This is a genomic window from Staphylococcus sp. AtDRG32, from assembly GCF_004365845.1.
In the GTDB taxonomy this organism is placed as follows: Bacteria; Bacillota; Bacilli; order Staphylococcales; family Staphylococcaceae; genus Staphylococcus; species Staphylococcus hominis.
This window is the reverse complement of record NZ_SODE01000002.1, coordinates 230,686-288,356: the sequence shown is the minus strand read 5'-3', so window position 1 is coordinate 288,356 and position 57,671 is coordinate 230,686. Positions and strand designations below refer to the sequence as shown.

Below are 57,671 nucleotides of genomic sequence, written 5' to 3'. Positions count from 1 at the left end.
GCCACTCGCATGACAGACATGCATAGAACTCCTTTCTTTCTATATTTTGGTATAAAAAAACAGTTACGCAATGGTAACCTTTATCATTCGTAACTGTTTCATTATATAATAATTTCTTAAACTTTTGTGCGAAAAAATGTGTCATTGAGATTTAGTTATTGTCTTTTATATTCGTTGTACGTGCTACGAGTTGATGACGTGCATTAAAGAATTGACCATAACTTAAATACGTTGCAATCAATGCAGACATAATCGTTGCAGCAGTATGAATAAATACAACAAGTAATTGGAATTTGATGGCTTGTAATGGTGCCATACCTCCAATAATTAATCCTGTCATCATACCCGGAATAGACACTAACCCATATGTTTTTACAGAATCGATTGTTGGAACAATCGCCAAACGAATACTTTCACGAATCGCCCCTTTAGATGCAAGCTTTGGCGTTGCTGCTAATGTTAACTTAGATTCAATATCATCTACATCTCGAACGAACGCACGATCTAAATTTTGATATGCCAAATTAATGGCAATTAAACCATTATTTGCAAGCATACCACCGATAGGAATGACATCATTTGCTTTAAAATCGATGGCACCAGCAAGCACTGTACATGCTAATGGAATTGCTGTTGATATAAATATAGAAACAAAAGAAATCCAAAACACATGATGCATAACAGGCGATGCACGATGAATTGTATTCCAAGAAGCGTTAATAATAATGACTAATACTGCAATCAATAATATCCATACTTGATCAATTTTAAAAATATATTCTAATATCAATCCTAAAATTAATAATTGAACCACCGCTCTAATCGAAGCGACGACTAAATCTTTGATAATATGTAAGCCTTCTTTATATGAAATAATAATAGGAATTAATAATAATAATGCTGTTAAACAAAGCGCTGTATTACTCATTATGACTTAACACCTCCTCATTTGTAATCTGACCATCTTTAATAGTAATTCTTCTTTGGAAGTTTCTCATACTTTGATCATTACTATGCGTAATCCATAATATAGCGACACCTTCATCTGCTAATTTAAAGATAATATCTTCAATTTTTTCTTTATTTTGCGTATCAAGTGCACTCGTTGATTCATCTAGGAGTAATATCTCTGGTTGATACATTAACTGGCGTGCAATAGCAATACGTTGACGTTCTCCACCAGACATATGTTCTACTTTTGAATCTAGACTATAGTTTGACAAGCCGACTTTATTAAGTAAATCATTCGCTTTATCTTCATCAAATTGATCATGATGCGTTAATGCTGGGAAAGCCATATTATCTTCTACTGTCGTTCCAAATAATTCACTTTGTTGCATCATGTAACTAATTTTAGAACGTAATTCTTCAGGACTGTACTCATCATATGGTTTTCCTTTAAATAATAATTCTCCTTCAGTCGGACTAATTAAATTGTTGAGTTGCTTTAAGAATGTACTTTTTCCGCTTCCAGAAGGACCAACCACTGCAACGGTTTCACCTTGATCTAATTTAAAATTAATATTATTGAGTATCGTTCGTTGATCGGCTTTGTAGGTCAGATGTTTTACTTCTAATAACACAAGCACTTCCTCCTTATCTTTACTCTTTAATGGGATGACATATTCTTTTTTATCATAACAAAAAAAGAGGCAAAGTAATGAAATTCAATGTTACTATTTTTTGAATTTCAATGACTCTACCTCTTACCCTTAACCCCAAATGATACTCATCATAATCGCTATAAAAGAAACAAAGTTATTTATCATATGAAGGGTAATTGTCATCGCTAAATTTCGACCACTTAAGTGATATGCCACAACAAATCCTGTAGCCATAATTATATAAGGACCAACTTCAAATGGTGATGATGCACTTGTCATATGTAATCCTGCAAATCCGAGTACTGACACGACATACATCACACCATACGTTAATTTTTTACCTAACTCATGAATTAACAAATGTCTGAATAATAATTCTTCTACAACAGGTGTAATAATCACAATATCTAAAAATAAAACAGGCCAAAGCCAATTGATTTCAAACATTTTAATAATCATTTTGTTATTTTCTGTATCATCAAACTGATATTGTTTCGGTAAAAATTCTACTAAATAACCATATACACCTTGTAATACATAAAGGGCCACCATCACAATAATAATGAGTGGAATATATTTTTTTAAAGCTTTAAAACGTGAGATGGCAATAGGAATAATGGTTTTGCGATGCATTAAATAAAAGACTAATAATACAAGACATTGACCAATTAACGTAAAGACTTGCGCGTATCCTAAATAATATTTTGTAAATTTACTTTCCGATATATGACCACCTGTGATGCCTGAAATCATTGCCATCACAATAAATGTAAGAATCAATGGAAAAACAATATTCATGACTAAGTATGTAGGTATGAGCCAAAAATCACGTTTAACAATACGTTTTGAATCAAATTCATTTCTTATCGGTCGCTGTTCTGAGGTTTGGTAATATGTATCATTATGTTCCGAAGTCATATAACTCTCCTATTCTTTCTATTTAAACAAGCTTATCAATCATTGTAATAATAAATATGATGAATTGTACAGTACTATGATAAAGATAGGAGGCTACTAAATTTTCCCCACTTTTCATATATACCATCACTGCACCTATTGAAATAATCATGTAAGGGATGGCTTCCAATATTGAAATTAAATCATATACTTGAACAATAGTTTCTATTAACACACTAACAATCATCATTACTAAAAGATTAAATTTTTTACCTAATTCATGAATCAACAGATGACGAAATAGTAACTCATCAATTAAGGGGCGTAATAATACTACTGAAATAAAAGTGAATATCAGCGCACTTGGATGAATAAACAATCCTTCTAAACGACGTTGTGCTTGTGTGTCTACATAGCCAAAAGGATGCGGTAATATGTGTGCCAATGCATTAAAACCATAATATAACATCACACTAACCATTACGATGATGATCATAAATTTCAAATACTGATGAATCGCAATACGATATTGTCGTCGTACAACATTCGCAATATAAAACTTATGTAATGTGAAAAATAATCCTAACACAATAAATTGAGCAATCACAAAACTTAAACTTAGCATCACATTATATAAATAAGATGGCGGTGGTTGTTGGGTAACCATAGCCGTTACACCTAATACGCCAAAAACAATAATAATAGGCGTTAAAATTTGGAAAAAGATAAATAAAGGAATGAGTAGAAAATCCTTTTTTATTATTTTAGGACTACTCCATCGATTTTTTGATACCACTTGTGTAATCACATCTTTTTCTTTTTTCATATATCACCTCAACTATCTACGCATATAGTACTTTATCATTTAAACACATTATTGTCATAAGGGATTCTAAATTTTCCCTTATTTGATATTTAAAGATAAATATTAAATCTATTTATTTTTATTTGTAAATAAAATTTTTTGATGTAAGATTTACAGTATAAAGGGAATTGAGGGGGGATGGGCATGACAACATTACTTACTGTCATGCAATTTATAGTTAATATTCTTATTATGATGGTGTTACTTTCTATATTAATGGTTGGATTATTTCTTTTATTCAAAGATAAAAGACAAGAACAACATAGTGTGTTACGTAACTTTCCTGTATTAGGCAGAGTACGTTACTTTTCAGAGAAAATAGGACCAGAATTACGTCAATATTTATTTGCAAATGATACCGAAGGAAAACCATTTTCAAGAAATCAATATACTGATATCGTTTTAGCAAGTAAATATCATTCAAGAATGACTAGTTTTGGTACAGAAAAAATCTATGAAGAAGGCTTTTATATTCGAAACGCTATGTTTCCATTACAAAAATCAGAACTTCAAATTGATAACCATTCAATGATTTCAACATTTATTTATTCAATCGATAATGAACGATTGTTTAAGCGTGAAGAGCATCGTGAGAACAAACACATCGATCCTTATTATTTATCAGATGATCATGCAGTTATTATAGGCGAAGAATTAGCACATCCCTTTAAAATTAAACGTTTAGTAGGCCAATCTGGTATGAGTTATGGCTCATTAGGTGGTCGCGCGATCACTGCATTATCTCAAGGACTTGCACGTGCTGGCACATGGATGAATACAGGGGAAGGTGGATTATCTGAATATCATCTTAAAGGTGGCTGCGATATTATTTATCAAATTGGACCAGGTTTATTCGGCGTGAGAGATAAAGACGGTGGTTTTAGTGAAGAAGCTTTCTTAAATGTGGCAAACTATAAAGAAGTTAAAGCATTTGAAATTAAGCTTGCACAAGGTGCTAAGACACGTGGTGGTCATATGGAGGGCAATAAAGTTACAGAAGAAATTGCTAAAATTCGTCATATTGAACCCTATCAGACCGTCAACTCGCCTAACCGTTTCGATTTCATTAATAATCCGAAAGAATTATTAGAATTTGTAGCTAAGTTGCAAAAGCTCGGTCAGAAACCTGTAGGCTTTAAAATTGTTGTAAGCAGAGTTGATGAAGTTGAAGCCCTTGTTCAAGAAATGATTAACCTAGCTATTTATCCAAACTTTATTACTGTTGATGGTGGTGAAGGTGGAACTGGCGCAACATTCCAAGAATTACAAGATGGTGTTGGTCTCCCACTTTTTACTGCCCTTCCAATCGTTACTGGTGTTTTAGAACGCTATGATGCACGCAAATATGTGAAGATATTCGCATCTGGAAAACTTATTACACCTGATAAAGTAGCTATTGCACTTGGACTTGGTGCTGATTTATGTAATATTGCAAGAGGTATGATGATTAGTATTGGTTGCATTATGAGTCAACAATGTCATTTAAATACTTGTCCCGTTGGTGTCGCAACAACTGATCCTAAAAAAGAAAAAGCTTTAATTGTTGAAGAAAAGCAATATCGTGTCACAAACTATGTGACGAGTTTACATGAAGGATTATTTAATGTTGCAGCTGCAGTAGGTGTTAAAAGCCCAAACGAAATTACAGAAGATCATATTGTGATTAAAAGAAAAAATGGACATATTGAAGATATCGCAAGTTATAAATTAAAACTTATTCAATAGTCAACAAAAAAGTGAGACAATCCATCTAAGCCAATGGTTGTCTCACTTTTATATTATTCTTCATTCATATTGCTTTTTTTCTGGAATCCAATTTTTTTAAGTTCTTTGACCGTACCGTCCATTGTTACTTTTTTATAGTTTTTAGAATAATGTGCTAATGCAAAGTAACGACTAACGTCTTTTAAATTTGCTTTGTTATAATCAATATCTATATTTTCAACTATTTTTTGATGCTTACTACTTAGCGTATATGTTACACCCTTTTTCCCTTTTAATGGACGATGGTCTTTAAAAGATGTTTTACCTTCTTGTTTAGACATTCCGAGGTCATCATATTTTAACGTACTGACAGTTGATTGTTTAATCACTTTATTATTTTTATAAGTTAATGTTGTAAGAACATGCTTACCATCAATATCACCTTCGTATGTTTTTGAACGTGATTGAGTACAAGCTCCTAATATACTCACACTTAACACTAACAACGCAAATAATGTTAAGACTTTTTTCATCATACTCATCTACTTCCCCATATTTAATTTTACACAAATTATATCACTTACTAACTATGAATAGGATACATTTAATTTACATAGATATGATAAACTATTTTTCATAAAATTCATTTTATCCATGCTACAATACACTTAACAACATTTTAGGAGGACTCATTGTATGAAAGAATCTATCGAATTACTAAAAACATTAACAGATGTTAATGGTATCGCTGGTTATGAATACCAAGTTAAAGAAAAAATGCGAGACTATTTAACACCGATTAGTGATGAGATTATCGAAGATGGTTTGGGTGGTATCTTTGGTAAAAAGGAAAGTAAAACGGGATCTAAATCATTAATGTTAGCTGGTCATTTAGATGAAATTGGATTCATCGTCACTAAAATTGACAATAATGGGTTTATTAAATTCCAACCTATTGGCAGTTGGTGGAGCCAAGTGATGTTATCTCAAAAAGTAACCATCACTACTGACGATGGTAAAGAAATACGAGGTATTATTGGTTCTAAACCTCCACATGTACTTGAACCAGAAGCACGTAAAAAGTCTATCGATATTAAAGACATGTTTATTGATATTGGTGTTAGAAGTAAAGCAGATGCTGAACAATACGGTATTGAAATCGGAAATATGATTACGCCTTATAGTGAGTTTGAACAACTTGCAAATGGTAAATATTTAACTGCCAAAGCATTTGATAATCGATACGGTTGTGCACTTGCTATTGATGTACTTAACAATCTTAAAGATGAATCGATTGGTATTAATTTATATGCAGGTGGCACTGTACAAGAAGAAGTAGGTTTACGTGGCGCTAAAGTCGCAGCAAATAAAATCAACCCTGATTTAGCTATCGCAGTTGACGTTGCAGTCGCATACGATACACCTGGAATGGCACAATATGGTAGTGATACAGCCATTGGTGACGGTCCAGTCATTATTTTAATGGATGCTTCAAATGTGGCACATCAAGGCTTACGTCAACATATTAAAGAAGTAGCAAAAAAACATTATATTACGGTTCAATGGGATACCACACCACGCGGTGGTACAGATGCTGGTAGTATCCATGTTGCTAACGATGGTATTCCAACAATTGCCATTGGTGTAGCATTACGCTATATGCACTCAAATGTATCTGTTCTCCATACAGATGATTATGAAAATTCAGTACGATTAATCACTGAAATTGTACGTTCTTTAAATGACCAAACATATCATCAAATCAAATGGTAATTTGAATATTGAAATATTACATCTACTTATGTTAATATCATATTAACGAGTATTAACGTCATAACGATAAGAACCCCTAGTCTATTGCCCTAGACTAGGGGTTCTTTGTGTATTGGATTATCTGCCGTCTTTTTTATTCTTATATTGTTCAAACCAATAATCAAACAATATATTGAGCCACCTATTTAATATAGGTGCGATAACGAGTACAAATATTAACGTCATAACTTCACCCCCTTTAAACGTACGACCGTCTAAGGGAAAGACGACAACAACATTATAACATTTTTATAAAATATGGTAATTTATATAAATACATAAAAAGCAAGAGACAGCTTCACATTGAAGCCATCTCTCACATTTAAACGCTAATATATCTATTATGATTTATTCTACAGAATGTTTCCATTTATCTTCACTTAACATTTCACCAGGCCAAGTGTATGCCATCACACCGCCATCAATACGAATCGTTTCACCTGTAATAAATGAACTATCATCTGATGCTAGGAAAGCAACCAATTTACCTACTTCTTCAGGTTGTCCTAAACGACCAAGTGGAGTGACCCATTTCTGATTATCACGGAACGTTTTACCCGCTTCATCTTCAGATGTACCAGCTAAATGATCTACAAGCGGTGTTTCAATGGTACCTGGTGCAATCGCATTCGCACGAATATTTTCACGTCCATATTCAATCGCAATCGATTTAGTGAAATTGATGACGCCACCTTTAGCGGCATTATAACCAGAACGATACAAGTCTGCTGCTTGTCCTGAGAATGAAGCTGTATTAATGATTGAACCACCATTATCCAACATTAATGGTAATAAGAATTTCGTTACTAAGAACGTCCCTCTCATATCAACAGACATAATTTTATCAAATACTTCAACTGGATATTCATGAATACGTCCTGCCCCATTATCTACACCTGCATTGTTGAAGATAATGTCAATATGACCATAGTCTTGTTTAACTTTCTCAGCAAAATCTTTCACTTGTTGATCTTGAGAGATATCAACTTTATAAGCTGTCGCTTTACCGCCTTCTTGATTAATATCATCTACAGTTTTTTCTAATTCATCTGAAATATCAAGTGCTAAGACATGTGCCCCTTCTTTAGCTAACACTTTTGCTGATGCTTGTCCAATACCTGTACTTGCACCTGTGATGACTGCAATTTTATCTTCTAAACGTTTCATCTTGTCACACTCCTAGTGAACTTGTTTTCTAATACAACCTTATTGTTCCACTAAACAGTTTAGATTAAACGTTATACTAAAAATGAAATCGTTTTACAATTGAATTCTTTTTTATATTCAAAGAAATGCAAATAGGATTCGTATCTTTTTCTATTTATAAAATTCATGTAAAATAAAACTATAATAGGAAGTATTGAAAGACTTAGGAGGCCATGATGGAAGAACGTATAGGATTAATAGATATTGGCTCAAATACGATTAGATTAGTTATCTTTAGATTTAGCAAAGATGCAGGATTAAATGAATTGCTCAACATTAAAACGCCTGCTCGCTTGAGTCAATACTTGACAAAAGAAAATAAAATGAGCCAAGAAGGCATTAACGTACTCATTGAAGCATTACGCAGTTTTAAATCTGTATCTGAAAAATTTAAAGTAAAAGCATTACATCCTATCGCAACAGCAGCGATTCGTCAATCTGAGAATAAGGATGACATTGTTAAAAGAGTGAAAGATGAACTTGATATTGAAATCTCAATTATTCCTGAAAAAGAAGAAGCATATTATGGTTACTATGCTATTACTCATACCACTGAAATTGAAAATGGCGTATCTGTAGACATCGGTGGCGGTTCAACGGAAGTTACTTTATTTAAGGATAAAGAACTATTTGAATCACATAGTTTTCCTTTCGGGGTAGTCACGTTAAAACATAAATTCTTTGATGGCAAAGACCACAATGATAAAGGTGCGATCAAAGATATGGAGAAATTTTTATCTCAACAATTTAGTACATTGGATTGGCTTAAAGATCAAGAGATTGCCTTAGTCGGCGTTGGTGGTTCTGCACGTAACGTAGCACGTATTCATCAATCTGAACACGCTTATCCTATAAGTGGCGTACACAATTATACAATGTCAGATAAAGATATTGATGAAGTGTACAACATGATACGTAAAAGTTCACGTGATGAGTTAAATAACCTAGATGGATTAAGTCGCGATCGTGCAGATATTATTCTTCCAGCAGTATCAGTATTTAAGACACTTTATAAAAAAATAGATGCGAAGCAATTCACATTTTCAAGAAATGGCTTACGTGAAGGCTATATTATTAAACAAATCCGCTCACGCTATCCAGATGTATTTGACAAACATAATGTGCGTAAAGAAGCGATTTATTTCTTAGCACATGACTATCATATCGAAGAACATAGCTCACAAGGTCGTTTAAAATTAGCACAATCTTTATTAAAACAATTAATGGATTTAGGTGATTTAAAGATTAATGACACAGAGCAACGTCTATTTGAAGAAGCAACCTATATTTATTATTTAGGTAGATTTATTGATTCAGATTCAAGTTCTCCACATACGTATTATATTATCGCGAACTCAATGATTAATGGGTATACACATAAAGATCGCGTTAAACTCGCCCTTTTAGCAAGTTTTAAAAATAAATCTTTACTTAAGTTCTATTGTAAAGAAACAGATTGGTTTAGTAATAAGGAAATTGAAACCATTCAAGCATTAGGTGGCATTATTAAATTTGTGAATGCTTTAAATATTTCACAAACTAGCTTTGTTCAAGACGTGAGTTTAAAAGAAACGAAAAAAAGCAATGACGATTATGAACTGACCGTACATTATACTGAAGGCGAACCGATTGCTGAGAAATATCAAGCATTAAGACAGAAAAAGCATATTGAAAAGATTCTTAAAGGATCAGTATCCATTGTCTTTACAAAATCTTAAAATTTGTATGCTATATTATAGGTAGATAGTTCTGTCATAGACTATATAGTTTTACAAATAGAAAGATTGATAATCGAAGAAATGACGAGGTGTATTTTGAATATGCAAACTCAATTGGGAGACTATGATATTAGCTTGCCGAAATACTATAATAATCGCGAACTTAGTTGGTTAGATTTCAACTATCGTGTATTACAAGAAGCTTATGATAACAACAATCCACTATTAGAAAAATTAAATTTCGTATCTATCTTTAGTTCGAACTTAGATGAATTCTTTATGGTGCGTGTGGCTGGTTTAAAAGACCAAGTAAAAATGGGATTCGATAAACCTGAAAATAAAACACAAATGACACCACAAGAACAAGTAGATGCTATTCAAGAAAAAGCTAAAAATTATGTCAATATGCAATATGAACGCTATAACGAACTTATCGAAGAATTACGCAATTATGACATTGTGATGTGTAAACCAGAAAACTTATCTGACTCTATTTTAAGTAAGTTAGAAAGGGATTTTAAACTCACGATTTTACCAACGTTAACACCACTTGGTATAGATGCATACCACCCTTTCCCAAAACTAAATAATAAAAGTCTAAATATCTTCGTAGATATCGATACAGATGATGCCATTAACTCAGCTATTGTTCAAATTCCATCTCTTATCCCTAGATTCTTAACTTATAATGAAGGCTCAAAACAATATGTAGTCATGGTAGAAGATGTCATTACACACTTCATCAATCACTTATTTACAGGCTATGAAGTATTAAATACCTTTACATTTAGAATTACTAGAAATGCTGATTTAACGATTCATGAAGATGGCGCTGAAGACTTACTTATCGAAATCGAACGTTTCTTAAAAGAACGTAAAAGTGGTTCTGCTGTACGTTTAGAAGTCGACAATCGTACAGCCTCTATCGAAGATTTAGGATGGTTAACAGACACTTTAGAAGTGGATGAACAAGACGTTTACTTACTTAACGGACCTTTAGATTTAACATTTATCTTTGGCTTAGTTGATCATCTATCCCATAAATTAAAATACTTAACATATGATAAATATACACCACAAATTCCACGTTCATTAGGTAACAATAATGTGTATGATCTTGCATTAAAACGTGATGTCTTTTTCCATCACCCATACGAATCATTTGAGCCTATTGTAGACTTTATTCGTGAAGCAGCTGAAGATCCTAACACGATTGCGATTAAACAAACGCTTTATCGTGTAAGTAAAGATTCACCCATTATTAAAAGCTTAAAAGAAGCGGCTGAAAATGGTAAACAAGTGACTGTCCTTGTAGAATTAAAAGCGCGTTTCGACGAGGAAAATAACGTTCATTGGGCACGTATGTTAGAAGATGCAGGTTGTCATGTTATTTATGGTATGACTCATTTAAAAACGCATAGTAAAATTGCTCTAGTCGTTAAACGCATCGGTGGCAAATTAACTTCATTCGTACACTTAGGTACAGGTAACTATAACGATAAAACTGCAAAACTATACACAGATATGGGTGTGATTACGACAGATACATTAATTGCTGAAGATGCCATTAATTTCTTTAACTATTTAAGTGGTTACTCAGTTAAACCTGAATATAATAAATTAATTGTCGCACCATTTGATATTCGTGACGTCTTTATTGATCGTATTGATAAAGAAATTGCAAGTCATCGTCAACATGGTAACGGTAAAATTATGATGAAAATGAATTCCTTAACGGATAAGGCCATCATTGAAAAATTATTTGAAGCATCTCAAGCAGGTGTTACCATTCAACTCATTATTCGCGGTATCTGTTGCCTAAAACCAGGCATTCCAGGTGTCAGCGAAAATATTGAAGTTGTAAGTATTGTAGGTCGTCTATTAGAACACTCTCGTATTTATTACTTCTACAATAATGGTGACGAACGTATTTATTTATCATCTGCAGACGTCATGACACGTAACATGATTAAACGTGTTGAAATCTTATTCCCTGTAGAAGATAAAGAAATCGGTAAACGTCTTGTAGACTTTATGAATTTACAATTATCTGATAATCAAAAAGGACGTTATCAAGATCAGTATGGTGAGTATCATTACGTTCAAAATGATTTATCTCCATTAAATTCACAAGCTTACTTGATGAAAGAAGCAGTTAAGTATGGTAAAAAGCTAAAAAAGGAGGCAACCCAGCCTTCAGGAATGCCCGTCGTTTCTAAAAGAAGAGCGAGCTGGGTCAATCGTCTTCGAAACACATTAAAAAAATAATGTGACTATAAAATAGCCAAGTCGTGTCATTCAACAGCACGACTTGGCTTTTTAGTTTATTTCTCAGGATGTTCATACCAGTGTTTTAAGAATGTATATAACACATCACTATAAGTTTGAAGTTCTTGTGCTTCTATCTTTTCATCTACACTATGGGCTTCTTCTAGACTACCTGGACCATATAAAATGGTTGGAATATCAAAATGAGCAGTCCAACCTCCATCTGTCACTGTGGTACTCATACCATGTTTCATTTCACTGTGATGAACGTGATAATGTGCATCTTGTAATTGTTTAAAGCCTGGATGTTCTAATGGAATAGTAAAACTTGGGAAAATTTCTCCTTTATCTTCTATCATTGATTCACCGCCCCATTCGAACTGTAACGGGTTCTCTCTTAACCAAATGTCTGCATCTGCAACACGATTTAAATATGCTTCTATCTCTTTTGTAACGTCTTCATAACTTTCATTTGGTAAATAATGAACCGTAATCCATAAACAACATTCATCAGCAATAAAAGCAGGATGGCGTCCTCCTTCAATCACTGCTGGATTAATCGTATTCGCACCGGGTGGCATACCAGGACTATGTTTCATCACTGCCCAGTGCTGTTCAAGTTCATTCAGTGCTTGAATGATTTTGGTCATTTTTTCAATTGCACTCGCACCAAATAAACCTCCACCTGCATGAATCGTTTGACTACGTGCGCCATCATGAATGGTATTCTTACTTTTAACCGTAATCCATCCTGTAATGACTCCGCCTTGTCCAAGTGCCATATTTTCACTTGTATCTAATACTAATGCCAAATCTGCGTGAGGACCGATTTCACATGCGCGTTTCGTCCCCGCTTCACCCACTTCTTCTCCTACTACAGATTGCACGACAATATCTCCTTTAGGTCGTCGTCCTTCTTGATGTAACTTTTCAAGCACATAAAACAGCGAGGCCATACCGCCTTTCATATCACTTACACCACGACCATATAGCCATCCCTCTTTTTCAGTCAATTGAAACGGTGGATATTGCCAATTAGAATCATCGTCCACATTCGCCACATCTACATGACCATTGAGAATTAATTTAGGTGCATCCTCATCTTCCCCTTTTAATGTTGCGACGATAACACTATCATTTTCATATAAATGTTCACGTTGAATATCAAAATTTAGTGTTTTTAATAAGTGTTCAATGTCATCTTGTAAAGGATCCGTATTACGTCCAGGAGGACTCTCTGTATTATATTTAACTAATACATCTAACAATTCAAATAAACGTTGTTCCATCACTTTATCACCCTTTTAAGTTATATGATCTTTCAATATAAGTGTAACATTTCAACACTAATATTGAAGGGTAAAAAGGAGCGTTTCCTACCATAGGCAAGAAACGCTCTTATTCTCATTAGATTTAAACTGGACGAACGACGACTTCATTAACGTTTACATGTGCAGGTTGCGTCACTGCATAGATTACCGCATCAGCTATATTCTCAGGATCTAATTTCTTTCTATCACCAAAGTCATATCCTTCTGTCATAGGTGTATCTACCATTCCTGGTAAAATACTGGTTGATTTAATACCCGTTCGCGCAAGCTCTTTTTCTAAAGCTTCTACAATACGTAATACAGCAGATTTCGTTGCACTGTATAATGCACTCGTCTTATTAACTTCAAAGCCTGAAATAGATGCCATATTGACAATATGACCACTAGATTGTTCTTCAAAATGAGGAAGTACAGCATTCAGACCATATAACAATCCTTTAATATTCGTATCAACCATTTTATCCCAATCGTCTACTTTGTAATCTGTGATTTTAGAAGATAAGTTAATGCCTGCACAATTGACAAAGATATCAATTTTTCCAAATTTAGCAATCGCATTTTCTACAAGAGCATCAACGTCATCACGATACATCACATTGGTTGGCGTAATAAGGTAGTCTCCTTCATTCAAATGTTCTGCAACACGTTGTAACTTCTCATCATTACGACCCGCTAGCACAACTTTAGCACCTTCTTCAGCAAGTCGTTTGGTCGTTGCTTCACCAATTCCACTACTCGCACCTGTAATTATCGCAACTGTATCTGTTAATTTAGCCATATTCATCATCCTTTATTGTTGTTTATTCATCCATTTCCATAATTCTTTATACATAAACGTCATTATCAATTTAAAGTCTCAATTATAGATTGTAATTTAAACTTAAACGTAATAAAGTGAAGATATATGACTATAAATAAAGGGGAATAGATATGTCTGTGATTGCGAAAGATTTTAGTCCATTAGTTCAAGCATTACGTCAAAAAGTAGGTCGCACAAGTTTTTCATTTCGTTTCGAAGATTTATTTACTAAAGAAGAGTGGTTAAACATGAGTGTCAAAGAACGAACACGCCAAGAAAGAGAATTTATTGCACGAATGGATCACATTCCAAATATTCGAATGCCTTTTGCTAGTGAAGATGGCTATAAGTTCAAATTGTATAATCAAGAGTACCAATATAATGAAGTGAAGAAGAACTTTAAATCTTTATCATAAAAATAAACCCGCATCAAGGGAAGTGAGATGCGGGTTTCAACACATTATCTAAAAATGATTGGGGGTATATTTAGGATATGCCCTCGACTGCTCACCAACGAGGGCATGATAGGATACGTTCTTGAATGGTATAGGAGGTCATTCAATTCTGTATTTTAATTTGTAACTAGTGTTTTACGTTCGAGACCATAGAAGTATAAACGTTCAGCATCTAAATAAGACATTGAATCAATTGTCATATATCCATCTTTTATATCACTAATTAATCCTTGGTTTACGCCTGTTTTTAAATAAATATCGTAACTACCTTCTTCAGAAAAAATAACGCCTTCTATTACTTTTCTCATTAGTATCACTCCAATTACTTATTCCTTACAATTCTTATCATACACGCTTTTTTTTATTTTAAAAGGGGTATGTGATACTTTTCACAAATAGTTCAATAATTTAAAAATTCGTTTGTTCATTTTTTCACATGTAAGTTGAATTTAAATGATAAGTATGTTAGGGGATAAAAAAATACGTGCTATTTTGCTCCTTATCTTGTTCCCTCAAGAATGTCGCAAATTGCACGCATAAATAAAAGACTTAAAAATATACTAAGTCTTAGCTTTTAAGAAATTGATTATTTAGAATCGTCTTTTCAATTTCTAGCATTTGAGAAAATATTTTTTCAAGAACATTCACAACGATACTATTACCAGCTAAACGAATAAGCTTAGAATTAGGTAAGATTTTTCTATCATTTTCAAAAACAATATTATTTCTCATTAAGTTATTAAAATCTTTTTCATCAAAACCCATTAATAAAAAACATTCTCTAGGAGTAAGGTTTCGATACATTTTATTTTTTTCTACCAACTTGATTTGATCATATAAAATAATACCCGAATTAGGATGTCTATCTTGTTTGGTAGTAATAGTTCTAGCAATAGTATTATCAAATGCAATATTATCTTTAGCAAGATGTCTATTTAATTTTAATATTTTTTCTCGAGATGGAGTAAAGGTTGGAGTGCTTTCTATAGCTTCATGTCTGTATATATCATTATTATAATCAAGCTTTAAATACTCAGATAAAGGATGAAAGTTATTAGACTGATAATGTTCTAAGTTATTTTCAAATAAGTATTGTTCTAATTTTCTTTGTTGATCTTCATTATTGACTTTAATACTCATCATGTAAGTTCTTATTCGACTTTGTGGCACTCCAAAATTTCTAGAATCTAATGTATATATTTGATTTACATATCCCAAAGATTCTAAAAACTCACACCACTCAATAAAATTATCTTTATGCTTATCTGATAAAATTTCACTTACGTTTTCCATTAATAAGAAGTTAGGGAGCGTTTTATCTTGTTCAACATACTCTTTTAATATTCTTTCAATTTGCCATAACAATGTGCTTCTATTATTGGCATTTCTATCTATACCACCTTCATTTTTATGCCAATGACCGCTTTTTGATAAATCTTGGCACGGAAATGAATATGTAAGTAAATCAGCATCAGGCAAATCTATAGCTTTTACCGAAGTGATATCTACTAAATTATTTGTTCTTCCAATTGCAATTAATATTGACTTAAGTTGAGTCATATTTAATGCACTTAAACCTCTTTGAGTCATCGGTTGTTTTCCATCATTAGATAAACTATATTTTGATAAAACCTTCAAAATAGATTCTCTCGTATGATGTCTTAGTGGTTTAAGATCTTGTGAACCATTATGAATGATATCATATGCATATAAAGCGCCAATTTCCCATTCAACAGTTGCTACTACTGAATAATCAATATTTAAGTTTTTTAATGCTTGAGCTTGGCTGCCTATACCACTAAACGTTTCTATTACTCTAAAAATTTTAATTCCCCCTTTAATTTGTAAATGTTAATAAATATTTATTACTATCAACTTTTTTGAAAGTAAAGAATTTATAACCAAAATACTCTAGATGTTCATGAGTTATAGGGGTTTTTTCTTTTAAACCAATTATATTACTAAAATAATCATACAAATTAATATTTAAAAAATGTAATTCTCTATTAAATTCCCCATCTAATTTACCTTTTATAGATTCTCCCTTAAAATCAATGATGTCAAGTTCAGCATCTTGAATAAAAAAGTTTTTCATATCGGCTACATTATTATAATTAGATTTAATTAAATGAGGATTCTTATTAGAAAATTCGCCATTTATTCCTGAACTATCCCATCTCTTATTAGCTTTTAAAGGTACAACAATTGGTAATTTAATAAAAACATCTGAATTATCCACTTTTAAGTCAGATTTTATATTATTTTTCTTATTAAATTCTTTAATATTTTTTTTAATAGAATCGATATCGTTAAAAATATCTTCTCTCAAATTTCTATTATCTACAAATTGCAAATACTCATTTATTGATTTATCATTACATAATTTTGACTTCTCTTTTTGATCATTGAATAATTCATTTAAAGACTCATTAGTTTCACATAATAATTCATTATTAAATATAAATCCATTTTCTGTAAAGTTTGCAGAGCCCACAAAGCTTTTAGTCTCTTCATAGTTAGAAAAAACATATGCTTTAATATGCGTTAAAGCTGCCTTATACTGATAATAAATATTTACATTTTTATTTATACTCATAATTCTTAAATACTGTTTGTGATTAGCTTTTAATACGCCTTCTTGACTCATACCAATGAATAACTCTATTTTTAAATCAGGAAATTCTTCTATAATTCGTTCTAAAAAAGATGCTGAAGCATATCCTGAAATAATCGATAACTTATCATAAATTTTACAGTTTTCTTTTAGTACATTTAAATATAGTTCATTATTATAAATCATTACTATTAGACCTTAGCCATTTTAAACAAACTATCAACATATTTTTCAATTCCTCCATCTACTAACTCAGGAGATGTAGTAAGAATTTTGGCAGTATTTAATTTTAAAACTGTTCTAAATAAATTTCTTGAGCTATCACTATAATTTGCATATTGTTTCATAATTTCTCTAAATAATTCAACATTATATCCTAAACCTGGTCTTTCAACTAATTGAAGTATAGTATCAGTAGTATTACCTATTAAAATTTTGTAAGTTTCGTCAATACTATTTTGCCATGACAAATGAATATACCACCATATCGTTTTCAACCAAATTCTACGTGATGTTTGATAAAAATGAGAAGCATTCATTCCCCATCTAGCATGTACAATATCTGGTATCACTTTAATAGATAAAAATCTCCAAATTTCGTCATTTGCCGCTACTCTATTAGAAAAATTATCATCTTTTCTTAAAATTTCATATAACTTTAATCCAAATAAAACGTCAAATTGATAGTCCAATTTATTCGCATTATCAAAATTATATTCATCATATAATGAATCTCTAGCTTCAATTAATTGTTCACGTAAATGTTCAAATTCTTTTGGAGGATTAATAGGTTCGATTTCATTTATATTAACGATTAGTTTATCAAAGTCTTTATTGGCATTACTTATATCGTATCTTATATTTTCCCAATTAATCATATTAATTTGTTTCCTCCTGATTTAAATTTTCAATACCATTCATAAGGCTATTTTGGATAGAAAATATATCACTAGTATCTACATTAAAAGTTTTTACCCAATATGAAACAGCTGAAAGAATTGTACCAGGAAGTAAATTTTCTTCATCGTCTATAGAATATTGTTCAATGAGAATTACCTCTTGAATAATAAGTGCCATAGCTTGCATAATAATATGATTCATATATCCAAGATTAATTTTTCTTGTTTCTTTTTTTACTTCTGAAAACAGAGGATGTTTAATATTAAATGCAATACTTACATTAGATGCATCTAATGTATCTTCATCTGGCGATATCCAATTTTTTTCAATTTTCCACAATGGTCCTTCTTTATCTTCAAACTCTGTAATAGGAAAACTAGATCCTACTCCATCCACCACTAATTCAATAGGATTTAAATCTTCATAAGATAAAGTCATTCCTTGTGTATTTGCCATATATGGTAACGTATCTTTTACTTCTTTTAAATATAAAAAGAAATCTAGATTGATTACTCCTCTAATCGTTGAAGGCTCAAAATTATAATCAAATGTAATTTCTAGTTTATTTGCTTGATTTTTAAAAGATGCAATTCTCACTGTTTCTTGAAAGCTAGAGCTTTTTGAATAAATATGTACTGCTAAACCTATAGTATTATCAGTACATGTGATACCATCTTTGCCGAATAATAAATATGGTTTTTCAATAATCAATTTTTGCTCTAATCTAAGATTGTTATCGTAAGGAGACCACATTGAGTCAAATTCATTAATATTAATAGAAACTCCATTTTCGCTATCTATTGAAATTTCTTTTTCTTCATTCAAATCATTAGAAGAATAATATAGTCTGAGTTGTTCGAATTTAACCCCTGCTTCATCAATAAACTTCTCATTTAGCTTTCTATATAATGCTATTTGATTTGTCGAAAGAGTCAAAATTAATCATCTCCTTTCTCTTTATATTTATCTGAAGCTATAGAAACATTAGGTATAAAGTCTAAGGTATTAGTATTTATAACCATTTCTCCAGAGACAATAACTTTATCGTTACTCATATTTTTTATAATAAATTCATCTAAATTATTAGACTCTTGATAAATTGATATTTGTTCATCATTAAATTGTTCAATATTTTTATTTAAAATCTGTTCATTAATTTTATTTATTTTAATGTCACTAATTTCAAAAGGAAACTGAATTTCTTCTCCCATCGTTTTTATCCAGTCTTTTTTTGTCATTTTTTTCTCTTGAGATAAAACTTCAAGATAAACAACACTAGTAGCTGTATTTTTAATACTTGCTTCAAACTCTACTTTCACTGTATTTCTATCAATTGGTTCAGAAGATAAAATATTGATATCAGCTAGTCTATTCTTATCACTTGAGATTCTAGAATTAGTATTACTTTGTCTCTTACTTGTAGAAGTTCTTCCATAACTTTTTGGAGGTAAAAATAACTTACCAAATTTTCTCGAAATGCCTGACGTAGCTGATGATTGTTTTTCACTATCATTACCTTGATAAAAATCACTTATTATTTTACTTGTTGTAATTTTCATTCTATTTATAATACCGAATCCATCTTCGTCTATCCAATTAGCATGGTCAGCATTTTCTGTTGCTCTTAAATATTGCTCAAGCTTATCATAGCCTTCTTTTTGAAATTTTATTGCTAATGGTCCTTCTGAATTAGGTACAAAAAAACCAATTAGTAAATCATTTTCATTAAACAAACTTGCTTTAGGTGCCCATTCACCATCAATACTATACTCAACAATCATCCCTGGTTTTCTACAATAAGCAATTATTTTAGAAGTATTTTCTAAGACTTTTTTCTCATTTTTTAGGCCAATTAATTCTAGCGGTGAATATCTATTATCAGGGGGTGTCATTTTAAGCTCTTCTTTAGAAACTTTTTTAAAAGCAATATGTCCTACCGGTGTCTTGCTTGGCTTATCCATACCATTTTTCTTTAGATAAATGGGTTGAGTGACTATTGTTTTGTCTCCACTTTCTCCCTTTAAAGCACTTGTATATAAATCTTTCATCAGTTCAAAAAATGGTTCTATATTATAGTTATCAAGTAATGGTTCTTCATTTACTCGTGCAATTAATTTAGAATTATTAACTAACTTTCTATATTCTTCATTATTTAATCTTGGATTATACCATCTTTGAATTGCATATTTTAATGCTAGCTCTTTATCTTCTTCCCAAGGATAAAGCTTTTCCTCATCTTCATTTAAATTAAAATCTTTTAAGTAAGGTATGATAATCGTTGTGCCTGTTTCTTCGTTTGTATATTGACTTAATCCAAATATTTCTAAGAACTCTTTAATTTTTTCTGAATCAGTCAGAGGAAAGATTCTTTCATCTGTTTCATCTTTATATTCTCCCCACCAAGCAATACCTCTTACATTATTCGGTAGTAGTTTCTCTTTTTGTTTTGGACTTTCTATAAGCGAAGCAATTAGTCTTTCTTCAAAACCATTATCAGTCTTCACACGAGTATAATAGATAACTATTCCTGCTCCAATTCTGAAATAACTCGTTTTTCCTAAACCCCAGCTACCACCTGCTCCTTCTGCTTCTTGATTTTTGCCTATACCAAATACTAATTTATAAAAATTACTTTTATTTAATTCTTCTGGGTCAGTAGAACTATAATTTCCTGTTAAACCAGAAGTATTTTTATCTCTTATCGCAATGAAATTTTCATATTCATTGTATTTACTATTTAAATTATCTTCTACACCTTCAAGGTTAGTTGCAAATTGATAAGAATTGAAATTTCCTAATGTAAAATCTACAATTGTTTCACTACTTTCTGGTAGTGTAGCATCTAAACTATTCTGTAAAGATTCTCTAACCATAAGATCTACAATAGGTAAACTCTTATTTTGTAACGATCTTAAAATTGCATCACCATCTTGAGCCATGCTTTGCAAATCATTGGGAGCATTCTTTAATTTCATTTTTCTTTCTCCTCATTCTTAAAATCTTCTTTAAATTCATCTTCATCTATCATTTCATCTTTAAAATCAATTTTTGCAGAAATATAAGTAGTATTATTACCTTTAGAGACTCCTGGAAGCATAATATTTATTCCAATAATGTCCTCTGGAAAATCTAGTTTTTCTCTAGATTCTGGATTTTTAACTTTAATATCCTTATCTCCCTTATTAATTCTATAAATAATTAATTGAGGCACATTACCATATCCATATTTTTCTCTAGTATTACGAACATCTATCATTTTAGCTGATTTTCCTTCTTTTTTTTCAAGAGGAGATTCTATATCAGAATATAAATCTTCTGGTACTCTTAGGGTGCCAATTGAAATTGTATCTCCTTGACTTCTTTTAACCAATTTCGTACGAATAACTGAATTCACATGAAATCCATTGATATTCCACTTATGGCTTTCTGAAGAAGAAACTTTTCCAGTTCCTGATAAAATAACACTCCAACCGTTAAGGGTACCTCCATTTGTTTCGAGCCATTCAATTAAGGCAGGTAACGCTCGCATTTTAGTATCTATTTGCGATACTTTATAATCTTTTAAGAAAGCCTTAATTTTCGAATTATCAACATTTCTCCATATAAGCTTATTATTTTTAACCTCACAGTTCTTTAACTCTTCAAGAAAGCCTTTTGTTACATTTAAGTTATGTTTTAGCATGTCACTATTTTTTTCGAAATATACTGTTTGACTATTGAATCCAAAAAAGTCAAATTCTCTTTCAATAGATGACTGTTGTTTATTATTTGATGTAATTCTAATTAGTTGATAATCTGGTGAGTTCTTGATACGTGGAGCATAATCTATAGGTGTATTCCCATTTATGGCATATTGTTGTATTTCTTCTCGTAATTCTTCATTCATTTGACTTAAAAATAAGAAGCGTCTGTTAGCATTTTCATCTAACCATACTCTAGGAAAAATTTCATATCCTTTTCTATAACCAAACCATCTCCCCATTTGCATTAAAGTATCGGCTTGATTTGTGGTACGTAAGAAATAAGTAGTAGTTAATCCTTCTAATGTTAAACCTCTTGATAAAGTATTTCCGCCTATAACAATAAATGCTGGAGCAACCTCAGGCATATTGTTTTTATCAGGATATATTAATCTTACTTGTTGATTATTTACTCTTGTTCTACTATTATCTATTGCTAAATGTATTCCATTATGAAATACTGGGGCCTTTTCCTCATTTAATGGTATATAACTTATAAATTCATCATCATCAAGAGAAATCATTTTAATTAACTGTTCTTTAACTTTTTCCCATATTGGATATTCTGGCACAAGCTCTGGTGTAGAATAACTTCCCATACCGTCAAGAAAAACTTGTTTATTCATAACATATTGTTCAGATTTATATAATTCATGAAATTCTGATAACACTTGTTCGTCAAAATTATCTTTTAAATATTTAATATAATTTTGAACTTTGTCAGCAATGATTTCATGATGATCTATTTTAAAACTTGTATGTATTAACATACTAACAGGTTTTTTTAGTGAATATGTTCTTATAGCACAAACCGTCAATATAAACCATCTTATTGAGTCTTTAAAACTTCTTGGTATATTTTGTCCAGTTTCACCCTTTTGAATATCTTTTATCAAATTTGCATCTGTTTCACTAATTTCTTTTATAATTTCAACTTTGGGACTTTTTTCTGGCTCTTCCATACCAAAAATTTGTGTAGGTCCTATATAATCTTCGGATGGTTCTAATAAAGTTATAAAGTCTTTAGGATATAACGAGTCTTTACTAGTTTCATTTAATACATTGGCATAAGGAGTTGCAGTATAAGATATATAATTCATCGCTAAGAATGATTTATCGTTCACTAATTTTTTAATTAATTTATTAATTGTTGAATTTTCTTCTTCTATATCCTTAGTATTAATACTTGCTTGATCAGCTTCATCATCTATTACTAGTATTCTCAATTGTTTCGCTTTATTAGGGTCTGATTTTAGCCATTTAATCAAACTTTCCAGTCTACCTTTATTTTTCAGACACACAGTAAAATACTTATCCCTAGAGTTATTACTTAAATTATATTTGCTAATATCGTGTTCTGGTTCTCTAGATCTAATAGTCGGGTTATCTACACGTGTCCAATCTAAATTTCTCAACTTCACATTTTTTAAATCATCGTATAATCTTGAAGCTGTTTGTCGTCTTAAGTTTTCTATGACACCTGATAAAACAATAAAATAATTAAAACCATTATCAGCAGCCATGGCCATTAATCCTGCCATATTAGCTGTTTTCCCAGACTGAACATTACCAACTACTAAACCCTTTATAGGTCCACTTTCTCTAGTATCAAATTGTAATGATTTTAATATCTCAAATGAAGATTTTTCTATATTAGTAATTGATTTTTCAGAAAAACCTTTATCTTCAAGTTTTTGTTTATATGTTTGCCAAGATGAATAAATAGTATTAGGTATTTTAGCATCATTTTCGGCGTTTCTTCCTAATTTGACAATATTAACTTCCTTTTCTAACTGATACATTTCTTCAACAAGTTCTTCCCATTCTTGTACTGTCAATCTTTCAGCAATCAAAGCAGAAGATAGATTATCTAACATTAGTTGTGTATCAGTATTTTCATTACCTAAGTTTTTAATTTCTTCCCAACTTTGACCTATCTTATTTAATCTATGATGAATATGATTTACATATACTTCGTATTTACTATCGTTTATTTTCATAAATATCCCCTTATAAAGTATTTTTAATATATTAATTATATAATATGTATATGTATAAATAAATATATTGCAAGCTATAATACTATAAAACAAAAAAGATATCATAAAATACTGACTTAGCAGTTTTTTATGATATCTTTTTTTAATTCATACTATTTAAGGTTAAAAACTCTATATTTTTTTTGTTTTTTATAATTTTTTGGTATTCTTCATCCGATACATAATTTATAGTAGTTGAATTTGTGAATACATCTAATTCACTTTTACTATCAAAGCTATTGATTAGGTAGCTTTCACCCTCAAATTTCCCTAACATTTTAGTATATAAAACATTATAATATCCATTAATATCGAAAGAAAAATTTAATTTATCATTTTCTAAAGCTTTAGAAATATTATTTGCAATTCTTCTAATTACAGAAACCACGACACTATTACCCGCCTGCTTATATAATTGACCATGTGATACTTCTTTAGGTAACTTAAATTCTTTAGGAAATCCTTGGACATTAAAAGTTTCACGGGGTGTTAGCTTTCTAATTCCATATTTTGTTTTAATTAAAGGTACATTATGCCCTCCAGTACCCATATTTGCGGTAAGTGTAGGAACTACGCCACTTCTATTAGCTCTAACATATTTTCTTCTCCACTGATAAACTGTATTAGAATCTACTATGCTTTCATTCAAAGTATCATAAAAAGGTTGTTTTCCTTTTCTGTAATAATATCTCTCATCTTTAGAGTCAGTAAAATCTATTACATCTTCTAATGAAGTCTTTAGTTCAATAGCTTCTGGAAAACTAAAACTATCAAAAGCTTCATATGATTTAAAACCAACGATATATATACGTTCACGATTTTGAGGAATATTACCATAATCTTTAGCATTTAATACTTTCCATTTTATAAAGTATCCGTTCATAGTCAATGCCTCTTTAATAACTTTAAAAGTATTTCCATCATCATGTGTTACCATATTTTTTACATTCTCTATAAAAATAGCTCTAGGTTCCTTTTTCTTTATAATTCGTAATAACTCAAAAAATAAATCTCCTCTTTCATCTTCAAATCCCTTTCTATAACCAGCAATACTAAATGCTTGGCAAGGAAAACCACCAACTATAACGTCACTTTCAGGAACTTCATTTTCATTAACTATATGAATATCTCTAGTATCTAAAAATGTACTATCGTAATTTTCCTTATAAGTTAATTGAGCATTTTTATCAAACTCATTCGCGTAATGAACTTTAAATTTATTAGTTTGTTCAAAACCTAATTCAATTCCTCCAACACCACTAAAAAAAGCAGCAAGTGAATATTTTTTATTCTTAACTTTATTGCTCTCGGACGACATTTTATTCACTCACTTTCAGATATTCTTTAAATTATAACTTTAACTTCTAAATGCGTACTTACGTTCTATTTAAATCTATTTTCAGATACCCAACCTATCGAATCTAATGGCGGATTATTTTCATCAATCCAAATAAATTCTATACCAATTCCTCTTTTATAATCTTTAAATTTATACAATCTTATTCCATTAATACCAACTTCAATTAATTTTTGCTTAGTTAATACTTCTCTAGGTTCAAGTTGAAATACTCCTCTTAGAATCCATTCACCAAGTATCTGTTGATCTTTGTAAGATTGTATACTTTTGCCATTATCTTGATTTATATAAGCTTTTATAATATTTTTTGAAGATATAAATTCTAAGTTAAAAATTCTTTTTTCCTTTGGTAGTAATAATTTATTTGAATCCTTTTTAAACTTACCAATGTCTTTACCAAAAAAATCAGGTTTTTGATTGTGAAATGTTCTAGAATTAGGAATGGGAATATACATTTCACTTATTGGCCTAAAAATTGTTTTCTCTATTTCTTTTTCTAAATTTTTATTTCCAATGTTTTCAACATATTCCATTAAATTATTGCGGATGTTTTTCATTTTCTCTTTTTTATCTTTAGATTTCCATTCATTTAATAAAAGTGTTTTTAATTCATTCTCAATATAATTTAACTTTTGTATATTAACATGATCTTTATGTTTACTTATTATATTTTTTATTCTTTTTTCTCTATTATTATTAGATTTGCCTAATTTAAAACCACCATTAAAACCATTAAAACCAGAACTTTCTTCAACTCTTCCATTTTTATTATAAATTATCCAAGATACAGAATCCTCAATTTCATCTTCTAACTGTTGACTAAAATAATCATTATTATCTGTTTGTCTATTTAATTGCTCAAAAACCTCAAATGGGTCTTCTATATAGTCTACGTCCCAAGACTCTACTATAATTTCTCTATTATTAAAAGTCATATGTAGTTGACTATCTGCTGAAGTATATTTATATTCATGCTTATCATCTTTAAATTTAAAATTTGTAGGGTTTTTTAAACTTGTAGTACCTATAATTTCTAACTTCTCTAAGTTTATGAAATTATAGGAAGTTTCTCCAACATGTATTTGAGGTCTTTCACCTTTTTTAGATGGCATCAATACATGATATACAGATTCTACTTCTGCATCAGTTCCTTTAAATCCTTTTATTTGTTCTTTAGATGATTTAATTCTTTTATTTCTTAGAGTTGCTATTTTAAAAGCTAATTTTTTATATAATTGTTTATTTTTCTCATTTGCTTGTTCTTTTGTATCAGAATTTTTAGCATTCACAGTTATTTTATTTAATATATTTCCCCAATTATCAATTTGACTATTTTTTTTAAATTGAGCAATTTTTTGATCTCCTGAATATAATCCAAATGATTTAATACCAATTAAATATTTTTTATTTTCATCAATCAATAATGAAGCATCATATGAAGTATTTGCGATATCTTCACCAATAGCTCCAAATGATTTCTGAAAAACTGTTTCTTGAAATTTTGAATTCACTATAGGAGCAACTGTAGTATTAATATCTTCACTTTTTTGAGAAAAAGCTTCGCTTAAACTAGCAAAATTAGTTATTAAATTTTTATATTTTGCTTTTTCAGCTTTGTCTAGAGTAAACCACATATTTATTCACCTAATTACACAATTAAATTATTCTAATACTTACTATTTAAAATATACATTAATTCTCCCGAAAAGTGATACTATTAGTCAAAATATTGCTATTGCAACATCTATGATATTCAAATTTTATATTATATAATAAAAATGTCTTAGGAGAAGTCCTAAGACGCTGAGGAAAAGATTCTCAGAAAAAAATTTCTGAGATGTTGAGGATTTATGGTTAGAGAAGTGTTTGTCGACAATTTATACCTTCTCTAATCCAGGGCACGCCTTAGCGGAAAATAGGGTGTGTCCTGTTTTTAGGTTTAGTTTTGATGAGATTGAAGTGTCTAAGAAGATTGAAGAATCACCACTTGTTCTTCAATGTCTTAGGCACTTTAATTATTATAATCCTAAATGTTTAATAAATGTGACGAGTTCATCTTTCATTCTAGGATCTTTTAACGCATATTCTATTGTCGTTTTAACGAATCCTAATTTTTCTCCAACATCATAACGATTACCATCAAAGTCATATGCATACACTGGAACATCACTATTCATACGTTCAATCGCGTCGGTTAATTGAATCTCATTACCGGCGCCTTCTTTTTGTGTTTTTAAATAATCGAAAATTTCTGGCGTTAAAATGTAACGTCCCATAATCGCTAAATTAGAAGGTGCTGTACCTTGTTCAGGCTTTTCAACAAATTGTTTCACCTCATAGCGGCGACCTTGTTTCTCTAATGGATCAATAATGCCATAACGGTGAGTCACATGTTCAGGCACTTCTTGCACCCCAATAACAGAATGTCCTGTTTCTTCATATACATTCATTAATTGTTTAATCGCTGGCTCTTCAGATTCCACGATATCATCACCTAATAATACTGCAAACGGTTCGTTACCAATGAATTGACGTGCAGTATAAATGGCATGTCCTAATCCTTTTTGTTCTTTCTGGCGTACATAGAAGATATTCGCTAAATCTGTAGAATAATGTACTTTTTCTAATAAGTCTGTTTTACCTTTTTCTTCAAGGACCATTTCTAATTCTTTTTGATTATCGAAGTGATCTTCAATCGCACGTTTATGTTTACCCGTCACAATAATAATATCTTCAATGCCCGCACGTGCCGCTTCTTCAACAATATATTGAATTGTTGGCTTATCTAAAATAGGAAGCATTTCCTTAGGCATGGCTTTTGTCGCTGGTAAAAAACGTGTCCCTAAACCAGCCGCAGGTATGATGGCTTTCTTTATCTGTTTCAAACTCGAATATCTCCTTTGCGCATTCTGTCTTTTATATTATAAGTAAGTTTATCATTCTTTTATTGTCATTCATAGCGATTGACTGTATTCTTCCATGCTATAAAAAAATAAGAAGTAAGATTGAAATTCATTGATTTCTCTCTCACTTCTTTTATCAGTTATACAAACAAACTAATGAATAAGATAAAGATGATGCCCGATACTGAAATGATGGTTTCAAGTAATGACCAAGTTAAGAAGGTTTCTTTAACGGTCAATCCGAAATATTCTTTAAACATCCAGAACCCAGCATCGTTAACGTGTGATAAGATCACGCTCCCTGCACCAATGGCAAGTACGACAAGTGCCACATTTGCATCTGAATGTTGTAATAATGGTAAAACGATACCTGTTGTTGAAATCGCTGCGACTGTTGCTGAGCCTAGTGCAATACGTAATACTGCAGCGACAATCCATGCTAGTAAGATAGGTGACAGGGTTGAACCTTCGAATAACTTAGCAATTGTATCCCCTACACCGCCATCAATGAGGACTTGTTTAAATGTACCGCCGCCACCAATAATTAAAATCATCATACCGATTGGGTAAATAGCATTCGTTACAGATTTCATAATGTCATCCATTTTTCTTCCTCTATGTAAGCCCATTGAAAAAATAGCAAAGATGACTGAAATTAACATCGCTGTACCTGCTGTACCGATAAAGTAAATGATTTGTTCAAACAGATTTTCAGCATTTTCATGTCCAGTCACTAATTGAACAACCGTTGATAATAACATTAAAATAACAGGTAATACAGCAGTGAGTATACTTAAACCAAAACTTGGCATTTCAGATGCTTTAAATTCTTTTTGTGAACCAAGTGCTGAAATATCCCCTTCACGTGTATAAGCAGATGGGATGAGTTTTTGTGCAAATGTATTAAAAATCGGACCTGCAATGAGTGTCACTGGAATGGCAATAATAATCCCATATAGTAACACCTGTCCAATATTCGCTTTTAATTCTTTTGCTATGACCACAGGACCAGGATGTGGTGGTAAGAAACCATGTGTCACAGATAACGCTGTTACCATAGGTAATCCTAATTTCAGTGGTGACACTTTCGCACGTTTAGCAATGGTAAAAACAAGTGGAATGAGTAATACGAGTCCTACTTCAAAGAATAATGCAATACCAACGATGAAAGCTGCAATCAGCATCGCCCACTGAACGTGTTTTTGTCCAAATGTATCAATCAGTGTATCTGCAATACGATTGGCGCCTCCACCATCTGCCAGTAATTTGCCAAGTATTGCGCCTAATCCAAAGATGAGTGCAATATGACCTAGGGTACCGCCCATACCTGCTTCTATCGTTTCCATTACTTTATTTAAAGGCATGCCTAATAAGATGGCCGTGACAATCGATGTAATAATTAATGAAATAAATGTATTTAGTTTTAAGAAAATAATCAGTGTCAATAGTAATACGATTCCAATAACAACACTTGCTAGTGTCCATATTGTTCCCATTTGTCTTCTCCCCTTTGACGTTTAATTGATTTAAATACGTAGATTAATTCATATGTTTACGTTGAAAATCTGCAATTTCTTCATAGCGATCTTCAAGTGTACGGCTTAAGTTTATGAATATCGTTACAAGTTGTTGATACACGTTTACTGTATCTTGGTTGGGTTGATGTGCATGAGTCGTACCCACCATATTTTCGATAATTGAATAATCTTCAATATCTCCTAATGCTTTTAAACCAAGGACACACGCACCTAGACAAGAGCTTTCATAACTTTCTGGTACGATAACATCAGTATCAAAAATATCTGCCATCATTTGACGCCATACTTCACTTTTCGCAAAGCCTCCTGTTGCTTTAATCGTATTTGGCGTTTCATTCATTACTTCAACAAGTGCTAAATAGACGGTATAAAGGTTGTACAACACCCCTTCAAGTGCAGCGCGTATCATGTGTTCTTTTTGATGTGACAATGTTAACCCGAAGAATGAACCCCGTGCATTCGCATTCCATAAGGGTGCACGCTCTCCCGCAAGATACGGATGGAAAATTAAGCCATCTGCACCTGGCTTAACACGACTCGCTATTTTAGTAAGTACATCGTAAGGATCCACTCCCAGGCGTTTTGCTGTTTCAACTTCACTGGCGAGTAATTCATCTCGTAACCATCGAAGAATGACACCCCCGTTATTGACCGGTCCACCAATCACATAATGCTCTTCATCTAAGACATAACAGAAAATGCGGCCTTTATAATCTGTACGAGGTTTATCAATGACTGTACGAATCGCACCTGATGTCCCAATTGTGACTGCAACTTCACCTTTTTTATAACTATTAACGCCTAAATTTGATAACACCCCATCACTTGCACCAACCACAACCGGCGTATTTTCATCGATGCCCATCAATGTGGCATAACGTTTTTTCATCCCTTTTAAAATATAGGTCGTTGGTACAAGTTGAGGCAATTGATAGGTTGAAATACCGAGTAATTCAAGTGCTTCTTGATCCCAGTCTAATTGTTGTAAGTTAAACATACCTGTTGCTGAAGCCATAGAGTGATCCATCACGTATTCTCCATAAAGTTGATAGAAAATATACGTTTTAATATCCGCAAATATTGCAGTTTTTTGATAAATATCTGGTTGTTCATGTATCAAGTCAGCATATTGATTCGCACGGTTATCCGCCCAAATTATACTTTCAGTTAAGCGCTCGTGTTGACTATCTAATGCAATTAAGCTATGCATTTGCGCACTAAAAGAAATGAGTTTAATATCTTCTTTACGCACCCCAGATTCGCGAACCACATGTTTGACGGTCATTAATACGGCATCGAATAATTCGTCAGGATTCTCTTCTGAAACATCAACATTTGGCGTATGTAAAGGATAGCCAATATGATGCTTTGTAATAAATTGACCATGTTCATCATAAAGTACTGACTTCGTACTTGTTGTTCCAATATCTACTCCAATCATGTATTTCATACCTATTCCTTCTTCCTTCTATTTATTGTAACCAAAAGCTTTCAATATCTTTACCTACATCATCAAAGTTTAAATGAAACGCTTCTCTTAACGTATCCGTATCATAACGTTCTACCGCTTCTATAAATATCGAGTGATTACGGTGTATTCTGTCAAAATCTTCTTTATTTGTTCTCATTCGCTCTCTCATTGAACATAATACAAGTACTTCTACAATGGGTTTCAAATGGTTCCAAAATGTTTGAAGATAATGATGTCGAGAGGCGTGAATCAATGCTTCATGAAATTGAAGATCGTGTTGCGTAAATGATTCAGCATCTTCAAATTGAACAGCAACTTTCATCATTTCTAAATGTTTTCTCATTTCTTTAATCACTTTTTTTCTATCAATATGCTTTAATTTTGAAAATGCAAAGGATTCAAGCATTAATCGTAAATCATATAATTCTTTCTTTTCTTGTTCACCAAATTCAAGAACCCTTGCACCCATGCGCTCGAGGTGAATGAGTTGATTCGTTTTTAGCAATTTAAATGCATCTCTAACTGGAGAACGACTTACATCGAATTGTTTAGCCACTTGATTTTCAGTTAGTAATGTATCGGGTTCAAGTGTACTGTTAACAATCTGAAACCTAAGTTCCGCAGCGATACTTTCCCCTGTAGTCATTCTGTTTTTCCATTGTTTCGGATAATGCTGTTCCATGTTTTCACCTCAATACGTTAACTTGTATACAAGTATAGTAATACACTCATTCTAATTTTGCAAACGCTTACTTTTTTGTAATTTAAAACACCTAGCTCATGATAAGCCAGGTGTTTATTACGATTCGTTTTGATATACTTCGATACAATAATGTGTTTGATGGCAGTTGGGACATGTTAATTGTCTTGTTTTAGGTGTATGTTTCGCTTTCACGAAGGCACCTAATGTAGGTTTAAATGTATGCTGGCAATTCGGACATAGATATAACACTTTTTTTAAATATATTGCTGTCAGCGCAATGGCATATGTGATTAAGATGGGGAATATAACGATCAATGGCTTAATTGAACGTCCTAATAGACTTAATAGTAAACCACTATAGTGTATGATCCCTAAGATTCCAGCACTTATCCAAATCTTTTTTCTAAAGTATGCTATTTTATATTCTTGTTTCATAGCGTCATCTATGTCAGTAAGATGGTTAATAGGCGCACTTGATTGCTCAGAAATGTATGTTTCGACTTTTTCAATTTGTTTTAATGTATGACTGTACATCTCTACTTTTGAATGTAACGCATCTTTTCTCAATGAAAGTAATGTTTTAAACGTGTTCATATTTGTATCTTCATCAAGTAATGTCTTTATTTCATCTAACGTACATCCTAATTGTTTTAATACTAAAATCAATTCAAGCTGCTTTACATGTTCGTCAGTATAATATCTGCGATTAGAGTCAGTTTGTCGATGAGCTATAAGTAATCCTCTTCGATCGTAATATTGTAGTGTTCGAATCGTGACATTATTCCGTTTTGCCAATTCTCCAATCGTATAGTGTGACATATCATTCACCTCCTACTGTTAACATAGCTAATGACGCTACGTCATAAGCAAGTATGATTTTTACATTTGCTTATGCAGTCTGCCGGTCGTCTTATTCTTCTTGAATCCACTGTTTAATGTGGTCAATAATACCTATGGTTCCATTAGGCAAATTATCCAAGACAGCAGGAAAGTCGATATGTCCGATACCAGAATACACGACTTCATTTACTTCACCGCCATATTTTTTATACATTTTCATTGTTTCTTGTGAATCAGTGTAAGGAATGATTTCGTCATCTTCTCCTGAAATAAATAAAAGTTTAGGAAATTGCTCTATTTCCTCTATATCTGGAAGGTAATCTGCGTTTGTAGAATAAATGATATCTGTAATAATCGTTTTAATGGGTGCAATATATGAAAATAAGTTACGAATACTATTATTTTTGTTATGAAAAGATTTTTTCAAAATATACTGCGGTAAATTTTTAAAGGCAATCATCTCATCTTTAAAATGATCTCTTTTACTATTTGAAGTAAATAAGCGTGACAACATACTTTGATTTGGTGTAATACGTGCAGCGCTATTTAAATAAACCAGATGTGAAATAGGTAACGTATTAAATTTTAATAAGCGTGTTCCTATCATTCCTCCCATAGAATAACCTATGATAACTAAGTTTTTAATACCGTATGTTTCGATAACTTGTGAAAGCACATCATTGATACGCTCAGAATAATCATCTAACGTATGTTGTTCTCTTACAATGTTAGAGCTTTCGCCTCTACTTGGACAGTTAACAAAAATAAGGTTGTTCTCTCTAAAATAAGGCTCAAACAACAACATAATGCGATATGTCATCATTGCTCCATGTATAAATACGATGGTTCTATCTGCTTTCATATTTCCGGCAAATGCGACTTCAATGTGTTCACCCTTAAATTGTTTTAGTTCATATCGTTGTGACTTAAAATTCTGTTTAATCATTTTAAAACCCCAAAAAATATATATTACTATTAATTTATTTTATCATAAAAATATATCATTTTATTTTATATAAAAAAGCGAAACAATAGCTATACATTTCTATCGTTTCGCTATATGACTAAATTATTTATCTTTATCTTGAATCTCTGAGTGAATGGTTTGCATTTTTGCTTCGACATCTGAGATTTCTACTGCACATTCTTTAAGTTTGTCTTTATAGTCCTCTGTATTGGTATTATTTTTATAACGAATTTTATGTTCTAAACTTGCCCACATATCCATACCAATAGTTCGAATTTGAATTTCTACTGGTGTAATCTCTACTCTATCAGCTAGAAAGACTGGAATCGACACGACTATATGAAGACTGCGATAACCATTTTCTTTTGGGTGTTGTATATAATCTTTACGCTTAAGTAATTTAACGTCCTCTTGTTTTAATAATAATTTCTCAATCACATAAATATCTTCAAGATAATTACATACCACACGAATACCAGCGATATCTAAAATATTGGTTTTCGCTGTTTCCGCATCTATAGTTAAACCTTTACGTTGCAATTTTTTAACTAAACTCGTCATTTCTTTGACGCGACGTTCCATATGATGAATTGGATTATGTTTGTAAATATGATTAAAATTGTCATCCAAAATATCTAACTTCGTACTAATCTCTTTTAATGCAGAAGAATATAGATGATCGAGTTCTACGAAACCTACTAGCTTATCGAAGGCTTCATCTCCATTCTTAAACTTATCAATATTTTCTTTGAATTCACTGCGTAGCTCTTCAATGTACAATGATGGTTTTCTCTCTACGTACATATTTGTTGCCTCCTTTAATCATCACTGTATATTATATCTAACTCTTAAGTGAACTAAAAATGATAACCTAGACTTGACGCTACTCATTTAGTCTGAGTCATTTAGTCATAAAAAAGCCGAATAGCAAGTTTCATTGCTACTCGGACTCTATTACATTATTCATCTTTTTGATGTTCAATCACATGTGTACCACGATTATCAGCAATTTCTTTGGCACGTTGTTTTGCTTCTTTTTTAGTACTAAACGTATCAGACGCTTGTTTTGCATCTTCTGTTTTAACTTTCCATTCATGATCCTCATAATATACATGAACATCTTCATCATTCAGTTCAGGTCGTGCTGATGGATCTTTTTGATGTTGAGTAATATGTTTATGTTTTAATTCTTCTAATTCTTCTTTACTGGCATCTTTGTACCATTCTTCTGCTTGTTTTGTTGCAATAGGAATAGCGTCTCCCTCTTTGTAGCCATCTTTTAACATCGCATTTGCAATATCAATTGCTTTTTTACGCTCTAATTCATCTAAATGTTTCCAAGTTTGTGGATAATCATTCATTGTCCAAGGCATGATGTCACGCTCCTCTATAGTGTTTAGTAAGCTTTACCACCCTACGCTATAATGAAACGTCATACATTGATATTAAGCGTCCACCGTTTTCTGATGATTTGTATGATCAACGTCTTTACGTGTTGCTACACAATTATCTTGTAACTTCATTAAGGCAGATTTTAAATAATTATACTGTGGTAAATCGGTCAATTCTTTTTCATTAAGACTACCGCGTAATTCAAAATGTTTTGCTACATTTTCAAATGTGACAAGATATTCTCCCATTTGTTTTTCTGAAATGCGTTGACGTTGTTTGTCTTGCATTGCACGCATTAACATAAAGCTAATTTCTTCTAAGGCAAAAATACTTGGATAATAATAACGAATGGCCTCTTTACTTGAGAATAATTCACCATTGGCTGAATTGTACACTTGTGTCATGTTATTCATTTTTACAGATAATGATAAACTTTCTGTTCTATCACGTGCTGTATCTTGGTATTTATTTTCTGAAAATAAATATTGGAAAATAACCGCTTCTTTACGTACCACTTCTGCAATCACAGTAGGTAACATGGTTGAAGCATTTTTTCGATTAATGATTAAAACACCAATGACCGCAATCACAATCCCGATCAATACGTCAACAATTCGTGTATACGCAATATCAATGGATAAATTACCAGAGGCTAAACCATTTAACAGGATGACTTGTGTTGTAATAAAAATAACTGCAAAAGCATAATTTGCTGCGACAAATCCTTCTGTCATCATAGCAGACAGCCCCATTAAAATGACTGCGACAATTAAATGAGGTTGGAAAAAGAGTATGGCTGATAGAAGTAAAGTCCCTACAATTGTTCCAAGACCACGTGCTAATGAACGGTCTAACATCCGAATCGTCGTTAATCCTAATAATACTGTATGGGCGGATAATGGAATCCAATATGAACGTTGGATATTGAAAAATAACGATACAAAAATAGCTGCGCCCATAATAACAGCATACGTTAATGCATTGCGGAAAATAATGGAATCGAGTGTTAAGTTTTGAACGATACGTTTACTATATAATGGCTTACGAATACTCGCTTCAGATTCTATTTGTTCCGGTTGTAATTGTGCAATTTCGTCTATTTTAAGTATGTGTTGCATCAAACTTTCAAATGGTTCATCCACATCGACTTTTTTCGTCCATTTTTCTCGTTTTGAAGATAATTTATAGGCATTTCTTGTAATCATATCCATCATCTCAATCAGTTCTTGAGGGATGGGACGAATATTTTTTTCATTTAGTTCAAGTAACTCGGCATAAATTCCTTGGGCTGATGTATGAAGAAGCAATAACTTTTCAAAGCGAGAACTTAACTTTTCACTCATCGCAGTAGTCGATGTAATCAATAGTTTCTCTGAATTTTTAAATTTCGTTACTGTGTCTTGTGAAATATCATTAAATTTTTCAGCATCATTAAAGTTATGCATTAAATTATTAATCGTCTGAAAGTCAGAGGTAATCGCTCGATCTTCAGCTTTTTGTTTTTGGAATACAATAGTTAAAATGACGACTAATGTCGCTAACATTCCTCCAATAAAAATCGCTAAGCCACGAATCGGTGCTTGTTCTGGAGCGTCAGGTAAGTTACTGGATAAGCAAAATGTAACTAAAAAGAATGTGGATGAAGGACCCGCAATTTTTAACACATTAAATACATAGAATGGAATGACAGTAACGATCAATAATAATACGCCGTACAGAACTGGCTGATTGACAGTTAATGTTCCAAGCATCATACAAATGGTAAAGGATAACGTACAAATAATGACTGTTCTTAACATTGATTGTGCTGAACCTTTAAATACATAAGTATGTGCCAAAGTTCCGGTTGCTACGAGTAGACCAAAACTAAAATGTCCTAGTAAATACCCTATCAATGTTGGGATAATCATTAATAATCCTTGGCGTATACCTTTCCATAGATTAATTTTAGGCTTATCAAACCTTATTAATGAAGCAATCACATGTCCCACTACTATCTTTCCTTTCATTTTTCATACCATCTTATTTCATACCATCTTATCATAACATGATAAACGCCTTGCCCAAGTACAAATATCACTTAGACAAGGCATGTTTAGTTATTATTTTGTTTCTGCTACATCAATGACAGGTTCTTCAGCGACATATTTTCCTATATTTTCACTAAATGCTTTGAAATGATCTGAATGGTTATGTGCTTGAACCGCTTCTTGGTCTTTATAATTTTCAACAACAACGAATGTGTTATGTTCTGCTACATCTTCATAATGAGCATAAAATGTATTACCCGGTTCTTGACGTGAACTTTGAACTAATTTGTTCATTAAATCTAAATAGTCATTACGCACATCTTCTTTAATTTTAAGCTTCGCATTAATAATAATCATATAATCACCTTCCAAATATAATTATAACGTTTTACCCGGATATTATAAAAAGAAAACAGTAGTAAGAAGAGAGGTAACATTGATTTTCAATTCAGTCATCGACAGTCAATATATTAAAAATGCCTGAGACAACTGATGATGTCCCAGGCTTTCACTTTTGTGGATAATGTATAAATCTTATTTAATATGTCTACTTTCATCTTTAATTAATGGTTTGTCTGGTGTAACGAAGAACCATAATACAGCTGCAATCACCGCTGGAATAATTAATAATTGGAATGTCATTGTCCAGCCAAGTGATGATACTAATGCACCTGCTAAAAATGGACTGATTAACGCACCAATATTTCCCCATAAATTCATCCAACCCGATACTGTACCAGCAAAGTTACGTCCAATGTCATTTGCTGCTGCCCAACTCATTCCCATTGAAATACCCATACCACCTAAGCCAAGTGATAACCAAAAGATGGTCACATATAAGTTTTGTGTATGAACTGCAAAGAAGATGGAGATAGCAAATACGATAAAGCCAACAATTGCAATTAACCCTCTCGCTACAAAACGACTTTGACCGCTATGCAAAATTTTATCTGAAATCGCACCCGCAGATAAAATTAAAATAAACATAATAAACCATGGTAAAGCACTAATTGTCATATCTTTAAATTGTACATGATATTGCTCAGTTAAATAAGTAGGTAACCAAATTAAGAATAGAGCAATAACAAATTGAACTACGAAATATTGCCCTGCAATGGCATAGAAACTCATGCGTTTAAAAAATTGATTCCAAGGTGCTACGGATTTAGTTGTTTCTACTAAATCACGATGTTGCATGATATACTGTTTTTCTGCATCATTGACCATGCGATGTTGCTCAGGTAAATCTTTTGCAATAATTGCCCAAAGTGCTGCAATCACAATACCAACTGCCCCAAAAATGTAGAATACGGCTTGCCAGTTAAATGCATTAACAATTGCGATAGTAATTACTGGTGCTAATACTGGACCGAAATATGATCCTGCTAACAACGCACTCGATGCTCTCCCTTTTTCATCTTTAGCAAACCAAGTTGAATTGAATACTGCATTAGATGGATACATTGGCGCTTCTCCGATACCAAATAAGAAACGTACTAAATATAATAAACCATGATGTTTAATCATTCCCGTTAAAATTGTAAATGCACTCCACCATAATAATGCGATTGAAATCATCTTACGTGGACCAAACTTCTCTGCTAACATACCTGAAGGCACTTGCATCAATGCATAACCTAGTGAGAAGAATGAAGCTAATAAACCAAATTGTTGCTTTGTCATGTGAAGATCTTCCATCATTTGAGGTGCAATAAATGAGATATTAGATCTATCCATATATGCAATGACCCCAATAATAAAGAATGCGATAGCGAAATACCAACGAACATTACTTTTCTTTTGTCTTTGTACCATAATTTTTTCCTGCTTCCCTTTAAAGTTGTGTTGATTCTACTTACACGTTGATAATGAAAACTCCCAATCATGTTGTTCCCTTTTTTTAACCGCCTTTCAAGCCCCATATCATAAGCTTTTTGCTATATTTTTTATAATATTAACAGGTTTTGCAAGCGTTTACAATTACTTTTTGAATATTTTTTATTTTATTTATACATAGCTATGTAAAATGTGTTTTACTGATTAAAAAGTATATTGCTACAAATCTAATTTGTTTTTGTATTTGAACTCTATTAAAAAAGGTTGTAGAATAAAATTGAAGCAAAAACGCTGATGTTTATTTTAAACACAACTGAATAAACAATCCACTGGAAGTGCCTTTGTTTAAGGCTGAGAGTAAAGAACGAACTTTATAATTCCTGGAACCTGATCCAGTTTGTACTGGCGTAGGAAAGTGGCGACTAGGATATCGTAAAGTTAAACAAAACGCTATTTCCCTACTACAGGGAAATAGCGTTTTTTTGTTTAATAAGGAGTGATGTTCATTTTTATAGCGATAACAAAATATAAAGATTTAACCAATGATGATGTACAACATTTTCTTGATATCTCGGATGGAATAGATGGGTTATTGTTTCGTACTCCCATGTCATCAAGTGATTTGTCTTCATTTTTAACATCACTTATAGAAAAAGGATTCCCTAAATCAAAAATCATTATTCATAGTGATGTACATTTACTTGAACAACTTCACCTCTCTCATATTCATTTTCGAGAAATGGATGAAGATGCATTTAGCTATAAATCAACGCATCCAGAGATTGAAGTGAGTATGTCTACACATTCAATTGAATCTGTTAAAGCAGCTTATGAACACGATCTTGATTATGTCTTTTTTGGTCACATTTTTAAGACACCTTCAAAACCTAATCAATTGCCTCGATCAAAAGCAGAGATTCAACGTGTGTTAGAGATTCCTATTCCCATTTATGCCATTGGAGGTATCACTGAAAAAACGATTCTTCAATTACCTCATGGTTTTAAAGGAATTTGTGCGATTTCTTTTTTTATGAACGCATCTTTACAACAAATTGAACTATTGCGAAAGGAGTGGTTGAAAGATGCATGATGTTTTAATCATAGGTTCGGGCGTGATTGGCATGTCTATTGCACGCCAATTAAGTCAATCTCACCTTGACATTGCACTTATTGATCGTGACGTACCAGGTAAACACGCGTCATATAAAGCAGGTGGCATGTTAGGTGCTCAAAATGAATTTACTGAAGATACTGATTTATTTAGACTTGCTCTTGAATCACGAAGTCTCTTTCCACAATTATGTCAAGATTTAGAAGATGAGACAGGTATTGATATTCAGTTTCAAAATTCAGGTTTAATTAAAGTAGCTAATCGTCCTGAAGATGTTGAAAGTTTAGAAAAACAGTATCAGTTTTTAAGTGGTTTAGATTCTAGTGTCATTGTTCTTTCAGATGAGGAACTGACTCATTTAACGAATGGCACAGTAACATCAAGTGAAATGGCTATTTACATTCCACAAGATGGACAGATTAATGCCAATCACTACACTAAAGCTTTATTTACATCTTTAAAGCAACGTCAAATTAAGCGATATGTCAATACAGAGGTACAATCTGTTCAGCGCCAAAATGGGTACTACGATGTTGAAACGTCACAAGGCACATTACAAGCTAAGAAAGTCATTGTGGCAGCAGGCGCATGGACATCTAAATTATTAACTCAATACTCACTACCTAGAGATGTCGTCGGTGTAAAAGGTGAAGTCTTACTGATTGAAAATGACCACTTGGATTTAAAAGAAACCGTATTTATGACCAATGGCTGTTATATCGTTCCAAAATATCCAAATCGTTTCTTAATTGGTGCCACAAGCGAGTTTGATAACTATTCAGTTGGTAATACAGACGATGGCATCTCTTGGTTACACCACTTTGCAAATGAACGTATACCAGAACTCGCACACGGCAAAGTCATTAAACAGTGGTCTGGTGTCCGTCCATATACTGAAGGAGAAATACCGATAATGGACCGTATTGATGAAGATTTATATGTGATTTCTGGTCACTATCGTAACGGTATTTTACTTTCACCTATTATTGGGCGTGATATTGCCAATTGGATACTCACCGGTGTTAAACCGCGTCGATATGAATCATTTAGTGCTTCAAGGAGGTTAAATCATGAAGTGTATCATTAATGGGGACACATTCAATTTTGATTCAGAACAATCTATTACATCTGTACTTGAATCTCTTGAATTAGACCCTAAACGTGTCATTGTCGAATATAATAAAACTTTAATTAAACAAGAAGACTACGATCAACATACAGTACGTGAAGATGATCGATTAGAATTATTAGAATTTGTTGGAGGCGGATAAAATGTTTAAAATTGGACCATTAGAAATTAAATCTCGTTTATTATTAGGTACAGGAAAATTTGAAGATGAAGCGACGCAAACAAAAGCGATTGAAGCAGCAGAAGCGAATGTACTAACTTTTGCCGTAAGACGTATGAATTTATATGATAAAAACTTACCTAATCCATTAGCAAATATTAATCTTAAAGACTTTATTACTTTTCCAAATACGGCCGGCGCCAAAACTGCTGAAGAAGCGATTCGTATCGCTGAAATTGCAAAACACGCTGGCGTATGCGATATGATTAAAGTCGAAGTGATCGGTGACGATGAAACATTGTTACCTGATCCATTTGAAACATATGAAGCATGTAAAGTGTTATTAGAAAAAGGTTATATCGTATGTCCTTACATTTCTAATGATGTCGTATTAGCGAAACGTTTAGAAGAATTAGGTGTTCATGCTGTCATGCCACTTGCTTCTCCAATAGGTACTGGACGTGGTATTAATAACCAACTTAATTTAAGTTACATTATTAAACATTCAAATGTTCCCGTTATTGTGGATGCTGGTATTGGTTCACCAAAAGATGCGTGTCATGCGATGGAATTAGGCGCTGATGCTATTCTTTTAAACACTGCAGTTTCAGGTGCAAAAGACCCTGTTAAAATGGCTGAAGCAATGAAACTTGGTATTCATGCAGGTCGTCTCTCATATGAAGCAGGACGTATTCCAGTAAAATATACTGCCCAAGCATCAAGCCCTACTGAAGGTTTAGGATTCTTATAATGCAACGCTATAACCGTCAATTGCGTTATCATGCATTTGGAGAGGATGGCCAAACTGCCCTCTCCAATGCAACCATTTTAATACTTGGTGCAGGCGCGTTAGGAAGTCACGTTGCAGAGCTTTTAGCACGTATGGGTGCGCATCATTTAGCCATTGTCGATATGGATATCGTTGAATTATCTAATTTACATCGCCAAGCACTCTATACTGAAGATGATGCTCACCATATGGTCCCTAAAGTTCACGCAGTTAAACAAAAGATTGAACACATTAATTCAAATGTAAACGTTCAAACTTATTACCAAGAAATTGACTCTACAACTATTGAGGACATTTTAAAAGCCGTCAATCCTGATATTGTCATTGATGGTATGGATCATTTCAAAATTCGTTATCTTATTAACGAAGCCTGTCAAAAAAACCATATTCCGTGGGTGTATGGTGCTGCTGTAGGCAGTAAAGGTACCGTTTACGGCATTGATTTCAAAGGACCTTGTTTGAAATGTTTATTAAAACAAATTCCAACCAGTGCAGAGAGTTGTGCTATTAATGGCGTATTACCGCCTGTGATTACACAGGTAGCAAGCTATGAGGTCACAGAAGCGATTCGTTATTTATCTGGTCATGGATTTTCTCATAAGTTAATTACTCTTGATGCATTTCATATTGATTATAAAGCATTGAATATCGATATTTTAAAAGATGATGAATGTGACGTATGTAGTAAAAGTCATTACGAATTATTAGAAACGAAACAACAACAGAATATTGAAAGCTTATGCGGAAAAACCTACCTATTTAGATATCAACCTACTGCTTTTGACTATGCTGAACATTTCCCAGGTGATATTGTGAAGTCAACCTCATTTGCAAAGCTAATTAAAGATGGTAATTATGACATCACCTTATTCAAAGATGGTAGAATGAATGTCTATGGCGTTGAAGATGATAATGAAGCAGAAAAATTGTATCATCAATATTTAAAATCCTTAAAATGAGTTGTACAATCCATATCATGTTATAACAAGCATTTCATAGTAAATTCCTATATAATGAATTTACTATGAATTTTTTATTCGAGAAATGTTTAATAACGGAGGATTTTTAACTTTATAATGGAACAAATTATTACAAATTTTATAGGTCAATGGGGTTATGCAGCCATTTTCATTCTTATTTTATTAGAAAATGTCTTACCTGTTGTGCCTTCTGAAATTATATTAACATTTGCAGGTTTAATGTCAGTTAAATCAGGTCTTTCAATTTTAGTCTTATTTATTATTTCAACAATTGCTTCATTTATCGGTTTACTTATTTTGTATTATTTATGTCGTTTAATTAAAGAGGAAAGTATTTATCGATTTGTTGATAAGTATGGTAAATGGTTCAAACTTAAAGGAAATGATGTGAAACGTGCGAACGACTGGTTTAAACGTTATGGCGCGTGGGCAGTTCTATTATGTCGTTTCATTCCTGTTTTACGTGTATTAATCACTATTCCAACAGGTATCAATAAAATGAATGTTGCAACATTTACGATGTTATCTTTATTAGGCACAACGATTTGGAACTTTACCTTAATTTTACTTGGTCGTCTTCTTAGCGATAGTTTCGATGTATTAATGTCTGGCATCCATACATATTCTTATTTTATGTATGTGATTCTTATCATTATTATTCTTTATGTACTCTATCGTCTATTCTTCAAAAAAAATAACGCTAAATAAGTACATTAATTTTACTTTCAAATTAAATTTACAACAATTCAAGCATCACTATTGAAAAAGTGATGCTTTTTAACGATAATTTATGTAAGCGGTTTTATTACTCTGCTTATGATCTAATAAATTTCCTATACAGGAGTGAAATCAAATGTCTCAATCTACGGAAAGTGAATTAAAGAAAAAGTATTTGGATTTACTATCTCAGCAATTTGATAGTCCTGAAAAACTTGCAACAGAAATTATTAATCTAGAATCCGTTTTAGAATTACCAAAAGGTACTGAACACTTCGTCAGCGATCTTCATGGTGAATATAAATCGTTCCAACACGTATTAAGAAATGGCTCTGGTAATGTCCGTGCTAAAATTAACGATATTTTTGCAGGTAACATATCTCAAAAAGAAATAGATGATTTAGCTGCACTAGTGTATTATCCAGAAGAAAAATTAAAGCTCATTAAGAATGACTTTAATTCAAAACGTGAGTTAAATGAATGGTATATCCTGACAATCGAGCGTTTGATTGATTTAATCACATATTGTTCTTCAAAATATACGCGTTCAAAACTACGTAAAGCTTTACCTTCAGAGTATACATATATCATTGAAGAGTTGCTTTATAAAAATAACGAATTTAACAATAAAAAATCGTATTATGAAACGCTCTTAAATCAAGTTATCGAGCTTGATCAATCAGATGATTTAATTATTGGATTATCTTATACCATCCAACGTCTTGTCGTCGATCATCTTCATGTTGTGGGTGATATCTACGATCGTGGTCCAGAACCTGACAAAATTATGGATACATTAATTGACTACCATTCTGTTGATATTCAATGGGGTAATCATGATGTACTTTGGATTGGAGCTTATGCAGGTTCTAAAGTGTGTTTAGCCAATTTACTACGTATATGTGCACGCTACGATAACTTAGATATTATTGAAGATGCATATGGTATTAATTTAAGACCCCTCCTCACTTTAGCTGAAAAACATTACGATGGCGATAACCCAGCGTTCAAACCGAAAAAACGTCCGGATAAAAAAGTGGGCTTATCTAAACACGAAGAAGCACAAATTACTAAGATTCACCAAGCCATTGCAATGATTCAATTTAAGCTTGAAATGCCAATTATTAAACGTCGCCCAAGTTTTGAAATGGAAGACCGTTTAGTTTTAGAAAAAATAAATTATGATACAAACGAAATTACAATTTATGGTAAAACGTATCCTTTAAAAGATACTTGCTTTAGTACGGTGGACCCTAAAGATCCTGCAAAATTATTACCAGAAGAAGAAGATGTTGTTAATAAATTATTACTGTCTTTCCAACAATCTGAAAAATTAAAACGTCATATGGCCTTTCTAATGCAAAAAGGTAAATTATATCTCCCTTATAATGGAAATCTTCTTATTCATGGTTGCATTCCTGTAGATGATAATGGCGAAATGGAATCTTTTGAAATTGAAGGTGTAAAACATAAAGGTCGTGATTTATTAGATGTCTTTGAACGTCACGTGCGCTTAGCGTTTAGCGACAAAGAGAAAACAGATGATTTATCTACGGATCTTGTATGGTATTTATGGACAGGAAAATACAGTTCTTTATTTGGTAAACGTGCCATGACTACATTTGAGCGCTACTTCATTGAAGATAAAGCGTCTCATAAAGAACCGAAAAACCCTTATTATTACTTACGTGAAGATGTTGATATGATTCGCAAAATGCTAAAAGATTTCGGACTTAATCCTGATGAAGGTCGTATTATCAATGGACATACACCAGTAAAAGAAATCGATGGCGAGGATCCTATTAAAGCTAATGGGAAGATGTTAGTCATTGATGGTGGATTCTCAAAAGCTTATCAATCTACGACAGGTATCGCAGGTTACACGTTACTTTACAATTCATTTGGTATGCAACTTGTAGCACACCAATTCTTTGATTCTAAAGAGAATGTCTTATCTGATGGTGCTGATGAACTATCAGTACGACGTGTCGTTGATGAAGAATTACAACGTAAAAAGATTAGAGATACGAATGTCGGTAAAGACATTATGGAACAAATTCGCATGTTAAAATTATTAATGCACGACAGATATTTAAAATAAACCTATAATAATGCCCAGCAACAGTTCAAATGAACTGTCGCCGGGCGTTTTTATTATTTATATACGTTTCTTAAAATACCATAAGTTCCATTGTCGTACTCATCCATTGATTTTGTACTCCTATGGAATGTCGCTTCTTTATCGTCATTAATGTGATAAATAATCATATCTTTATCTGTAATATCATGATATGAAGAGGCTGGAACTTCGACAATATTTTGATTCGTAATCACATTGTCAAACCATCTTGGACTATGCTTTTCATCGAATAAAATATGATTACGAAGCGGTCCATTTAAATTATTACGTGCTTGATCATCTGTAAAGGATACTGGCATCATATTTACATTATTTAATCCAAATTCTGGAACTAACTCATTAAATGCAAGACTATTAAAAATAAATGATTTGGTCATTAATAAGCATTTGTTATAGCGAATTAAGTCTGCATACATACGATCACTACTTGATAATAAATTTCCTTTAAAAATTTCAAAGCCGAGTTCTTCAGCTTTATCAGAAGTGTTACTAAACAAGTTAAACACCATCACTGGAATACCATGCGATTGTAACTGTCTACCTAAGTGATAAGAGAATTCGCTCTCACCTACTAAAATGACACCTGGAGGTTCAGTACTTGCTAAACCAAGCATTTTACTTATTGATGTAAAGCTAAAACCATATATGACTACGGTAATAAATACTAAACCAAATGTTACCGGTGTAATATAAGATGCCATTTTCATATTATCATTTAAAAATAATCCACCGAAAAATTGTGCTACAGTTAATACCACAATCCCTCTTGGTGCCATCATGGCTACAAGCGCACGCTCTTTTTTAGTGATTTCAGTACCAATGGTAGATAATAAAACAGCAATGGGACGTACTAACACAATCATAACAAGTGAGAAAATCACAAGCTTCCATGATAATACATTCATCAATACAGAGGGTGTTAATGATGATGTTATTAAAATAAACACCGTTGAAACTAGAATGGAAGACATATTTTCAATAAAATGATCTGACTCTTTATAAATTAAATCATGTCGTTTATAACGTGCCATCATTAATCCAAAAATGGTTACTGCCAGTAAACCAGATTCATCGAGAATTTGGTCACAGATGCTAAACACGAGCAATATAAACACCAACTGAATGGAAGGCATTAAATTTTGTGGTATGACATCGCGTTGGATGAGCCAATTGAAGAAGAATGAAGCACCAAAGCCAATTAATGCTACAATCAACATTTTAAAAATAAATATAAGGAGTAATTGGAAACCAAAACCTTGTCCAACGATTTGATACACATAAAATGCAGCTAATGCTAGTATTGGACCAAGTGGATCAAGTATAATACTTTCCCAACGTAAGACAGTATCTACACTGTTTCTAACTTTGGCTTGTTTTAACAGTGGCTGAATCACCGTTGGTCCAGTAATAAGAAGTAATCCACCCATAACAATAGCGATAGAAATAGGAAAACCTAAAATTTTATGTAAGGCAATAGCTCCAAGAACCCATGCAATTGTGGCGCCTATCGTAATAATACGTATAACCGCCTTAGAAATGCCTTTTAATTCTCTAAAATCTAGATTACTACTTCCTTCAAATAATATGATTGCTACCGCAAGAGATACAATTGGACTAAATACCTCTGAACCTAGCGTATGCTCAGGATTTGCTAGTCCTAATATAGGTCCGACTAATAAACCAACAATCGACATGACTACAATCGAAGGCCATTTAATTCGATTTGCTAGCCATTGACTGAAGATACCTAATGCAAGAAATAATACAATAACTAGCATTACAGGTAAATCAAATAACATATCTACACCTTCCTTATTTAAATTGAATATATTGCAATATCCTATCAAACTTTACTGAATAATGTATAGTATATTAAATACATTTTTTAAATAACATTTATATGAGAACTATAAACTATTATATACCCCATATAACTTAAAATTTATACAAATTCTTTCGAATGTATTTTTGAGAAATACAATGTTCATTACAAGTAAACTTTAATATTTATTTTTAACAAAATGTCCTTTAAAATAGATTAATATATTCTCATGTGTTTGATTTAGAAAGGATTTTTGAAAATGAAAGTTTTAAAAGAATCGATGATCGTAGCATTTGCCTTTGTAGGTGTTGTCGTTGGTGCTGGTTTTGCTACAGGTCAAGAAATATTCCAATTTTTCACAAGTAACGGTCAATTCAGTGTATTAGGGATTATTATTACAGGATTAATCATCACACTAGGCGGTATGTTCGTCTTAAATACTGGTTACAACATAAAATCACATAATCATTCAGAATCCATTCATTACTATTTGCACCCTATGATTGCTCGATTATTTGATATTATTCTAACATTATTTTTGTTTTCACTCGCTATTATTATGAGCGCGGGCGGTGCATCTACAATTCAAGAAAGTTTTCATTTACCTTATTGGCTTAGTTCACTTATTCTCGTAGGTCTTATTTTGATTACATTATTTTTAAAATTTGATCGTTTAATTGCAGTACTCGGTATCGTTACACCTTTCTTAGTTATCGTCGTCACAATTATTGCGATATATTATCTTGCAACTGGCCATCTTGACTTTGAAAGTGCAAATCAATATGCACAGCATAAATCATCTATTTCACTTGGATGGTGGTTTGATGGCATCAATTATGCCAGTTTACAAATTGCTGCTGCCTTCAGTTTTCTAAGTGTCATGGGGGGACGTTTACATGACCAACGTGCTTCTATTTGGGGGGGATTAATCGGTGGCGTCATTATTACATTTTTACTTTTAATGATTAATTTAGGCTTAATGACAAAATTTAATGATATTAAATCCGTAGCGCTTCCAACCTTATTATTGGCACGACATATCTCACCTATTTTGGGAACTATCATGTCTATTATTATGATTCTAGTTATCTATAATACTATTGTAGGCTTAATGTACGCATTCGCCTCTCGTTTCACAACACCGTTTTCAAAACAATATTTTGTACTTATTATCGTCATGACAATCGTGACGTTCATTTGTACATTTATCGGCTTTATTTCACTCATTGGCAAAGTATTTCCAATTATGGGGTTATTTGGCTTTATTCTACTCATTCCTATTTTATATAAAGGGGTTAGACATTTTAAATATTCAAAAAAAGAAGGTTCAAAGGGAGAACATTAATCTCCTTTTGAATCTTCTTTTTTTTATAGATTAAATTTAATACTTTACGGGAATAATAGGTATGGAGGTGTCGTTAATGACGAATCAACTATTTATTAATAATGAATTTGTAGAAAGTAAGTCAAACGAAACAATGGACGTGATTAACCCTGCTACGGGAGAAACAATCGATACGATTACATTCGCTACTGAAGAAGAGGTAAACGACGCAATTGAAAAATCTAAACACGCTCAACTTGAATGGGAAAAAGTACCAGCTCCTACACGTGCTGAGCATGTAAAATTATTAATTCCTTTACTTGAACAACATAAAGATGACATTGCTCATTTATACGTTAAAGAACAAGGTAAAACAATAGTACAAGCTAAAGGTGAAATTGATAAATCAATAGAATTCATTGATTATATGGCAAGTTTAAGTATGAGTAACAAAGGTGAAGTATTACAAAATAGTATAGTAAACGAAACCATTCAACTGACAAAAAAACCTATCGGTGTGACGGCTGGTATTGTGCCTTGGAATGCTCCAATTTTAGTGCTTATGCGTAAAGTGATTCCAGCTATTGTAACGGGTTGTTCTGTCGTTATCAAACCAAGTGAAGAAACAACATTATTAACATTAAAAATTGCTGAACTTTTCCGTGATTCAACTATTCCAGCTGGTCTTATTCAAATCGTTCCAGGTACTGGTGAAACAGTTGGAACACAATTGGCAACTCATAAAGATATTCAGCTTGTTTCATTAACGGGTAGTATGGGCGCAGGTAAAGCTGTATTTAAAAATGCGGCTGACAGCATTAAAAAACTTAACTTAGAACTAGGTGGAAATGCTCCTGTTCTTGTCACACAACACGCTGACTTAGATAAAGCTGTTGATTATATTGTTACTGCACGTATTAATAACGCTGGCCAAGTATGTACATGTCCAGAACGTATCTTTGTTCATGAAGATGTACATGATGACTTTATTAATAAAGTGAAAGATAAAATGGATGCGCTTCAAGTTGGAGATCCATACGATGAAAACACTGACTATGGTGCAATCATTAATCAAAAACAATTAGATAGTATTGATGATAAAGTTCAAGAAGCAGTAAAACATGGCGCAGATTTAGTATTAGGTGGCTATAAATTAGATCGTGAAGGATTCTTCTACGCTCCTACAATTTTAGATCATGTAAAAACAACTGATAGTGCTTTTAAAGAAGAAATTTTCGGTCCTGTGCTTGCTATAACTACGTATACAAACTTTGATGACGTTATTGATATGGCAAACGACACTAACGCAGGTCTATCATCTTATATTTTCTCTGAAAACTTAAAAGAAATTATGACAGCTACTGAACGTTTAAAATTTGGAGAAGTGTATGCGAACTGTGAGGCAGAAGAAGCAGTCAATGGTTATCACGCAGGTTGGAGAGAATCTGGCCTTGGTGGCGCAGACGGTATTCATGGTTTTGAAGAATATTACAATACAACTGTAAGTTATATTAGATGGTAAATTAAAAATAAAAAAAGAGAGCAAGAAAGAATGTAACGCCATTCTTTCTTGCTCTCCTTTTTATTTGTTTAATGCTTTATCGAGGGCTTGAATATTTTTTTTCATAATGGATTGAAAAGTGAGTGTTTGATCTTCTGATTGAGATTGAGACAATACTGCTAAATTATTAAAATTTACAGGTTGAGTTTGGGTCTCTTTACGAATCACATCGGTTATTTTTGAAGAAATATTTTGTTCATATAAAATATACGGTTCATGTGTGTCTTTTATTTGATTAATGAGCGCTAAGATATCTTTTTGACTTGGCTCTTTATTATTCATACCACTAACCCCTTCTTGTTCGAAGTGGTAACGTCGCGCTAAATATCCTAATGAATCATGAGAAATAATTACTTTATCTCGTTTAGGACGCGTCGTTATGTTAGATAATGTATGGTCAATTTGTTTTAAATCTTCAACTAATTGTTTATAGTTATGCTCATAATATCTACTATGCGCAGGATCTTTATGAACTAAATCATCTTTAATTTTCTTTGCGAATTGTTGGTCTAGTATTGGATCAAGCCAAACATGAGGATCATATGATGTTGCTTCATGATGATGTCCATGTTCATCGTGATCATCATCTTCATTCACAAGGATTTGTTTATTTAAACTATTTGCAACCGCTAATTTCATATCATTATTATTCATTGATTTTGTAATTTTAGCTGCTACTGGATCAAGATGATCACTTGAATAAACAAATAAATCACTTTTTGCAATATTAATCATATCGCGTTGACTAGGTTCATATGTATGCATATCAGCACCCGGTGGATAAATCGTATCTACATCCACATATTTACCACCAATTTGTTTTGTAAAGCTTTCAAACGCAAAAACCGTGGTATAAATTTTTAATTTATTCTCAGTTGTTACTTTTTTCTGTTTGTGAGTGATATCGCGGTTTGTACTACAAGCAGATAATATGAGACACAAACACATCAAACCGATAATTGCGATCATCTTCTTCACACAAACCCCTCCAAAACGTAATAATTTCGTTCTCAACTATATCTGTTCTTTTATAAAAAAGCAATAACTTTGTATTTAAATTTTTTATAATTTTTATATTCTAAATTTTATTTATGTAATGTTTTAATTTAGTGGAAATGTGATAAATAATACTAAGACATTATATAAGGAGTGAAGTAATATGGCTGAAGAAATTAAACAAGGTAACAATAAATTTTATGTAGGTGAAGACGAAAATAATCCTAAAGCAGAAATCACTTACAAACAAGTAGATAACAATGAAATTGAAATCGATCACACTGGTGTATCTGATGAATTAGGTGGTCAAGGTTTAGGAACTAAATTAGTTGATGCAGTTGTAGAACATGCTCGTCAAAATAACTTAAAAATTATCGCTTCTTGTCCATTTGCAAAAGATGTATTAGAAAAAAATGATAGTTACCAAGATGTTTATTTAGGATAAGAGTAAAATAAAATCCTCTAGAGAATCATTCTCTAGAGGATTTTTTTAATTAAGTTATTTATCTTGTTTCCTATTAATCATTCTAATATATTTAATATACTTAGTATAAAAAAGAGAGGCAATGATACATGACTACATTTCATTCAAAAGAAGCAATGCAAGTGACGAACGTCACTTTAAATGTTAAAGATTTAAACAAAATGAATCACTTTTATTCTGAAGTACTCGGCTTTTCTATTAAAAAGAAAACTGACACACAAACCATTTTTAATGTTGGAGAACATGGTCACACGTTAACGCTTCATCTTTTAAATCATGGACGTCATCCTGAATTTAGAGAAGCTGGCCTTTTTCATATCGCTTATTTATTACCTTCACGACAAGACTTAGCTAACTTCCTATATCATATGAGTCGTTTAAATCAGCCTGTTGGTGGCGGTGACCATTTAGTAAGTGAAGCGCTATATTTCAATGATCCAGAAGGTAATGGTATTGAAGTCTATCAAGATCGCCCTTCTAGTGGTTGGGAATGGGAGAATGGCTTTATTAAAATGGATACCCTTGAAGTTGATGCACAAGATTTAATTTCACATCGTACTGAAAAGGGTTGGCAAGGTTTTCCATCAGATGGAAAACTAGGACATCTCCATTTAAAAACACATAATTTGATGGAGGCTCGTCAATTCTATATTGATCAACTTGGTTTTGAACATATTTCAAACCTCCCTCAAAGTTTATTTATTTCTACACAACACTATCATCATCACATTGCTGTGAATACATGGCAATCTAATCAAGTGAATCCAGACAATAAGAACACTTATGGATTAACACATATTGATATCTATCAACCTCACGCTAAAGAAACGAATTTAACATCACCTGAAGGGTTTAGTGTGACTGTTCATGGAGATGTAAGTGTAGTTCCTGATTAAAAAAAAGGTTGGATGACAATCATCCAATCTTTTTTTAATCTACAATATCTCGATATTTTCTTACAGTATCAAAGTCACTATCTTTTGCTTTTTCATAACCTTGATGACCATAAATATCACTAATAACATGTTTACCTTTTTTTGTATGACTGATATCAATAAATGCTTTACTAATTTTCTTTTTCCATTTGCTACTCATGTCATTACGTACTGAAATGGTATCATTCGGAATTTTCTTTGTGCGATAAATCACTTTAGTTTCTTGATAAATATTGGGATACTCTTTTTTTAAATCTGCCCGAGCATCTTGATATGTAGCAACAGCTTCTACATCATGATTTAATAATGCAATTAACCCCTGATCATGACCTTTCACTTGTTGAATTTGAATATCAGACTTTTTTATTCCTTTTTCCATTAACGATGCTAAAGGATAAATATATCCTGACGTTGATTCCACATCTTGTAACGCTACCCTCTTATCTTTCAAATCTTTTAAATGATTAATATTACTATCTTTACGAACCACAATTTGAGATCGATAGTAATCTACAAGGTGATGTGTTTGATTTCCTTTATTATCTACTAAGTAACCTTTTGACTTTAACAATACATCTGCTGCATGAGCATCATGAGCTAATGTGTAAGAAACAGGAGAAATAAATGCAATATCGATTTTTTTCGATTTCAACCCTTCTATCATTGTATTATAATTTGTTGCTATATGTACTTTTACAGGAACTTCCAGCTCATCAGATAATAATTGTTGCAAAGGTTTTACTTTAGCATTAAGGATTTGAGCATTTTGAGATGGAACAAACTCAACAGTTAATGATTTAGGTGTATAGGCTTCTTTAGGATGCTTTACATTATCAATGTTTGAACAACCGCTTACTATAATTGTAATAACTAAATAAATAACTAAAAATTTTAAACGTTTCATCATTTTCTCTTTTCAAAATATATAATGTATTTAAATTTCATCAAACTTAAAATATAAAGACGTATTTATATTATATTAACCATCAATTTTTAAATTGAAAATACAATTTATATTAAATTTTGATTTCAGTTCGAAGATCTTACTATTTAGATTTTCATCAAAACGTCTGCATATACGTTAAATTGGGATTACCGAGAGACTTATACAACTTCAAAATGAAATCTGTCATACTTTTCTAATTTTTAATCATACTTCATAAAAAAATGCCGACAAAGTATATACCTTTGTCGACATTTTAAAACATGTATTAAACTATTTAATCATATTTTAATTAGTATAAGCCTTTTGTTTCATTACTTGTATCAATAAAGATGTTTTTAACTTGTTGATAGTTTTTAATTGCATCTTTATAAACTTCACGGCCGATACCAGATTTTTTATAACCACCAAATGGTGCACCAGCTGGGATTTGATTATACGTATTAACCCAAATACGTCCAGTACGAATTGCTTTTGCAACATTTAATGCACGAAGTAAGTTTGTAGTGAAGACACCACCAGCTAAACCATATTCTGAATCATTAGCAATGTTAATTGCTTCTTCTTCATCTTCGAATTTTTCAACAACAATAACAGGTCCAAAAATCTCTTCTTGAGCTAATTTATGACTATTATCTGAAAGTTCAATGATTGTTGGTTCGAAGAAGTAGCCTTTATCTAAACCATTATCAGTAATACGATGTCCACCCGTTAAAATATTTGCTTTGTCATCTTCTTCTGCTAATTTAATATAACTTTCAATTTTTTCAATTTGTTCTGGGCCAGTTTGTGCACCCATTTTTGTATCTTCAGCGAATGGGTCACCCACTTTAATATTTTCGAACGCTTCTTTTAATTTTGGTAATAATTTATCATATAAAGATGATTGTACTAATAAACGTGAACCGGCACTACATACTTCACCTTGGTTGAATAGAATACCTAATTGAACGCCTTCAATGACTTGATCTAAATTTGCATCATCAAAGATAATATTAGCACTTTTACCGCCAAGTTCTAACGTAGTTGGCACAATACGTTCAGCGCCTGCTTTAGCAACACCATAACCTACACTTGTTGAACCAGTGAATGATAATTTATTTACACCTTCATGTTTGAAAATCGCATCACCTGATTCTGAACCTTTACCAGTAATGACGTTGACTACACCTTTAGGTAACACATCTTGAAGAATTTTAGCTAATTCAATTAAGCTTAATGGTGTAGAAGAAGAAGGTTGAATTACCACTGTATTACCCGCTGCTAATGCTGGACCTAATTTCCAAGATGCAAGTAAGATTGGGAAGTTCCATGCTACTACTGCACCTACTACTCCCACAGGTTCATTTACAACTAAACTCATCGTGTTATGATCTATTTGGTTAACCGAACCTTCATCAGTCGTTAATACTCCTGCAAAATATTTAAATTGTTCAGCTACTTGAGGAACATCAATTGTTGATGTTTCACGGTAAGGTTTACCATTTTGAAGTGATTCAACTGTTGCTAAATGTTCCTTATTTTCTTCAATACGACGACTAATTTCTAATAAATAATCTGCACGTTCTGCTTTAGAAATTTTACTCCAACTATCAAATGCCTCATGTGCTGATTGCACTGCTTTATCAACATCTTTTTCATTTGCTTTAGCAACTTTGGCTAACTCTTCACCATTTGCTGGGTTAGTTACCGTAAGTGTTTCTCCACTTTCACTTGGTTGGAATTCACCATTTATAAATAAATCATATTGTTCATCTAAAAAATCTCTAACATTTACTTTTGCCATCCGTTTTCATCCCTCTTTCTTTGTTTATAAATCATAACGTAACTCTATATAAAGTAATGTTAAATTTACTTCATTCATTGATACGTTTTGTATACTTATTATTTACCCTTTTTTTACAAAACTATGCTTAATTTATCCATTTAATTACATCTTCTTGTGGTTGACGTGTTTTAGGTTTTGTAGGATTCTCTTTTCTATAACCAAAAGCTACCATAACTGAAGGTGCAAACTGATTACTATCAATGATCCCTTCATGTTCTAATAACTCAGTTACGCCATCTAAATCGAAACCTTCCATTGGACAGGAATCAATATTCATTAATGCAGCTGCTGTCATCATATTACCTAATGCAATGTAGGTTTGTTTAGATGCCCAATCCAAAATTGTTCTAGCATTATCATTAATATGGAAACGTGTTTGGAATCCCTGTACTTTATCTTCAAACATTGGAATGGTGCTCTCTTCATACTGCTTAATCCCTCTAATAAATGACTGTACATAATCAGACGTCGGTGTTACATTCTTACGAGCTAAAATTAGTACAAAATGACTGGCAGAATTAAGTTGCTTTTGTGCACCAGAACTATAAGGTATTAATTTCTCACGTAGCGTTTTGTTTTGAATCACAAGAAATCTCCAAGGCTCAAGACCTAACGAACTAGGAGATAATCGTCCTGCTTCAAGAATGGTATTGAATTCAGAATCACTTATCTTTTTTGTTGTATCGAATTCCTTAGTAGCAAATCTAAATTTAAACGCATCTATAATGGTATTTTGAATCTGATTGATAGTCATCCCCTCCTCTATTTAAAAACTTACTCAAATTATAAAATACAAATTATTTTAGCCAAAATAATTAGCTCAAAAGGATTCACCTATTTCCAAGTTGTAATATTTCATTTTAAATGATATTTTATGTATATAATTTCATATTATACAAAATAAAAGTCCCTTTTTAATTGATTTGTGAACTAATTCACAATATAATAGGGTTGTAAGTTGTGTTAGAGATAACATTCAATGATGTTGTACCCAATCTCTTACTTCAACTTTAGTCTTACGTATTTATTAAATTTTAACTTATTTATACAAAATGAAATGGGGTTATTTTAATGACAAAAATTATGTTTTTCGGAACTCGTGATTACGAAAAAAAAGACGCTTTAAATTGGGGTAAAGAACACAATGTAGAAGTTGTTACTTCTGAAGATATTTTAAGCGAAGACACAGTAGATCAATTAGAAGGTTTCGATGGCGTAACTACAATGCAATTCGGTAAATTAGCAGATTCTGTTTATCCTAAACTTGAAAAATACGGTATTAAACAAATCGCTCAACGTACTGCTGGTTTTGATATGTATGATTTAGATCTTGCAAAAAAACACAATATTGTAATTTCTAACGTACCAAGTTATTCACCTGAAACAATTGCTGAATACTCAGTATCAATCGCTTTACAATTAGTACGTAAATTCCCTGCAATTGAAAAACGCGTTCAAGAACATAATTTCAAATGGGCTGCACCTATCATGTCTACACCTGTTAAAAACATGACTGTTGCAATTATCGGTACAGGCCGTATTGGTGCTGCAACTGGTAAAATTTATGCTGGTTTTGGTGCAAAAGTAGTAGGCTATGATGCATATCCAAACAACTCATTAGATTTCTTAGAATATAAAGATTCAGTTGAAGAAGCAATTGCCGATGCTGATATCATTTCTTTACATGTACCTGCTAACAAAGAAAGCTTCCACTTATTCGATGCTGACATGTTTAGCAAAGTGAAAAAAGGCGCTGTATTAG

At 32.1% G+C, this 57,671-nt stretch carries 51 protein-coding genes and 1 riboswitch (2 of these 52 only partly in view); of the genes, 17 read left to right on the top strand and 34 right to left on the bottom strand.

What is annotated here, in order from left to right:
- From BDW25_RS05415 to lnsB, 5 genes are all read right to left on the bottom strand, one after another.
- Positions 1-20, bottom strand: the 5' portion of a protein-coding gene (locus BDW25_RS05415; RefSeq protein ID WP_133945052.1) for an MFS transporter. Its footprint begins 1,156 nt before the window's first position; the window shows 20 of its 1,176 coding nt (coding positions 1-20); it begins with the start codon at positions 18-20; its stop codon lies beyond the left edge, outside the window.
- A 131-nt stretch (positions 21-151) separates the two neighbouring features.
- Positions 152-928: an ABC transporter permease gene (locus BDW25_RS05410; protein WP_133945050.1), complete on the bottom strand. Its 777-nt coding sequence runs from the start codon at positions 926-928 to the stop codon at positions 152-154.
- Complete coding sequence (locus BDW25_RS05405; protein ID WP_002448620.1) at positions 921-1,583, bottom strand: ABC transporter ATP-binding protein; 663 nt, start codon at positions 1,581-1,583, stop codon at positions 921-923. Before BDW25_RS05405 ends, BDW25_RS05410 begins: the two co-directional genes overlap by 8 nt.
- Before the next feature lie 129 nt (positions 1,584-1,712).
- Positions 1,713-2,522, bottom strand: a complete 810-nt coding sequence (locus tag BDW25_RS05400; protein WP_133945048.1) for a CPBP family intramembrane glutamic endopeptidase — start codon at positions 2,520-2,522, stop codon at positions 1,713-1,715.
- 22 nt (positions 2,523-2,544) lie between these two features.
- Positions 2,545-3,327 (bottom strand): CPBP family lipoprotein N-acylation protein LnsB, encoded by a 783-nt coding sequence (gene lnsB / locus BDW25_RS05395; protein ID WP_133945046.1) that lies wholly within the window; start codon positions 3,325-3,327, stop codon positions 2,545-2,547.
- Between the two features lie 183 nt (positions 3,328-3,510).
- On the opposite strand from lnsB, the gene BDW25_RS05390 reads away from it, so the two are divergent.
- Positions 3,511-5,091: an FMN-binding glutamate synthase family protein gene (locus BDW25_RS05390; protein WP_049432599.1), complete on the top strand. Its 1,581-nt coding sequence runs from the start codon at positions 3,511-3,513 to the stop codon at positions 5,089-5,091.
- Between the two features lie 53 nt (positions 5,092-5,144).
- Here the strand turns inward: BDW25_RS05390 and BDW25_RS05385 are convergent, their stop codons facing one another.
- Complete coding sequence (locus tag BDW25_RS05385; RefSeq protein ID WP_049432815.1) at positions 5,145-5,606, bottom strand: DUF1307 domain-containing protein; 462 nt, start codon at positions 5,604-5,606, stop codon at positions 5,145-5,147.
- Positions 5,607-5,766: 160 nt separating this feature from the next.
- Here BDW25_RS05385 and BDW25_RS05380 point away from each other — a divergent pair, with 160 nt between their 5' ends.
- Positions 5,767-6,843: a M42 family metallopeptidase gene (locus BDW25_RS05380; protein ID WP_133945044.1), complete on the top strand. Its 1,077-nt coding sequence runs from the start codon at positions 5,767-5,769 to the stop codon at positions 6,841-6,843.
- 387 nt (positions 6,844-7,230) lie between these two features.
- Here the strand turns inward: BDW25_RS05380 and BDW25_RS05375 are convergent, their stop codons facing one another.
- Positions 7,231-8,049 (bottom strand): SDR family oxidoreductase, encoded by an 819-nt coding sequence (locus BDW25_RS05375; protein WP_002448573.1) that lies wholly within the window; start codon positions 8,047-8,049, stop codon positions 7,231-7,233.
- Between the two features lie 215 nt (positions 8,050-8,264).
- Here BDW25_RS05375 and ppx point away from each other — a divergent pair, with 215 nt between their 5' ends.
- Complete coding sequence (ppx, locus tag BDW25_RS05370; protein ID WP_002448430.1) at positions 8,265-9,806, top strand: exopolyphosphatase; 1,542 nt, start codon at positions 8,265-8,267, stop codon at positions 9,804-9,806.
- Between the two features lie 102 nt (positions 9,807-9,908).
- On the top strand, positions 9,909-12,074 hold the full coding sequence (locus BDW25_RS05365; protein ID WP_107632282.1) for an RNA degradosome polyphosphate kinase: 2,166 nt from the start codon (positions 9,909-9,911) through the stop codon (positions 12,072-12,074).
- A 56-nt stretch (positions 12,075-12,130) separates the two neighbouring features.
- On the opposite strand, the gene BDW25_RS05360 is transcribed toward BDW25_RS05365, so the two are convergent.
- Together BDW25_RS05360 and BDW25_RS05355 are read right to left on the bottom strand one after the other, a co-directional pair.
- Positions 12,131-13,363, bottom strand: a complete 1,233-nt coding sequence (locus BDW25_RS05360; RefSeq protein WP_077700013.1) for an acetylornithine deacetylase — start codon at positions 13,361-13,363, stop codon at positions 12,131-12,133.
- Positions 13,364-13,487: 124 nt separating this feature from the next.
- Entirely contained in the window at positions 13,488-14,183 is a 696-nt protein-coding gene (locus BDW25_RS05355; RefSeq protein ID WP_002448484.1) for an SDR family oxidoreductase, read from the bottom strand.
- 152 nt (positions 14,184-14,335) lie between these two features.
- Here BDW25_RS05355 and BDW25_RS05350 point away from each other — a divergent pair, with 152 nt between their 5' ends.
- Positions 14,336-14,620: a DUF1413 domain-containing protein gene (locus BDW25_RS05350; protein WP_133945042.1), complete on the top strand. Its 285-nt coding sequence runs from the start codon at positions 14,336-14,338 to the stop codon at positions 14,618-14,620.
- A gap of 155 nt (positions 14,621-14,775) precedes the next feature.
- Here BDW25_RS05350 and BDW25_RS05345 read toward each other — a convergent pair whose 3' ends face one another.
- The 20 genes from BDW25_RS05345 to BDW25_RS05250 form a co-directional block, all read right to left on the bottom strand.
- Positions 14,776-14,967 (bottom strand): hypothetical protein, encoded by a 192-nt coding sequence (locus tag BDW25_RS05345; RefSeq protein ID WP_002448449.1) that lies wholly within the window; start codon positions 14,965-14,967, stop codon positions 14,776-14,778.
- 259 nt (positions 14,968-15,226) lie between these two features.
- Positions 15,227-16,297: a DNA (cytosine-5-)-methyltransferase gene (gene dcm, locus BDW25_RS05340; RefSeq protein ID WP_243830612.1), complete on the bottom strand. Its 1,071-nt coding sequence runs from the start codon at positions 16,295-16,297 to the stop codon at positions 15,227-15,229.
- Between the two features lie 199 nt (positions 16,298-16,496).
- Positions 16,497-17,459 (bottom strand): phospholipase D family protein, encoded by a 963-nt coding sequence (locus BDW25_RS05335; RefSeq protein ID WP_133945038.1) that lies wholly within the window; start codon positions 17,457-17,459, stop codon positions 16,497-16,499.
- A 5-nt stretch (positions 17,460-17,464) separates the two neighbouring features.
- Positions 17,465-18,151, bottom strand: coding sequence for a DUF6339 family protein (locus BDW25_RS05330; RefSeq protein ID WP_049432615.1), 687 nt, complete (start codon positions 18,149-18,151; stop codon positions 17,465-17,467).
- Position 18,152: 1 nt separating this feature from the next.
- Positions 18,153-19,109 carry a hypothetical protein gene (locus tag BDW25_RS05325; protein WP_049432618.1) on the bottom strand — a complete coding sequence of 319 codons (957 nt, stop codon included), beginning with the start codon at positions 19,107-19,109 and terminating at the stop codon, positions 18,153-18,155.
- Between the two features lie 2 nt (positions 19,110-19,111).
- Positions 19,112-21,148: a hypothetical protein gene (locus BDW25_RS05320; protein WP_133945036.1), complete on the bottom strand. Its 2,037-nt coding sequence runs from the start codon at positions 21,146-21,148 to the stop codon at positions 19,112-19,114.
- Positions 21,145-23,913: a Z1 domain-containing protein gene (locus BDW25_RS05315; RefSeq protein WP_133945034.1), complete on the bottom strand. Its 2,769-nt coding sequence runs from the start codon at positions 23,911-23,913 to the stop codon at positions 21,145-21,147. Before BDW25_RS05315 ends, BDW25_RS05320 begins: the two co-directional genes overlap by 4 nt.
- A 142-nt stretch (positions 23,914-24,055) precedes the next feature.
- On the bottom strand, positions 24,056-25,270 hold the full coding sequence (gene dcm, locus BDW25_RS05310) for a DNA (cytosine-5-)-methyltransferase (protein WP_133945102.1): 1,215 nt from the start codon (positions 25,268-25,270) through the stop codon (positions 24,056-24,058).
- A 65-nt stretch (positions 25,271-25,335) separates the two neighbouring features.
- A complete protein-coding gene (locus tag BDW25_RS05305; protein WP_133945032.1) occupies positions 25,336-26,943 on the bottom strand; it encodes a hypothetical protein in 1,608 nt (535 codons plus the stop codon).
- Positions 26,944-27,327: 384 nt separating this feature from the next.
- A complete protein-coding gene (galU, locus tag BDW25_RS05300) occupies positions 27,328-28,194 on the bottom strand; it encodes a UTP--glucose-1-phosphate uridylyltransferase GalU (RefSeq protein WP_002448353.1) in 867 nt (288 codons plus the stop codon).
- 158 nt (positions 28,195-28,352) lie between these two features.
- On the bottom strand, positions 28,353-29,708 hold the full coding sequence (locus BDW25_RS05295; protein WP_133945030.1) for a gluconate:H+ symporter: 1,356 nt from the start codon (positions 29,706-29,708) through the stop codon (positions 28,353-28,355).
- Between the two features lie 43 nt (positions 29,709-29,751).
- The gene (gntK, locus tag BDW25_RS05290) at positions 29,752-31,200 is read right to left on the bottom strand and encodes a gluconokinase (RefSeq protein ID WP_133945028.1); all 1,449 of its coding nucleotides are present in this window, start codon (positions 31,198-31,200) and stop codon (positions 29,752-29,754) included.
- 22 nt (positions 31,201-31,222) lie between these two features.
- Entirely contained in the window at positions 31,223-31,903 is a 681-nt protein-coding gene (locus BDW25_RS05285; RefSeq protein WP_133945026.1) for a GntR family transcriptional regulator, read from the bottom strand.
- A 117-nt stretch (positions 31,904-32,020) separates the two neighbouring features.
- A complete protein-coding gene (locus tag BDW25_RS05280; RefSeq protein WP_133945024.1) occupies positions 32,021-32,743 on the bottom strand; it encodes a MerR family transcriptional regulator in 723 nt (240 codons plus the stop codon).
- 91 nt (positions 32,744-32,834) lie between these two features.
- Positions 32,835-33,710 carry an alpha/beta fold hydrolase gene (locus BDW25_RS05275; protein ID WP_071860245.1) on the bottom strand — a complete coding sequence of 292 codons (876 nt, stop codon included), beginning with the start codon at positions 33,708-33,710 and terminating at the stop codon, positions 32,835-32,837.
- Between the two features lie 123 nt (positions 33,711-33,833).
- Positions 33,834-34,535 (bottom strand): GTP pyrophosphokinase, encoded by a 702-nt coding sequence (locus tag BDW25_RS05270; RefSeq protein ID WP_133945022.1) that lies wholly within the window; start codon positions 34,533-34,535, stop codon positions 33,834-33,836.
- A gap of 155 nt (positions 34,536-34,690) precedes the next feature.
- Entirely contained in the window at positions 34,691-35,104 is a 414-nt protein-coding gene (locus BDW25_RS05265; protein ID WP_049334727.1) for a DUF2188 domain-containing protein, read from the bottom strand.
- A 72-nt stretch (positions 35,105-35,176) separates the two neighbouring features.
- Entirely contained in the window at positions 35,177-37,114 is a 1,938-nt protein-coding gene (locus tag BDW25_RS05260; protein WP_208318179.1) for an FUSC family protein, read from the bottom strand.
- Between the two features lie 111 nt (positions 37,115-37,225).
- On the bottom strand, positions 37,226-37,510 hold the full coding sequence (locus BDW25_RS05255) for a putative quinol monooxygenase (protein WP_002448351.1): 285 nt from the start codon (positions 37,508-37,510) through the stop codon (positions 37,226-37,228).
- Positions 37,511-37,687: 177 nt separating this feature from the next.
- Positions 37,688-38,968: a pyruvate MFS transporter gene (locus BDW25_RS05250; protein WP_049418967.1), complete on the bottom strand. Its 1,281-nt coding sequence runs from the start codon at positions 38,966-38,968 to the stop codon at positions 37,688-37,690.
- 342 nt (positions 38,969-39,310) lie between these two features.
- Positions 39,311-39,420, top strand: a riboswitch (TPP riboswitch).
- A gap of 68 nt (positions 39,421-39,488) precedes the next feature.
- Here BDW25_RS05250 and BDW25_RS05245 point away from each other — a divergent pair.
- The 7 genes from BDW25_RS05245 (at position 39,489) to BDW25_RS05215 (ending at position 45,977) form a co-directional block, all read left to right on the top strand.
- A complete protein-coding gene (locus BDW25_RS05245; RefSeq protein WP_002488780.1) occupies positions 39,489-40,079 on the top strand; it encodes a thiamine phosphate synthase in 591 nt (196 codons plus the stop codon).
- Complete coding sequence (thiO, locus tag BDW25_RS05240; protein WP_071860241.1) at positions 40,072-41,187, top strand: glycine oxidase ThiO; 1,116 nt, start codon at positions 40,072-40,074, stop codon at positions 41,185-41,187. Before BDW25_RS05245 ends, thiO begins: the two co-directional genes overlap by 8 nt.
- Positions 41,171-41,371, top strand: a complete 201-nt coding sequence (gene thiS, locus BDW25_RS05235) for a sulfur carrier protein ThiS (protein WP_049432659.1) — start codon at positions 41,171-41,173, stop codon at positions 41,369-41,371. Before thiO ends, thiS begins: the two co-directional genes overlap by 17 nt.
- 1 nt (position 41,372) lies before the next feature.
- On the top strand, positions 41,373-42,140 hold the full coding sequence (locus BDW25_RS05230) for a thiazole synthase (RefSeq protein ID WP_002454859.1): 768 nt from the start codon (positions 41,373-41,375) through the stop codon (positions 42,138-42,140).
- Positions 42,140-43,138 (top strand): HesA/MoeB/ThiF family protein, encoded by a 999-nt coding sequence (locus BDW25_RS05225; protein WP_133945017.1) that lies wholly within the window; start codon positions 42,140-42,142, stop codon positions 43,136-43,138. Before BDW25_RS05230 ends, BDW25_RS05225 begins: the two co-directional genes overlap by 1 nt.
- Positions 43,139-43,255: 117 nt before the next feature.
- Complete coding sequence (gene uptA / locus BDW25_RS05220) at positions 43,256-43,867, top strand: undecaprenyl phosphate transporter UptA (protein ID WP_133945015.1); 612 nt, start codon at positions 43,256-43,258, stop codon at positions 43,865-43,867.
- A 145-nt stretch (positions 43,868-44,012) separates the two neighbouring features.
- Positions 44,013-45,977, top strand: a complete 1,965-nt coding sequence (locus BDW25_RS05215) for a fructose-bisphosphatase class III (RefSeq protein WP_064207100.1) — start codon at positions 44,013-44,015, stop codon at positions 45,975-45,977.
- Between the two features lie 53 nt (positions 45,978-46,030).
- Here BDW25_RS05215 and BDW25_RS05210 read toward each other — a convergent pair whose 3' ends face one another.
- A complete protein-coding gene (locus tag BDW25_RS05210; RefSeq protein WP_133945013.1) occupies positions 46,031-47,815 on the bottom strand; it encodes a cation:proton antiporter in 1,785 nt (594 codons plus the stop codon).
- A 282-nt stretch (positions 47,816-48,097) separates the two neighbouring features.
- On the opposite strand from BDW25_RS05210, the gene BDW25_RS05205 reads away from it, so the two are divergent.
- Both BDW25_RS05205 and aldA read left to right on the top strand, forming a co-directional pair.
- Positions 48,098-49,183 carry a YkvI family membrane protein gene (locus BDW25_RS05205; protein WP_133945011.1) on the top strand — a complete coding sequence of 362 codons (1,086 nt, stop codon included), beginning with the start codon at positions 48,098-48,100 and terminating at the stop codon, positions 49,181-49,183.
- 76 nt (positions 49,184-49,259) lie between these two features.
- The gene (gene aldA, locus BDW25_RS05200; RefSeq protein ID WP_049418988.1) at positions 49,260-50,684 is read left to right on the top strand and encodes an aldehyde dehydrogenase; all 1,425 of its coding nucleotides are present in this window, start codon (positions 49,260-49,262) and stop codon (positions 50,682-50,684) included.
- 60 nt (positions 50,685-50,744) lie between these two features.
- Here the strand turns inward: aldA and BDW25_RS05195 are convergent, their stop codons facing one another.
- A complete protein-coding gene (locus tag BDW25_RS05195) occupies positions 50,745-51,701 on the bottom strand; it encodes a metal ABC transporter solute-binding protein, Zn/Mn family (protein WP_133945009.1) in 957 nt (318 codons plus the stop codon).
- A gap of 181 nt (positions 51,702-51,882) precedes the next feature.
- Between BDW25_RS05195 and BDW25_RS05190 the strand changes: the two genes are divergently transcribed.
- Both BDW25_RS05190 and BDW25_RS05185 read left to right on the top strand, forming a co-directional pair.
- Positions 51,883-52,164, top strand: coding sequence for a GNAT family N-acetyltransferase (locus BDW25_RS05190; protein WP_002448625.1), 282 nt, complete (start codon positions 51,883-51,885; stop codon positions 52,162-52,164).
- A 128-nt stretch (positions 52,165-52,292) separates the two neighbouring features.
- On the top strand, positions 52,293-53,099 hold the full coding sequence (locus BDW25_RS05185) for a VOC family protein (protein ID WP_049420749.1): 807 nt from the start codon (positions 52,293-52,295) through the stop codon (positions 53,097-53,099).
- Positions 53,100-53,133: 34 nt separating this feature from the next.
- On the opposite strand, the gene BDW25_RS05180 is transcribed toward BDW25_RS05185, so the two are convergent.
- The 3 genes from BDW25_RS05180 to BDW25_RS05170 form a co-directional block, all read right to left on the bottom strand.
- Positions 53,134-54,042, bottom strand: coding sequence for a phosphate/phosphite/phosphonate ABC transporter substrate-binding protein (locus BDW25_RS05180; RefSeq protein WP_064207184.1), 909 nt, complete (start codon positions 54,040-54,042; stop codon positions 53,134-53,136).
- Positions 54,043-54,373: 331 nt separating this feature from the next.
- On the bottom strand, positions 54,374-55,867 hold the full coding sequence (locus BDW25_RS05175) for an aldehyde dehydrogenase family protein (protein WP_002454850.1): 1,494 nt from the start codon (positions 55,865-55,867) through the stop codon (positions 54,374-54,376).
- A 127-nt stretch (positions 55,868-55,994) separates the two neighbouring features.
- Positions 55,995-56,663, bottom strand: a complete 669-nt coding sequence (locus BDW25_RS05170; protein WP_133945007.1) for an NAD(P)H-dependent oxidoreductase — start codon at positions 56,661-56,663, stop codon at positions 55,995-55,997.
- A 317-nt stretch (positions 56,664-56,980) separates the two neighbouring features.
- Here BDW25_RS05170 and BDW25_RS05165 point away from each other — a divergent pair, with 317 nt between their 5' ends.
- Positions 56,981-57,671, top strand: the 5' portion of a protein-coding gene (locus BDW25_RS05165) for a D-lactate dehydrogenase (RefSeq protein WP_002454848.1). Its footprint extends 302 nt past the window's final position; 691 of the gene's 993 nt are visible here — the first part of the coding sequence; the start codon lies at positions 56,981-56,983; its stop codon lies beyond the right edge, outside the window.

Coding starts and splice junctions, on each gene's coding strand:
- uptA (WP_133945015.1), top strand. CDS start 43,256: ATGGAACAAATTATTACAAATTTTATAGGTCAATGGGGTTATGCAGCC.
- BDW25_RS05330 (WP_049432615.1), bottom strand. CDS start 18,151: ATGATTAATTGGGAAAATATAAGATACGATATAAGTAATGCCAATAAA.
- BDW25_RS05185 (WP_049420749.1), top strand. CDS start 52,293: ATGACTACATTTCATTCAAAAGAAGCAATGCAAGTGACGAACGTCACT.
- BDW25_RS05295 (WP_133945030.1), bottom strand. CDS start 29,708: ATGGGAACAATATGGACACTAGCAAGTGTTGTTATTGGAATCGTATTA.
- BDW25_RS05275 (WP_071860245.1), bottom strand. CDS start 33,710: ATGATTAAACAGAATTTTAAGTCACAACGATATGAACTAAAACAATTT.
- BDW25_RS05410 (WP_133945050.1), bottom strand. CDS start 928: ATGAGTAATACAGCGCTTTGTTTAACAGCATTATTATTATTAATTCCT.
- aldA (WP_049418988.1), top strand. CDS start 49,260: ATGACGAATCAACTATTTATTAATAATGAATTTGTAGAAAGTAAGTCA.
- BDW25_RS05255 (WP_002448351.1), bottom strand. CDS start 37,510: ATGATTATTATTAATGCGAAGCTTAAAATTAAAGAAGATGTGCGTAAT.
- BDW25_RS05250 (WP_049418967.1), bottom strand. CDS start 38,968: ATGGTACAAAGACAAAAGAAAAGTAATGTTCGTTGGTATTTCGCTATC.
- BDW25_RS05345 (WP_002448449.1), bottom strand. CDS start 14,967: ATGAGAAAAGTAATAGAAGGCGTTATTTTTTCTGAAGAAGGTAGTTAC.
- BDW25_RS05350 (WP_133945042.1), top strand. CDS start 14,336: ATGTCTGTGATTGCGAAAGATTTTAGTCCATTAGTTCAAGCATTACGT.
- BDW25_RS05225 (WP_133945017.1), top strand. CDS start 42,140: ATGCAACGCTATAACCGTCAATTGCGTTATCATGCATTTGGAGAGGAT.
- thiS (WP_049432659.1), top strand. CDS start 41,171: ATGAAGTGTATCATTAATGGGGACACATTCAATTTTGATTCAGAACAA.
- BDW25_RS05365 (WP_107632282.1), top strand. CDS start 9,909: ATGCAAACTCAATTGGGAGACTATGATATTAGCTTGCCGAAATACTAT.
- BDW25_RS05210 (WP_133945013.1), bottom strand. CDS start 47,815: ATGTTATTTGATTTACCTGTAATGCTAGTTATTGTATTATTTCTTGCA.
- BDW25_RS05270 (WP_133945022.1), bottom strand. CDS start 34,535: ATGTACGTAGAGAGAAAACCATCATTGTACATTGAAGAGCTACGCAGT.
- BDW25_RS05175 (WP_002454850.1), bottom strand. CDS start 55,867: ATGGCAAAAGTAAATGTTAGAGATTTTTTAGATGAACAATATGATTTA.
- BDW25_RS05360 (WP_077700013.1), bottom strand. CDS start 13,363: ATGGAACAACGTTTATTTGAATTGTTAGATGTATTAGTTAAATATAAT.
- BDW25_RS05280 (WP_133945024.1), bottom strand. CDS start 32,743: ATGTCACACTATACGATTGGAGAATTGGCAAAACGGAATAATGTCACG.
- ppx (WP_002448430.1), top strand. CDS start 8,265: ATGGAAGAACGTATAGGATTAATAGATATTGGCTCAAATACGATTAGA.
- BDW25_RS05265 (WP_049334727.1), bottom strand. CDS start 35,104: ATGCCTTGGACAATGAATGATTATCCACAAACTTGGAAACATTTAGAT.
- BDW25_RS05355 (WP_002448484.1), bottom strand. CDS start 14,183: ATGGCTAAATTAACAGATACAGTTGCGATAATTACAGGTGCGAGTAGT.
- BDW25_RS05215 (WP_064207100.1), top strand. CDS start 44,013: ATGTCTCAATCTACGGAAAGTGAATTAAAGAAAAAGTATTTGGATTTA.
- BDW25_RS05180 (WP_064207184.1), bottom strand. CDS start 54,042: ATGAAACGTTTAAAATTTTTAGTTATTTATTTAGTTATTACAATTATA.
- thiO (WP_071860241.1), top strand. CDS start 40,072: ATGCATGATGTTTTAATCATAGGTTCGGGCGTGATTGGCATGTCTATT.
- dcm (WP_133945102.1), bottom strand. CDS start 25,270: ATGTCGTCCGAGAGCAATAAAGTTAAGAATAAAAAATATTCACTTGCT.
- BDW25_RS05335 (WP_133945038.1), bottom strand. CDS start 17,459: ATGATTTATAATAATGAACTATATTTAAATGTACTAAAAGAAAACTGT.
- BDW25_RS05230 (WP_002454859.1), top strand. CDS start 41,373: ATGTTTAAAATTGGACCATTAGAAATTAAATCTCGTTTATTATTAGGT.
- BDW25_RS05320 (WP_133945036.1), bottom strand. CDS start 21,148: ATGAAATTAAAGAATGCTCCCAATGATTTGCAAAGCATGGCTCAAGAT.
- BDW25_RS05205 (WP_133945011.1), top strand. CDS start 48,098: ATGAAAGTTTTAAAAGAATCGATGATCGTAGCATTTGCCTTTGTAGGT.
- BDW25_RS05390 (WP_049432599.1), top strand. CDS start 3,511: ATGACAACATTACTTACTGTCATGCAATTTATAGTTAATATTCTTATT.
- BDW25_RS05380 (WP_133945044.1), top strand. CDS start 5,767: ATGAAAGAATCTATCGAATTACTAAAAACATTAACAGATGTTAATGGT.
- BDW25_RS05305 (WP_133945032.1), bottom strand. CDS start 26,943: ATGTGGTTTACTCTAGACAAAGCTGAAAAAGCAAAATATAAAAATTTA.
- lnsB (WP_133945046.1), bottom strand. CDS start 3,327: ATGAAAAAAGAAAAAGATGTGATTACACAAGTGGTATCAAAAAATCGA.
- BDW25_RS05385 (WP_049432815.1), bottom strand. CDS start 5,606: ATGATGAAAAAAGTCTTAACATTATTTGCGTTGTTAGTGTTAAGTGTG.
- gntK (WP_133945028.1), bottom strand. CDS start 31,200: ATGAAATACATGATTGGAGTAGATATTGGAACAACAAGTACGAAGTCA.
- BDW25_RS05400 (WP_133945048.1), bottom strand. CDS start 2,522: ATGACTTCGGAACATAATGATACATATTACCAAACCTCAGAACAGCGA.
- BDW25_RS05190 (WP_002448625.1), top strand. CDS start 51,883: ATGGCTGAAGAAATTAAACAAGGTAACAATAAATTTTATGTAGGTGAA.
- BDW25_RS05170 (WP_133945007.1), bottom strand. CDS start 56,663: ATGACTATCAATCAGATTCAAAATACCATTATAGATGCGTTTAAATTT.
- BDW25_RS05315 (WP_133945034.1), bottom strand. CDS start 23,913: ATGAAAATAAACGATAGTAAATACGAAGTATATGTAAATCATATTCAT.
- BDW25_RS05375 (WP_002448573.1), bottom strand. CDS start 8,049: ATGAAACGTTTAGAAGATAAAATTGCAGTCATCACAGGTGCAAGTACA.
- BDW25_RS05245 (WP_002488780.1), top strand. CDS start 39,489: ATGTTCATTTTTATAGCGATAACAAAATATAAAGATTTAACCAATGAT.
- BDW25_RS05285 (WP_133945026.1), bottom strand. CDS start 31,903: ATGGAACAGCATTATCCGAAACAATGGAAAAACAGAATGACTACAGGG.